We start from the raw sequence: 57,671 nt of genomic DNA on the forward strand, positions 1-57,671 counted from the left end.
TCATCGCCATGATGTACGGGCTGGTCAAACCGGGTGGGCCGACGTATTGGGATCAGGCCGCCAGCCTGTTCGACTGGGGCTTTGCGCTCAACCCACAGGCCAGCATCGGCTCGCTGTAAGCGAGCAAGCTTTGACTCTGCGCTGAGGGCGCGGCTTACTCGCTCTTTTTAGCCGTAGCCGCAGAGTCAAGCCCCGCGGAGCTTCCGAGAGCCGCATTGAGCAGTTCCAGGAGCACCGGAATTCGCTGCTCGTCCAGCTCCGGCACCGGCACGACTCCTTGCACCAGCGCGGCGCCGTCGAAGACGTTCGCCACCAATCCGACGATCACCGGGAACTTGTCCTCGGGGAACTGGTCTGCGCCCGGCAGCATCCGGCAGGCGTCGACGATCTTCGCGGCATACTGCCCGAGCTCCTCCTGCAGCGTGGCCTTGAGCTTCTCGTCGGTGCGGGCAGCGACCAGCAATTCGTAGAGCACGGCATTGCCCGGACCCCGGGTGATGTCCCGCAGGATCGTCAGGGCCGCCTCCAAGGGCGGCCGGTCCGGCGGTAGCGTGGCGACCTGCTGGATGCCCCACTCCAACTGGCGGCGCAGCACCTCGGATGCCGTCGCCGCCATGAAATCGCCCATCGTCGCGAAATGCCGGAACAGGGCGCCCACCGATACACCCGCACGCTTGGTGATCAGGGCAGCGGATGCCCGCGCATATCCGACCTCGACGATCGTGTCGATGCAGGCGTCGAGTAGCCGTCCGACGGTTTCCTCGCGGCGTTGCTGCTGGGTCCGGGCCATCTCAGGCGCTGACGCTCAAAACATGCCGTTCCAGACCTGCATCCCACTCGCCCGCGCGTAGGTATCGGCCCGACTTCACAGTCTGACCATAGCCCTCGCGGAACTCACCGGTGCGAAAGACCACGACGCCGGCGACGCCCGTGGCAACCACCGTCGCGTCGTTGCGGTTCACCATCCGCCGCAGGCCGCCGTAGAAGGGCACCGCTTCCTCGTGGTAGCCGTCCAGCGACTCGTCCAAATGGGCCGGGTCGATCACCACGAAATCCGCCCGGTCGCCCTCGCGCAGGGTCCCGGCGTTGATGCCGAACCACTCGGCCACCTCGCCGGTGAGGCGGTACACCGCGCGCTCGATGGACAGGAACGGCTTGCCGGCCCGCTCCGCATCTCGGACCCGCCGCAGCAGGCGCAGCGCGTAGTTGTAGAAGGCCATGTTGCGCAGGTGCGCTCCGGCGTCGGAGAAGCCCATGTGGACGCTGGGTTCGGCGGCGAGCTGGTCGAGCTGCTTGGGCCGGTGGTTGGCAATGGTGGTTGTCCACCGGACGTTGCGTTCACCGTTGGCGACGAGCACGTCGAGGAACGCGTCGAGCGGATGCAGTCCGCGTTCGTCGGCGATGGCACCGAAGCTCTTGCCGACCAACGTCTGGTCCGGGCACTCGACGATCACCGCGTCGTGGAAGTCGCGGTGCCACAACGAGACTCCGAGCTTGACGCGGTCGAACTCACGCCGGAACCGCCGGCGATAGGACTCGTCGGCCAGCAGCTCGTTGCGCTCGAACTGTTCGCGCAGATGCAGGGCCGCGGTGCCGGCGCCGAACTCTTCGAAGACCGGCAGGTCGATCCCGTCGGAATACAGCGTGAACGGAACCGGCAGGTGCTGGAATCGCACGCTCGAGCCCAGCAGTTTGTTGACGATCCGGGTGCCGATGCCCAGGACGTATGCCATCAGCGGCATCGACTTGGCGTCGGAGGACACCAGCATGCTCATCCGCACCGGCGCGCCGCCGTTGAGCAGCCGGCTGCTGGTCAGGAAGAACATCAGCGGGGACACCGGGTTGTCGACATCGGGGGCGCTCTGCAGTAACCGGCCGCGCTTGCGCAGCACGTTGATCAGCCGGCGCCGTTCCCGCCAGGTCGCGAAGGTCGACGGCAGCGCGCGCGACCGGAACCGGTCGCCGTCGAGCTTGTCGATCGCCGCGTCCATGCCGGACATGCCCACCATTCCGGCGTCCAGTGCTTCCTCGAGCAGCTGCGTCATTTTCTTCAGCTCGGCCGGGGTGGGCCGAACCTTGCGGTCGGTGGCGCGGTCCAGTCCCATCACCGCGGCGCGCAGATCCGAATGACCAAGCAGCGAGCCGACATTCGGCCCGAGCGGCAGGGCGTCGATGGCGTCGATGTATTCGGCCGGAGTCGACCAGGTCTTTTTGGCGTCCAGTGCGTTGTAGACGAACTGGCGCGGCACCGCTTCGACGCGGCTGAACAGGTCGGCGGCGTCCTCGGAGTTGGCGTAGACCGTCGACAGTGAGCAGTTGCCCAGCAGCACGGTGGTGACGCCGTGCCGCACCGACTCGCGCAGGCCGGGGTCGAGCAGTATCTCGGCGTCGTAGTGGGTGTGGACGTCGATGAAGCCGGGCAGGATCCATTTGCCCGCGGCGTCGATCACCTCGGGGCATCCGGTCTCGTCAAGCGGCACGGCCGATACCGTGGCCACCGCGCCGTCGCGAATGCCCAGTGTGCGGACCTGCGGCGCGCTGCCCGTGCCGTCGAACCACAAGCCGTCGCGGATGATCACGTCGTACGTCACTGTCTTCCTCCCAACGGGTTGCCACCAGTCTACCGAAAGAAAGTAAGTACTCGCTTTCTTTAACTAACCGTTGGCGAGTCGAGACGGCAACGCGACCAAGCGACGGATCAGCGGCCGGGACGCGACGGGGCTGTCGGAGGTGCAGTCGTCGGCGCCGTCGGCGCCTCACTGGCGGAGGGCGCTCCGGGGTCGGGGACGTTCACCGCCGGAGGAACCACCCCACTGCGGCTGGCCACCGCGGGGATCCGGATCACCGCCGATCGTTGGCCGCATTCGTTGGTTTGGACGGTGACCGTCATTTCGCCGAGAAAGTCCCCATTGGGTTGTGGTCGCAGGGTCAGCACCTGCGTCGTGGTCTGGGTGTTCGCCAATCCGTTTCCGCCGACGCAGGGAAACTGCACCGTTTCCGCCTCGGACTGCCATTGACCATCGCCGAAGTGCATGACCAGATGTCCCCCGCCGGGCGACTTGGCCTGCGTGTGGTCGTCGTCGTCGAGCAGTGTGCCGCTGGCCGTGCAGGCCTGCGGCGCGCACGACGAACGGAAGGCCCACCAGGTCGTCACATTCGGCGGTTGCGGGTCGGGGAGGTAGTTGAAGGTCTGCTTGGCGCGCTGGACCTCGATGCGGTAACTGCCGTCGAGTGGCACCGGCGCCGACGGCGCCGAGGCCCCAGCGGTCGTCGGCGCCGGGACCGGCATGCTCACCGACGTCCTGCCCGCCTGACCGGACTTCTTTTCCGCGCTGCGGCCGATCGCGATGCCGGCGGCCAGCACCCCGATGACCAGCAGCACCGCGGCGCCGGCCAGCAAGACGACGCGCGATCGGCGCCGGCGCGGTGCCGCGGAGTCCGGCTGCTCGGCATCACTTCCGGTGGAGAAGTCGTCCAGCCGCCGCGCCAGTGCCCCGGCCGCCGAATGCAGCACCGTGCCACGCCGCCTCGGATTCGCCGAGACGGTCCGGGAATCGGCGACCGATTCGGCCTCGGTGAGGTTCTCCGCATCGGGCCAGGCGTACGCGGGATAGTCGACGACCTCCACGGCGAACGTCGCCTCGGGGCTGTGATCACCAACGGAGACGCCGGCCTCGTCGTTGGCGGCGCTGGCGAACTCTGTGCAGCTGGCGAACCGATCGGCGGGATTCCGGGCCAGGGCCCGGGAGAAGACGCTATCCAGACGGGCCAGCTCCGGGCGCTGGTCGCTGAGCTTGGGTGGCGCGCCGTTCATCAGCTGGTCGACGGCGGCGGCAGGGTCACCGGCCTGGACCGGCGGCGCACCGGTCAAGAGGTGAAATGCGGTAGCCGCCAGCGCGTACTGATCGGCGCTGCCGTCAATACCGTTGCCCGCCAACTGTTCGGGCGCTGCGTAACCCACGGTGCCGAGTTGCGGAGCGATTCCCAGATCGGACAACAGCGTTCGTTGCTCGCCCTGACCCCGGCTGGTCAGGAGGATGTTGGCGGGTTTGACGTCGCGGTGCAGCAGGCCGCGGTGATGGGCATAGTCGAGCGCTTCGGCGATGGCCGTGACCAGGGCAAGCACTTCCCCGGCCGGTGATACCGCCGGGAAACGCTCGGCGATGAGCTGGGCCGCACTGATGCCCTCCACATAATCCATCGCGACCCACAACTGCCCGTCGGATTCGCCGCGGTCATGCACCTCCACAATGTGCCGGTGATACAGACTTGCCACCACGGGCGTCTCCGCATGAAAGCGGCGGCGAAACTCGCTGTCCGACGACATCGCCAGGGAAAGAACTTTCAGCGCTACCCAGCGCGCGGATCGCGGGTCCTGGGCAAGGTAAACCGCACCGGTCACTCCCGAACCCAGCCTGCGCGCGATCGTGTAACCGGCAAAGGTTGCGCCGCTGGCCAACGCCATTTTGGGATCCTATCTGCGTTCGGCAGGCCTTGCCCGCCCAGCGTATCCACGCCCGGCTAACGGATCGTTAACTCCCGGGGCGCAACACCTGCGGCCGAAACGTGTTGCCGCGCAGGATCACCAGCTCGGGATGGTTCAGCACGCCGGGACCAGTGCGCGGATCTGCGGAGTAGCACACCAGGTCTGCCGGCGCGCCGTCTTCGATAGCAGGCCGACCAAGCCAGCGACGGGCATCCCAGCAGGCGGCGCCCAACGCCTCCGAAGGGGTCATCCCGATGCGCTTGAGGGCCTCGATCTCGTCGCCGATCCGCCCGTGCTGGATCATGCTGCCGGCGTCGGTGCCGGCATAGATCGGCACACCGGCATCCCGCGCCGCGGCGATCCGGCCGTAGCCGCGGGCATACAGGTCGCGCATGTGGGCGGCATAGCTGGGATACCGGGTCGCAGAGTCGGCGATGCCGGGGAAGTTTTCGATGTTGATCAGCGTGGGGACCAATGCCGTGCGGTGCTCGAGCATCAGCGCGATGTTCTCGTCGGTGAGCCCGGTGCCGTGCTCGATGCAGTCGATGCCGGCCTTGATCAACCCCGGTAGCGCGTCCTCGCCGAACACGTGCGCGGTGACCCGGGCGCCGTGGGCGTGCGCGGCCTCGATCGCCGCCTTCAGCACGTCGTCCGACCACAGCGGGGCAAGATCGCCGATCTGACGGTCGATCCAGTCGCCGACCAGCTTGACCCAGCCGTCACCGCGTCGCGCCTCGACGGCGATCGCCTCGGGCAGCTGCGATTCGTCTTCCAACTCGACCGCGTAGCCGGCGATGTAGCGCTTTGGCCTGGCCAAGTGTTGGCCGGCTCTGATGATGCGGGGCAGGTCTTCGCGGTCGTCGAGGCTACGGGTGTCGGTGGGCACGCCGCAGTCGCGCAGGAGTAGCGCGCCGATGTCGCGTTCGGTTTCGGCCTGGGCGACCGCCTCGTCGATTTCGACGCGGCCATGCTGACCGAGCCCGACGTGGCAGTGCGCGTCCACCAGGCCGGGCAGGATCCAGCCGCCGTCAAAGACGGTGTCGGCGTTGGCAACCGGCTCGATGCTGATGCGGCCGTCGACAACCCACAGTTCGATCCGGCTCTCGTCGGGCAGCGACCGGCCTCGCACGTGCAGGCGCACGGCCTGGCTAATTCTTACCGGGGTTCCGGCCTGGGTTGCCTGGGAACTTGAGTTTGGACAGGTCGAAGTCGGCCAGGCCCGGCGGCAGCTCGTTGAGGCCTTCGGGCATTTGGGACAGGTCGGGGAACCCGGCGGGCATATTCGGTGCACCGGGCCCGAACGGACTGCGCACCTTCGGCTGCGTCGGTCCGCGCTTCTTGCCCTTCTTGCCTTTGCTGCCCTTGGACTTTCGCGTCGCGGACTTGCGACCCAGGCCCGGGATGCCCATGCCGCCGAGCATCGAGGACATCATCTTGCGGGCTTCGAAGAAGCGGTCGACCAGCTGGTTGACCTCGGAGACGGTCACCCCGGAGCCGTTGGCGATGCGCAACCGGCGCGAGGCGTTGATGATCTTGGGGTCGGCCCGTTCTTCCGGCGTCATACCGCGGATGATGGCCTGGATCCGGTCGAGCTGCTTGTCGTCGACCTCGGCCAGCGCGTCCTTCATCTGGCCTGCGCCGGGCAGCATGCCCAGCAGGTTGCCGATCGGGCCCATCTTGCGGACGGCCAGCATCTGCTCCAGGAAGTCTTCCAGGGTCAGTTCGCCGGCGCCGATCTTGACGGCGGCCTCCTCGGCCTTCTTGGCGTCGAACACCTGCTCGGCCTGCTCGATGAGGCTCAGCACGTCGCCCATGCCCAGGATCCGGCTGGCCATCCGGTCGGGGTGGAAGACGTCGAAGTCCTCGAGCTTCTCGCCGGTGGACGCGAAAAGGATGGGAACACCGGTGACTTCGCGGACCGACAGCGCCGCGCCACCACGCGCGTCGCCGTCGAGCTTGGTCAGCACCACGCCGGTGAAGCCGACGCCCTCGCCGAATGCCCGGGCGGTGGCGACGGCGTCCTGGCCGATCATCGCGTCCAGGACGAACAGCACCTCGTCGGGATCGATGGCCGCGCGGATGTCGGCGGCCTGGGCCATCAGTTCCTCGTCGATGCCCAGCCGCCCGGCGGTGTCGACAATGACGAAGTCGAAGTGCTTGGCCTTGGCTTCGGCGAGCCCGGCGGCCGCGACGGCTACCGGGTCGCCGGGACCGGACTCGGGCGAGGCTCCGGGGTGCGGCGCGAATACCGGCACCCCGGCGCGTTCACCGACGACCTGGAGCTGGTTGACCGCCGCCGGTCGCTGCAGGTCGCAGGCCACCAGCAGCGGCGTGTGTCCCTGCCCGCGCAGCCAGGCGGCCAATTTGCCGGCCAGCGTCGTCTTTCCGGAGCCCTGCAGACCGGCAAGCATCACCACGGTCGGCGGCGTCTTCGCGAAGGCCAGCTGCCGGGTTTGGCCACCCAGGATGCCGATCAGCTCTTCGTTGACGATCTTGACGACCTGTTGCGCCGGGTTGAGGGCGCCGGACACCTCGGCTCCACGGGCGCGTTCTTTGATCCGGTGGACGAACGCGCGCACCACCGGCAGCGAGACGTCGGCCTCCAGCAGCGCGAGCCTTATTTCGCGGGTGGTGGCATCGATATCGGCGTCGGTCAGACGACCCTTGCCGCGCAGCCCTTGCAGGGCAGCGGTCAACCGGTCGGACAGCGATTCAAACACGCCCGCCAGCGTAGTGGTGAGTGCCAGCGCCGCGCAGCGGGGCGCAGCAGCTCACCACCATCGGGCCCAGTGGTCGGTGTCGAGTGTGCGCTGAGGGCTTTGATACTGCGGTGAGGGCGTGCTCCACTCGCACTTCTACGCCATAGGCGCAGAGTGAATTGCGACGAAGTCGCCCGCTACCGTTGCGTGCGTTGACCATGCGGCTATGGCGCGCTCCACTCGCACTTTCCCGCCATAGGCGCAGAGTGAATGCCGTCAATAACGCTTGACGACACGGCCGCGCTCGGCAAGGGTCAGCTCGTGCTGGAGATGCTCGACAAGGGATCGTGCACGGACACACATCCGGTCCCGTTGCTCTTCGTCCACGGCGGCTGGCACGGCGCATGGTGCTGGGAGCACTTTCTGGACTACTTCGCCGCCGAGGGTTACCGCGCCGCCGCGCTGAGCCTGCGCGGACACGGCGCCAGCCCCACTCCCAAGCCGCTGCAGACGGTTTCCGTCGCCGACTACATCGACGACGTCCGCGTCACGGCCGACGAGCTGGGCGGGCCGGTGCTGATCGGTCATTCGCTGGGCGGCTACGTGATCCAGCGCTACCTCGAAGACCGAAAAGCACCGGCCGCGGTGTTGGTGGGCTCCCTGCCGCCGCGGGGCGTGCTCGGAGCGGCACTGCGCGTCTGGCGCCGCCGCCCGTGGCTGTCCGTGCAGTCGTTCCGCGACCCCACGCTGGTCAAGTTCCTCAGCACCCAGGCCCGCGCCCGCGAATACCTCTTCTGCGCGGACACGCCCGAAGCCGTCGTCGAAGCCTGCTGGAACCGCACCGGGGGCGAGAGTATCCGTGCCGCGATGCGGGATCCGATGTTCCGCCGGGTCAAACCGGAGCGGGTGACCACTCCGATTCTGGTCCTCGGCGCGCTGCACGACGGCTTCGTCAGCGTCGGCGCGGTGCGCGCCACCGCGCGCGCCTACCGGACCGAACCCGAGTTCTTCGAGATGGGCCACAACATGATGCTGGAACCCGGCTGGGCCGACGTCGCCGAACGTATGGACAGCTGGCTGCAGACACGCGTCCTGACGAGCTGACTCGCCCGGCAACTGCACCGAAAAGCGTTGCCGTGCTACATTTCACAGCCGCGGCCCAACCGGTGCGGCCGCGTCGAAAGCAACTACCGGGGGGATTCGTTGTCGCTGCAGGCAGTCAGCCACACGGATGCCAACCCCCAGACGTTACGCGGTTGGCAGCGCCGCGCGCTGGTGAAGTACCTGGCGGCCCAGCCGCGTGATTTCCTCGCCGTCGCCACTCCCGGTTCCGGAAAGACGACGTTCGCGTTACGGGTCGCCGCTGACCTGCTCGCACATCGCATGATCGACCAGATCACCGTCGTGGTGCCCACCGAGCACCTCAAAGTGCAATGGGCACAAGCGGCTTCGCGGCACGGCCTGGCGCTGGACCCTAAGTTCTCCAACTCCAACGCCCGGCACTCGCCGGAGTATCACGGCGTGCTGGTCACCTACGCCCAGGTCGCGGCGCATCCGACGCTGCACCGGGTACGAACCGAGCAGCGCAAGACCTTGGTGGTCTTCGACGAGATCCACCACGGCGGCGACGCCAAGACCTGGGGCGACGCCATCCGGGAAGCCTTCAGCGATGCCGCTCGCCGACTTGCCTTGACGGGCACGCCCTTTCGCAGCGACGACAGCCCCATCCCGTTCGTGCGTTACGAGCCGGGACCCGACGGGATACTGCGTTCCCAGGCCGACCACAGTTACGGCTACGCCGAGGCGCTGGCCGACGGCGTGGTCCGGCCAGTGGTATTCCTGGCCTACTCCGGCCAGGCGCGATGGCGAGACAGTGCCGGCGAAGAGCATACGGCCCGCCTGGGCGAACCGCTGTCCGCCGAGCACACGGCACGAGCGTGGCGTACCGCGCTCGACCCGGCCGGCGAGTGGATGCCCGCGGTGATCGCGGCGGCGGACCAGCGGCTGAGCCAACTGCGCGCGCAGGTTCCCGACGCGGGAGCCATGATCATCGCCTCGGATCGGACCGCCGCTCGCGCGTACGCCCACCTGCTGGCGAAGATCACCGCGGAAGAGCCGACGGTGGTGCTGTCCGACGATCCCGGATCCTCTTCGCGCATCAGCCAATTCGCGCAAGGCACCAGCCGATGGCTGGTCGCGGTGCGGATGGTCTCCGAAGGTGTCGACGTGCCGCGGCTCTCGGTCGGGATCTATGCCACCAGCGCGTCCACGCCGCTGTTCTTCGCGCAGGCCATCGGACGGTTCGTGCGGTCGCGCCGCCCCGGTGAAACGGCGAGCATCTTCGTGCCGTCGGTGCCTAACCTGCTGCTACTGGCCAGCGAGTTGGAGGCCCAACGCAACCATGTGCTGGGTGAACCGCACCGCGAAGCCGGCGATCCCCTTCGCGATGATCCGGCCACCCGCCCCGAAAAGGACGACACCCAGCGAAGTTTCACCGCACTGGGCGCCGACGCCGAACTGGATCAGGTCATTTTCGACGGATCCTCGTTCGGCACCGCCACCCCGGCCGGAAGCGACGAGGAAGCAGACTACCTCGGCATCCCGGGACTGCTCGACGCCGAGCAGATGCGTGCCCTGCTGCACCGTCGCCAAGACGAGCAGCTGCAGAAACGGCTGGAGTCAGGCTCGCCGAGCGCGCCAACGACACACGGCCAGCTGCGCGAGCTGCGACGCGAACTCAACGCGCTGGTGTCGATCGCGCATCACCGCACCGGCAAGCCGCACGGCTGGATTCACAGCGAATTGCGTCGTCGCTGCGGTGGGCCACCGATCGCCGCCGCGACCAGCGAACAACTCAAAGCTCGTATCGACCTTGTGCGGCAACTCAATTCGGAGCGGTCGTGACTGCTAGGCTCCCAGCACGGCAAGCAGGTGTTCGTTGACCATCGCTTGCACGTCCGCACCGGGCTCGTCGGGCAGCACCACGCAGAACACGTCGGCGGCCGTCGAGCCGAAGGTGTTGACCTTCGCCCACACGATGTCGACTCCCGCGCGCTCCAGCGCCCGCGTCAGCAGCGCGAGCAATCCCGGGCGATCCGTGGCGCGGACTTCGACGATGGGCTGGCCGGGTGTGGCGGTATCGAACCACAGGATGCGCGGCGGGGCAGTCAACCGCGTCACGGGTACCCCCGCCTGCACCTCTCCGGCGCGCCCGACCGCGGCGGCGGCCTCCTGACCACGCTTCTCCAACATGCCCAACACGTCGATGTCGCCGCCCAGCGCTCCGACGAACTGTTGACGCAGCAACTCGGCCGCGGCCGGCGCACCGAAGTGCGGCGACACCACGAACTCGGTGATCGCGACCCCCTCGGAGACGTTGACCGACGCCGAATGCACGCCCAGCGAGTTCAGCGCAAGCACCGCCGCGGCCTTGGAGACCAATCCTCGCTGGTCCGGTGCGACCATCACCGCGTGATACATCCGCTCGCTGTCGCCGGGCTTGATCTCCACGTGCACACCGTGGTTGAGCGCAAGCGAAAGATAATGTGGCGCAGTCGGTTCCGCCTGCGGTAAGGTCTCGCCCGCCATCACCAGCTGGCAGCGACGCACCAGGTTCTCGATCAGCGACGCCTTCCAGTCGCTCCACACCCCCGGGCCGGTGGCCTTCGAGTCCGCCTCGGTCATCGCATGCAGCACCTCGAGCAGCAGGGGGTCCCCGTCCAGGGCCTGCGACACGTACTCGATGGTCTGGGGATCGTTCAGGTCGCTTCGGGTGGCCACCACGGGCAGCAGCAGGTGATAGCGGACCAGCTTGGACAGCATGTCGACGTCCGGCGGCGACATGCCCAACCGCTGACCGACTTGGACGGCCAGCTCGGATCCCAGCACGCTGTGATCGGCACTGCGGCCCTTGCCGATGTCGTGCAGCAGCGCGCCCAGCGCAAGCAGGTCCGGGCGCGCCACCCGGGTCGCCAGCGGAGCGGCATGCACGGCGGTCTCCACCAGATGACGGTCCACCGTCCACTTGTGCGCGATGTCGCGGGGTGGAAGGTCGCGGATCGCGTTCCATTCCGGCATCAGCTGACCCCACAGCCCAGTGCGGTCGAGCGCCTCGATTGTCCCGACCGCGGTGTGCCCGGCGCTGAGCACAACGAGCAGGTCGTCGAGTGCCTGGCGCGGCCAGGGCGCCTCCAGCGGTGTGGCGCTGCTGGCGAGGTGAGCGAGAGTGGCTGCGGCGATGGGCAATCCGGTCGATGCAGACGCGGCAGCCACCCGCAGCACCAGACCGGGGTCGCTTTCGGGTCGGGCGTCGCGGGCCAGCACGACTTCGCCGGCGTATTCGACGACGCCTTCGGCCAGCGGTCGACGCCGGGGTCGACGCATCAGCGCCGACACGCCTCGCCGCGGCAACGCGTTGGCCGCTGTCCGCAGCCCGGTCTCGGTCTCGTAACTGATGGTGCGGGCGGCGTGGGACAGCATGCGGGACAGGTCAAACCTGTCACCGATATCCAGTGCCGCGCTGATCTCGTCGGCGAATTGCGCCAGCAGTATGTCGCCGCCGCGGCCGGACACCCGATGCAACTCGGTGCGCACGTTGAGCAGCGTCAGGTAGGCGTCGTCCAGCGAACCGGCCGCCGTGTGCACGCCGCGACGGTCGACCAGCTGGGCCACCGCCAGCGCGTCGAGCAACTGAGCGTCGCGAAGGCCGCCGCGACCCAACTTCAGGTCCGGCTCGGCGCGGTGCGCGATCCGGTAACAGCGCCGCCAGCGAGCCCGCGTCATCTCGACGAGTTCGTCCATCCGGGTGCGGATTCCGCTGCGCCACTGGCGGCGCACTCCGGCGATCACCTCCGCCGACAACTGCTCGTCGCCGGCGATGTGACGAGCGTCCAGCATGCCCAGGGCGGCCGGCATGTCCGAATTGGCGGTACTCAGCGCCTCGCTGACGGTCCGCACACTGTGGTCAAGCCGAATGTTGGCGTCCCACAACGGATACCACAGCTTGTCGGCAACCTCGCCCAACACCTCGGCGGGCTTGCCGTCGTGCACCAGCATCAGGTCCAGGTCCGAGTACGGCAGCAGCTCGCGACGGCCCAGCCCGCCGATGCCCACGATCGCGAAGCCGCTGGCGTCGGTGATCCCGATCTCGGTCGCCTTGGCCGTCAGCCAGGACTCGTGCAGGTCGAGTAACGCTTGCCGGAGCCCGGCCGAATCCAGTTCGCGGTGTTGGTGCGTCAGCAGCTTCCGTCGCGCGGCAGCCAAATCACTTGCTGCGCAAGCATTTCCTGCTACCGTCGGCCTCGCCTCCAATCGAGCGACGCCGGGCCGGATCCCGACGCGCGGCCCACCGTCAAATGGCGTCTGTTCCGCGTTCGCCGGTGCGTACCCGCACAATCGTCTCGACCGGGCTGACCCACACTTTGCCGTCACCGATCTTGCCGGTTCGCGCCGACCGGACGATGCTGTCCACGACCTTGTCGACGATCGAGTCGTCGACGACGACTTCGATGCGGACCTTCGGGACGAAATCCACTGAGTATTCCGCGCCTCGATAGACCTCCGTGTGGCCCTTCTGCCGCCCATAGCCCTGGATTTCGCTGACCGTCATCCCCAATACGCCCGCGTCTTCAAGGCTGGTCTTGACGTCATCAAGCGTGAACGGCTTCACGATCGCAGTGATCAGCTTCATTAGCGGTCTGCCTCCACTCTGTCGTCCACTCGCTCCTCCAGGCCGTTACGAGTATCTAGCACAGTAGTCCGGGGAGGAAGAACCGCGCCGCTGGTGATGGCGAAGTCGTAGGCCGACTCAGCGTGCTCCGACTCGTCGATGCCAGTGGCCTCCTGCTCGGCATCCAGACGCAATCCCATCGTGTATTTGAGGATCAACGCAAGGATAAGGGTTACCACGCCAGAGTAAATAAGAACGCTGAACGCGCCGACCGCCTGCCGTTCCAGCTGGGCAAAGCCGCCGCCGTAGAACAATCCCTTGGAAACCCCAGACACGCCGGCGATCGCCGTGCTCTCCGGAGCGGCGACCAGACCCACCATCAGGGTGCCCGCCAGACCACCGATCATGTGCACCGCGACCACGTCGAGCGAGTCGTCGAACCCCAACTTGAATTTCAGCCCGACCGCCAGCGCGCAGACCACACCGGCCACAAAGCCGACCGCCAGAGCACCCAGCACGTTGACCGAAGAGCAGGACGGCGTGATGGCGACCAGGCCGGCCACGATGCCCGACGCCGCTCCCAGCGTCGTCGCCTTGCCGTCGCGAATGCGCTCGGTGAGCAGCCACGCGAGCATGGCAGTGGCCGTCGCGATCGTCGTGGTCATGAATGTCGACCCGGCCGAACCGTTGGAGGTGGTCGCCGACCCGGCGTTGAAACCGAACCAGCCGAACCACAGCAATCCGGCACCGAGCATCACAAACGGCAGGTTGTGCGGACGAAACAGCGTCGTCGGCCAGCCCTTGCGCTTGCCCAGGACGATTACCAACGCCAGACCGGCCACACCGGAGTTGATATGGACCGCGGTTCCCCCCGCGAAGTCGATCGCGTGCAGCTTGTTGCTGATCCAGCCGCCGTGCTCGGAGGCGAACCCGTCAGCCGCGAACACCCAGTGCGCCACCGGGAAGTAGACCAACGTCGCCCACAGCCCGGCGAACACCAGCCACGCTGAGAATTTCAACCGGTCAGCCACGGCGCCGGAGATCAGCGCGACGGTGATGATGGCGAACATCAGCTGGAATGCCACGAATACGGTGGCCGGCATGGTGCCGGCCAGCGGTATGTCGACCTCTGCGATGCCCTTGGACGGATCCGCCTTGGCGGCGTTGCCGCCGATGAGCTTTGCCAGACCCCAGTAGTCGGACGGTTTGCCGACCAGGCCCCACTTCGCGTCGTTACCGAACGACATCGAATAGCCATAGAGCACCCACAGGACGGTCACCACACCCATGGCGCTGATGCTCATCATGAGCATGTTGAGCACGCTGCGGGCGCGCACCATGCCTCCGTAGAAGAACGCCAGGCCCGGCGTCATCAGCAGCACCAGCGCGGAACTCGCCAACATCCAGGCGGTATCGCCGGTGTCGGGCAGGCCCATATTGGGGAAACTCACTCGCTCTCACCTCCGGTCAGCGCTGAAACGGCCATCAGACATGTGCCTGACGACTTGATCCAGAACCTTGCGCAATGGTTGTTTCGGCAATACAGCCACCATGTTTCGGCGGTATTAACCTCGCCCGTGATGGGTGTTGCCTCAGCCCAGTAGCGCGTCCACGAACGCCGCCGGTTCGAACGGCGCCAAGTCGTCGGGGCCTTCGCCGAGTCCGACCAGCTTCACCGGGACCCCGAGCTCTTGTTGCACGCGGAAAACGATGCCGCCCTTGGCCGTTCCGTCCAGCTTGGTCAGTACCGCGCCGGTGATGTCGACGACCTCGGCGAAAACGCGGGCCTGCGCCAAGCCGTTCTGGCCGATGGTGGCGTCGAGCACCAACAGCACCTCGTCCACAGCCGCGCGGCGGGTCACGACACGCTTGACCTTCCCGAGCTCGTCCATCAGCCCCACCTTGGTGTGCAACCGCCCGGCGGTGTCGATGACGACGACGTCAGCGCCGGCGGCGATGCCCTTGTCGACGGCGTCGAACGCCACCGACGCCGGGTCGGCCCCCTCGGCGCCACGCACCACCTCGGCGCCCACCCGCGCGGCCCAGGTCTGCAGTTGATCGGCCGCGGCGGCCCGGAAAGTGTCGGCGGCGCCGAGCACGACGCGGCGGCCGTCGGCCACCAGCACCCTTGCCAGTTTGCCGACGGTCGTGGTTTTTCCGGTGCCGTTGACCCCGACGACGAGCAGCACCGCGGGATGGTCGGCGTGCGGCAGGGCCCGAATCGACCGGTCCATACTCGGCTGCAGCTCGTTGATCAGCACGTCGCGAAACACGGCCCGCGCCTCGGCCTCGCTGCGGACGTTGCTGCTGGCCAGCCGGCTGCGCAACTGCGACACCACCGATTCGGTGACCACCGGGCCCAGGTCGGCGACCAGCAGGGTGTCCTCGACGTCCTGCCACGAATCCTCGTCCAGGTCGCCGCCGCCGAGCAGGCCCAATACGCTGCGCCCGAGGGCGTTCTGCGATTTGGCCAGCCGTCCCCGCAGGCGTTCCAACCGACCTTCGGGCGGGGCGATCGCCTCGATTTCGGGGACTTCGATTTCGGGGGCTTCGGGGGCCGGTTCGGCCGTCGGGGTCGTAGTGGCCGTGTCGGGTTCGAACTCGGGAAGCAATACGTCGGAGATCGTCCGCTTGGGCGCATCGCGCGGGACGGTCGCGTCGTCGCCGACGGCGGGCAGGCCGCTGGTGTCGATCCGGTCCTCGACACCGGTGGCGCCCTGGCTGAAGGTGATGCCCGACGACGCCTTATAGCCCCCCGAACGGTCGATCGCCTCGGTTTCCGGCCGCGCCGACAGGCTGATCCGTCGCCGTCGGTAGCGCACCAGGCCGAGGACCAGCGCGGCGATAATGACCAGGGCGGCGACGACCGCGATGGCGATCCACAGACCTTCCGACACGCTGACATCCTTCCAGCCGCGGGTTATCCGGCGCTGCGGGGGTTGACGGCCCGTCGAGTGTGAATCCTGGGCTTTGGCCGTGAATCCTGGGCCTTGCGGGTGAATCCTGGGCGGGGAATGCCGACCAGATCCCGCCCTCAGTTCACCCTGAAAGCCATAGCTTCACACAGAAGGGCCTCACGTCACCCTGAACGCCGTCGCTCGGCCCTTACGAAGGCGTCGAGGCCAGCTGGTCAACCTGCTGGCCCCGCAGTCGCTGCGAGATCACCGCGGTGATGCCGTCGCCCTGCATGGTCACGCCGTACAGCGCGTCGGCGAACTCCATCGTGGGTTTCTGGTGCGTGATGATGATCAGCTGCGAATGGGTCCGCAGCTGATCGAACAGGCCCAGCAAGCGGCGCAGGTTCATGTCGTCGAGCGCGGCCTCTACCTCGTCCATGATGTAGAACGGCGACGGCCGCGCCCGGAAGATGGCCACCAGCATCGCCACCGCCGTCAGCGCCTTCTCACCGCCGGACAGCAACGACAGCCGGGTGATCTTCTTGCCGGGCGGGCGCGCCTCCACCTCGATGCCGGTGGTCAGCATGTGGTCGGGGTCGGTCAGCCGCAGCCGGCCTTCACCGCCGGGGAACAACGATGCGAACACGCCTCGGAATTCGCGTTCCACGTCGGCGAAGGCTTTGCTGAACACCTGCAGGATGCGCTCATCCACGTCGGCTACCACGTCGAGCAGATCCTTGCGGGCGGCCTTGACATCCTCGAGCTGGGTGGACAGGAAGTTGTAGCGCTCCTCCAGCGCAGCAAACTCTTCCAACGCCAGCGGATTCACCCGGCCCAACTCTGCAAGCTCACGCTCGGCGCGTTTCGCGCGGCGCTCCTGGCTCGGCCGGTCGAACGGCATCGGAGCGGGGGCAACCACCTGCTCGCCACGTTCCCGGGCCTGCTCGAATTCGGCCATTTCGAGCTCGGTCGGCGGCAGCGCGACATGCGGGCCGTACTCCGCGACCAGGTCGTCCGGCGCCATCCCGAACTGCTCGAGCACCATCTGCTCCAGCTGTTCGATTCGCAATGCCGCCTGGGCGTTGGCCACCTCGTCGCGATGCAGTGAATCGGTCAGCGTGGCCACCCTGGCGGTCAGGGCGTTCACCTCGTCGCGGACGCTGACCAGCGCTTCGGACCGCTGCCGACGTTCGGCGGCCAGTGCGTCGCGCATCTGCGACGCCACATCGACCACCTGGTTCAATCGCTCCGCCAGCAGCCGTCCGGCGTCGGCCACCGCGGCGGCGACGGCGGCGGCGTGCAGCCGCGCGGCATGAGCTTGCTGGGCCCGCAGCCGCGCCTCGCGCTCGGCAGCAGCCGCGCGGCGCAGCGAATCCGCCCGTCCGCGCACGGCGTTGGCCCTTTCCTCGGCCGTGCGCACCGCCAGTCGGGCTTCGACTTCGGCGGCACGCGCCGTCTCGGCGGCAGCGGCGATCGCTTGCCGGTCTACCGGATCGGCTTCCTGCACCTGTTGGGTCGCCTCGGCATTACGCAGCCGGGTCTCGAGTTCGACGACCTCCTGCAGCGTCGCCGCGCGGGCAGCCTCCAGTTCCTCGCGCTGCCGCAGCAGACGGCTGCATTCCTCGTCGGCGGCGCGCGCGTCCTGACCGAGCCGTCCGAGCTGCTCGTACATCGCCGAGATGGTGGTGTCGGATTCATTGAGCGCGGCCAACGCCTGCTCGGCGGAGTTCTGCCGGGCCGCCTGCTCGGCCAGCGCGCCGGACAGCGCCGCGGTCAGCTGCGCCACCTGTGCTTCCGCGGCGGCCAACTCGCTGCCGGCCTTATCGATCTCCGAGGTGACTTCCAACGTGGACAGCTTCCGGTCCGAACCACCGCTCACCCAGCCTGCGCCCACCACATCGCCGTCGAGGGTCACCGCGCGCAGCCGCGGGTGGGCCGCCACCAAATCCAGTGCCACAGCCAGGTCGGCAACCACCGCGACACCGGACAGCATCGCGGACATCGCCCCGCGCAGCCGCGGTGGTGCCTCGATCAGGTCCAGCGCCCAGTGCGCCCCGGCGGGCAGGTCGGCGGCCGGACGCTCCTCGGCGGCCGGCCAGTCGCCCAGCACCAGCGCCGCGCGGCCCGCGTCGGCTTCCTTGAGCGCGCTCACCGCGCGACGCGCCGCAGCCAAGTTATCCGCGGCCACCGCGTCGGCTGCCGGCCCGAGCACCGCGGCCACCGCCGCCTCATAGCCGGGCCGCACTTTCACCAGCTTGGCAAGCGGTCCCAAAAGTCCTGCGCCGCTGTGGTTTTCGGTGAGCCAGGCCGCGCCGTCCTTACGCTCGAGCCCCACCGACAGCGCGTCGATGCGGGCTCGCAGCGACGCTACCTCGCGCTCGGCGGCCCGCTCGGCGCCCTGTAGTTCGGCGACGCGTTCGTCGGCCAGCCGCAGCGCGGCCACGGTCCGCTCGTGATGCTCGTCGAGACCGGCCTCGCCCTGATCGAGTTCGCCGACCCTGCCCTGCACGGTTTCAAACTCCGCTCGGGTCTGCTGGGCTCGAGCCGCGGCCTCCTCGATGCGCCCGGACAACTGTCCGACGCTGTCGTCGATCGACTCGACGCGCGCCCGCATCGTCTCGGCCTGCCCGGCCAGCCGCGCCAGCCCCTCACGGCGATCCGCCTCGGCCCGCACGGCCGCCAGATGCGCCCGGTCCGCCTCGGCGGCGCGCGCCTCGCGGTCGGCCAATTCGGCGCGGGCGGCGTCAAGCCTGGCTCGAGCCGCGGCCAGCTCCGCCAGCAGCTCCTGCTCGGCGATCTCTACCTGCTGCGCTTCGGCCTCCAGCGCATCCGGGTCCGTGTCGCTGGTGGTCACCGGTTCGACATCCAGGTGCTGCGCGCGTTCTGTTGCGATGCGCACCGTGGCGGCCACCCTCTCGGCCAGAGCCGAGAGCCCGAACCAGGTGTGTTGGACAGCGTCGGCCCGCTGTGACAGCAACACCGCCGCTTCGTCGTGGGCGGCCAGCTCCTCGGACGCCAGCGCCAGCCGCGCGGCGACCTCGTCGTGCTCGCGGCGCATCGCCTCCTCGGCCTCGAAGATCGCGTCGCGTTCCGCCTGCCGGCTGACCAGGTCGTCGGCGGCCAGCCGCAGCCGGGCGTCGCGCAGATCGGCCTGGATGGTCTGGGCGCGGCGAGCCACCTCGGCTTGACGCCCGAGCGGTTTGAGCTGACGACGCAGCTCGGTGGTCAGATCGGTGAGCCGGGCCAGGTTCGCCGACATCGCGTCGAGTTTGCGCAGCGCCTTTTCCTTGCGCTTGCGATGCTTGAGCACCCCGGCGGCTTCTTCGATGAACGCCCGACGGTCCTCGGGCCGCGACTGCAGGATTTCGTCGAGCTTGCCCTGCCCGACGATCACATGCATCTCGCGCCCGATTCCGGAGTCGCTGAGCAGCTCCTGGACATCCATCAAACGGCAACTGCTGCCGTTGATTTCGTATTCGCTGGCGCCGTCGCGGAACATCCTGCGGGTGATCGACACCTCGGAGTAGTCGATCGGCAGCGCGTTGTCGGAGTTGTCGATGGTGACGGTGACCTCGGCGCGGCCCAGCGGGGCCCGCGACGAGGTGCCGGCGAAGATGACGTCCTCCATCTTCCCGCCGCGCAGCGTCTTTGCTCCCTGCTCGCCCATCACCCAGGCCAGGGCGTCGACGACGTTGGATTTACCCGAGCCGTTGGGGCCGACGACGGCGGTGATGCCGGGCTCGAACCGCAGAGTCGTCGGCGAGGCGAAGGACTTGAAGCCCTTCAGCGTCAGACTCTTGAGGTACACGAAGGGCCAGATTACCGCTGGACCAGATGGCGGTGACCCGGCGCGCCCGGCTTCGCCGCGCTTCCGATCACCGCTGGACCAGATCGCGGTGACCCGGCGCGCCCGGCGTCGCCGCGCTTCCGATCACCGCTGGACCACATGGCGGTGACCCGGCGCGCCCGGCGTCGCCGCGCTTCCGATCACCGCTGGACCACATGGCGGTGACCCGGCGCGCCCGGCGTCGCCGCGCTTCCGATCACCGCTCCACGAAGCCGTTGAACTGGTCCCGTGGCTGTGACCAGTCGGCGACGACCTTGTCGACGTGACCGGGTGTGTTGCCGCCTTGGAGTAGCTGCAGCAATTTCTCGCAGGCCCCGCGCGGCCCCTGGGCGATCACCAGCACCCGACCGTCATCCTGATTGGCGGCATAACCGGTCAGACCCAGCGCCAATGCCCGACACCGCGTCCACCAGCGAAAGCCGACTCCCTGGACCCGGCCGTGGACCCAGGCGGTCAGCCGAACGTCAGCTTCCGACATCGGCGACCTCGAAGGTGACGGTGGTGCCGGATTTCAACGTGCGCCCGACGGTGCAGACCGCGTCGACGGCCCGATTCACCACGAGCAGCAGCCGCTCCTTGGCATCCGCGGACAACCCCGACAAATCGACCTCCAGGGTCTCCTGCAGCAGCGGGTAGCGCTCCTGGTCGCGGTCGGCGGCGCCGGAGACGCGCACCACCGCCTGATAGTCCTCGCCGAGGCGGTGGGCCAGCGGCTGGTCGCTGGCCATGCCGCTGCACGCGGCGAGTGCGATCTTGAGCAGTTCCCCCGGAGTGAAGACCCCGTCGACATCCTCCGAGCCGACGAGCACCTGCGCACCCCTCGAGCTGTGTCCGGTATACCGGCGCGTTCCCGTGCGCTCGACCCACAGTTGCGTCATGGCTCTTTTCTACCGGGTGGCGCCGACAGCGGGCAGGCATACTGCGTTGCATGGCCACCGTCGTCGCATTCCACGCCCATCCGGACGACGAGGTGATCCTCACCGGCGGCACGCTCGCACTCACGGCGGCCGCAGGACATCGCGTGGTCATCGTCACGGCGACCGACGGGCGCGTGCACGACGAGGACGTCGATGACCGACTAGCTGAATTACATTGCAGCGCAAGCATCCTCGGAGCGCAACGGGTCGAATGCCTCGGCTACGCCGATAGCGGGTACGGCCCGGAATTCTATCCGGATCCGCCTGGGCGGGTCAGATTCGGTAGAGCGGATGTCGACGAGGCGGCGCAGCGGCTCGCGGCCATCCTTCGCGACGAAGGCGCCGACCTGCTGCTCAGCTACCAGCCCAACGGAGGCTACGGCCACCGCGATCACATCCAGGTGCACCATGTCGGCAAACGAGCCGCCGAACTCGCCGCCACCCCGCGAATCCTGGAGGCGACAATGCCGCGCGAATTGCTGTTGCGGACTGCCTATCTCGCTCGTCTGCTGCGACTGCCGGCACCCTACGAGCTGGACATCGCTCGCAGCGCATACGCGCCCCGAGCCACCATCACACACCGCATCAACGTCTTCCGCTTTGCCCGGCAGAAGCGGGATGCGTTGGCGGCCCACCGCTCTCAGATCGGCAACGCGGGCCGGGCCGCTCGCATGTTCGATCTGCTGCTTCGCCTGCCGCCTCAGGTGTTCGGTCTACTGTTCGCCCGCGAATGGTTCGTCGACCCGGCCCTTCCGTCGGGATCACCAATTACTTTGCGTCACAGCATTTTCGACTGAACCCGCTTAGCGGCGGGGCCGCGGCTGGCATTTCGGGCAGTAGAACGACGAGCGGTTCATGAACTTCTCCCGGCGCATCACCGCGCCGCATCGCCGGCAGCTTTCCCCTTCGCGGCCATAGGCGTCCAAGGATCGGTCGAAGTACCCGGATTCGCCGTTGACGTTGACGTACAAGGAATCGAACGATGTCCCGCCCTTTTCCAGTGCCTCGCGCATCACTTCGGCAGCGGCATCAAGGACCGTGGTCAATTGCCGGCGGGTCAGCGCGGCCGCCACCCGCGCGCCGTGCACCCTGGCCCGCCACAACGCCTCGTCGGCGTAGATATTGCCGATGCCGGAGACGACGGTTTGATCGAGCAGCTGACGCTTGAGCTCAGAATGCTTGCGGCGCAATACTTTTACCACTGCTTCGGTATCGAACTGTGGGTCCAGCGGATCACGCGCGAGGTGGGCGACGGGCACCGGCACCACGCTGCCGTCGACGGTGACCAGGTCGGCAAGCAACCAGCCGCCGAATGTCCGCTGGTCGGCGAAACTCAGCACGGTCCCGTCGTCGAGCAGGGCCGAGATCCGCACGTGGTCGGCGCGCGGAACGGTACCCAGCAGCATCTGCCCGCTCATGCCGAGGTGAACCACCAGGGCAGTGTCGGGCTCCGCGCGCCCGTCGGTGCCCAACACCAGCCACAGGTACTTGCCGCGCCGATCGGTGCCCTCGATCCGCGCACCGAGCAATCGGGCCGTCAGATCCGCGGGCCCGGCCTCATGGCGGCGCACCGCCCGGGGGTGGTGCACCCGAACCGCCGTGATCGTCTTGCCCACCACATGGGCCTGCAAGCCGCGCCGCACCACCTCGACTTCAGGCAGCTCGGGCATTCACACCGAGGATTTCCCGGCGGGGTCGCGCAATTCCAGCGCGGCCAGCGCGTCGAGTGACTTCCAGGCCGCGGACGCGGCTTTCTGCTCCGCTTCCTTCTTGGATCGACCCACGCCAGAGCCATACTCGGTGTCCATCACGACGACCACCGCCGTGAATTCCTTGTCGTGGTCGGGGCCGGTAGAGGTCACCACATAGGACGGCGCGCCGAGCCCGCGGGCCGCGGTCAGCTCCTGCAGGCTGGTCTTCCAGTCCAGCCCGGCTCCCAGCGTGGGTGCGGCGTCCAGCAGCGCCCCAAACAGCCGCAGGATCACCTGCCGAGCCACGTCGATGCCGTGCTGCAGGTAAATCGCACCCAGCAGCGATTCCATCCCGTCGGCCAGGATGCTGGATTTGTCGGCTCCGCCGGTGTTCGCCTCGCCGCGTCCGAGCAGCATGTGGACGCCGAGCCCGCCGTCGGCAAGGTTACGTGCGACGTCGGCCAGCGCCTGGGTGTTGACGACGCTGGCACGCAATTTGGCCAGGTCCCCTTCCGAACGGTCGGGGTGACGGTGGAACAGCTCGTCGGTGACGGTCAGGCCCAGCACGGCGTCGCCGAGGAACTCCAACCGCTCGTTGGTCGGGAGGCCGCCGTGCTCGTAGGCGTAACTTCGATGGGTCAAAGCCAGCGAGAGCAGCTCGTCGGGCAAGTCGACCCCAAGGGCGTCGAGCAAGACCTGCCGCGACGGCGTCACCGCTCACCCTGCCCGGACTCGGGATTTGCCGAGCCAAACATTCCCGCCAACTTGGCCCACCGCGGGTCGATTTGGTCATGGTGGTGACCAGGCTCGGAGGCGAGCGCCACACCGCATTCTGGGCACAACCCGGGGCAGTCCGGCCGGCATACCGGCGAGAACGGCAGCTCCAGCCCGACGGCGTCGATGATCGGCTGCTCGAGGTCTACCGTTTCGTCGACGACGCGGCCGACCTCGTCTTCGTCGGTGGTCGCCTCGGTAGTGCTTGCCGGGTAGGCGAAAAGTTCGGTCAGGCTCACTTCCACATGCCCTTCGACCGCGGCCAGGCAGCGGGCGCATTCACCGATCGTGGGTGCGCCGACCGTCCCGGTCACCAGTACGCCCTCGGACACCGACTCGACGCGCAGGTTCAGCTGTAGCGGAGCACCGCGCTCGATCGCTATCAGCTCCAGCCCGATGCGCGCGGGGCTGGGCAGGGTCTCGCGCACGGCGAACATCGCTCCCGGGCGCCGGCCCAGGCGGGCGATATCCACCACCATCGGCGACGTCGGGCGCCGGTGCGCTGCGGTGTTGTGCTGACGCGCCATAGCAGAAATCCTACGGCGCTCGCCGTTCAGCGCTAGTGGCGATCGCGAGAGCGGCGGAGCCGGTCGAAGCGGGTCGCCACCATCAGGACCAGTGGCTCGTAATGCGGCTAGCGTGTCGCGTAATCGTGGGTACCGGCCGCGGTGCGGAGCTGGTGTCGTCCGCGGCTGACGGAACGGATGGTGCCATTGAGGAATTCTTCGAACTCGGCCAGCTTGTTGTCGACGTAGATATCGCATTCGCCCCGCAGCCGGTCGGCCTCGGCGTGCGCCATGTCGATGAGGCGGGTGGATTCCGCGTTGGCCGCCTGCACGACCTCGTTCTGCGACACCAGCCGCTGCTGCTCCTTGATGCCCTCCTGCACGGCTTTCTCGTAGGAGATGTTGCCGTTCTCGATCAGCCGGTCGGCTTCGGCCTTGGCGCGGCTGACGCTGGCTTCGTAATCGCGCTTGGCCGCAGCCGCCAGTCGAATCGCCTCCTCCCGAGCCTCACCGACCATCCGCTCGCTGTGTTGCCGCGCCTCGGCAACCATCCGGTCGGCCTGCGATTTCGCGTCGGCAAGGATGCGGTCAGCCTCGGCGCGGGCATGGTTGAGCATCGACTCCGATTCGGTGGTCGCCGTGGCCACCATGGAATCGGCGTGCGTCTTGGCGTCATGCAACAACGAGTCGCGCGCGTCGAGCACGTCCTGGGCGTCGTCCAGCTCGGCGGGAATCGCGTCCTTGATGTCGTCGATCAGCTCGAGGACATCGCCGCGAGGTACCACACAGCCGGCCGTCATCGGCACGCCACGTGCTTCTTCCACAATGGCGCCCAATTCGTCCAGCGCTTCAAAGACTCGGTACACGGCCATACCCTCCTGGCATCTGCAATCCCGGCTGTTACCAGTGTGCCTGGTGTTACCGTTGTGACTGCGGTGGCGGGGCCGGTGTGTCGGCCTTTCGTTTTTCGCAGCCACTTTCTCGATTTACCAGGCGAGTGGTTTACCCAGCGGCGTTGCTACAGCGTATCGCCGGCGATCCGAGTAGTGCCGCCGCAGGCAGTAACCGGGAACCCGATAGCGTCCGATTGTGAGTTTGTGGAGGACGCAGTGACGGATCGAGCCCTCAGAGCCATGGGCCACGCGTTGGCGCTGGCCGGCTCGATGACCTGGGAAATCCTGTGGGCGCTGATCCTGGGCTTTGCGTTGTCGGCGGTGGTACAGGCCGTGGTGCGACGTTCGACGATCGTCAGCCTGATGGGCGACGACCGGCCGCGCACCCTCGCCGTCGCCGCCGGATTGGGGGCGGCGTCGTCGTCGTGCTCGTACGCCGCCGTTGCTCTGGCCCGATCGCTGTTCCGCAAGGGCGCGAACTTCACCGCCGCCATGGCATTCGAGATCGGCTCCACCAATCTTGTGATCGAATTGGGCATCATCCTGGCTCTGCTGATGGGTTGGCAGTTCACGGCGGCGGAGTTTCTTGCGGGCCCGGTGATGATCGTGGTGTTGGCGCTGTTGTTCCGGCTGTTCGTTCGCAGCCGGCTCATCGACGCCGCGCGTGAACAGGCCGAGCGCGGAATCGCCGGTTCGATGGAGGGCCACGCCGCCATGGACATGTCGATTCAGGCTGAAGGGTCGTTCTGGCAGCGCCTCTTTTCAGCGGAGGGTTTCACCTCGGTGTCTCACGTTTTCGTCATGGAGTGGCTGGCGATTCTGCGTGACCTGGTCCTGGGGCTGGTTATCGCCGGCGGCATCGCGGCCTGGGTTCCCGAAACCGCTTGGCAGAGTTTCTTTTTGACGAATCACCCCGGCTGGTCGGCGATATGGGGACCGATCGTGGGACCCGTGGTGGCGGTCGTGTCGTTCGTCTGCTCGATCGGCAACGTGCCGCTGGCCGCGGTGCTGTGGAACGGGGGCATCAGCTTCGGCGGCGTCATCGCGTTCATCTTTGCCGACCTGCTGATCCTGCCGATCCTGAACATCTACCGCAAGTACTACGGCACCAGGATGATGCTGACGCTGCTCGGCACCTTCTACGCGGCGATGGTCGCCGCCGGTTATCTTATCGAAATCGTCTTCGGCACAGCACATCTCATTCCGAGTCAGCGCAATGCGGTGGTCATGACGGGTGGCATTTCCTGGAACTACACCACCTGGCTCAACATCGCGTTTCTCGCTGTCGCGGCGGTGCTGGTGGTCCGGTTCGTCACATCAGGCGGAATCCCGATGCTGCGCATGATGGGCGGCTCTCCCGAAACCGATCACGACGCGAGCAGTCGTTAGTACGAAATCGCCTGTGCAGCAAGCTCATGGCGCCAACAGCTTCGTTACCGCTGACGGATCCTTGTAGTAGACGTCGAGTTCGGTGATCAATCCATCACGGACTGTGTAGATTTCGACCAGCCTCATCGCCACGCTCTCGTTGGAGGCCCGTGAGGTTAATGTCAGATGGGAGCGCAAGCCAACGGTGTTATCGGCCAACAGATACTGGACGGACTGCCCCAGCGTCAGCTCCATCAGCTCGGTCATCTTGCCGAGCAGCTCGAAAAAGGCTTGGGGACCACGATATTCACCGCTGTAGGGAAGTCCGCCGGCTTCGTAAACCACAAAGTCGTCGTGCAGCAGAGCCCGGGCGTCGTCCAAGCGTTCCTCGGCGATCGCTGTGACGAAGCTGTTGACTATCGCTTGAGCTTCATCCGCCATGCGAAAGCTTTTCGCGAAGCCGTCGGTTCACTGGTTCCGGCAGTAACTCCGACACATCGCCGCCCAGCGTCGCGACCTCTTTGGCAAGCGAGGACGACACGAATGAATACCGCGGTGCGGTGGCGACGAAGAAAGTGTCGACGCCAGCGATATGCCGGTTCATCTGCGCCATCTGTAGCTCGTATTCGAAATCGGTGCCGGTGCGCAGACCCTTGACGATCGCGGTCATCCCGCGGGATCTGACGAAGTCCACCACCAGACCCTGGCCGGCCTCGACCCGCAGGTTGGGCAGGTGCTCGGTGGACTCCTCGATCATCGCGATCCGCTCGTCGAGATCGAACATGCCCTTTTTCGCGGGGTTGACGAGGATCGCCACCACCACCTCGTCGAACTGGCTGCAGGCGCGTTCGAAGACATCGATGTGGCCCAACGTCACTGGGTCGAATGAGCCTGGACATACCGCGCCGCTCATGGTCGTTGACGGTACACGCCCGCCTGGTACCCGTTCGGCCAGCTGCAGGCCGGTGTCGCTATGTGTAGCCGGGGTCCCGAAGACTCAGACGAGTTTGTCCACAGTTGGCTGTTTATTCACAGGGGGCGGCTTTCGGGCGGGTGGATGTCTCCGGTCACGCGTAGTGTTTCGAACATGCGTTCGGGTAGTGGTGAGGAGATCGCCGAGGCGTTCGCCGCCCTGCACGCCGCCCGCGAACGGGTCAACGGCTTGTCCTTCGATGCGCTGAGCACCCCCGAACGGCTGGTCTACCTCGAGCACCTCGAACGCGACGCCCGCCGGGCGCCGGTGGCCGGCCACGCGCTGATCAACCAGCTCGCCGCGCAGGCCGACGAGAAAACCCTCGGCGGACGCCTGCCCGCCGTGCTGGCCGCCCGGCTGCGCATCAGCCGCGCCGACGCCCGTCGGCGGGTGGCCGAAGCCGCCGACCTGGGTCCCCGCCAGGCCCTGACCGGGGAGGCGTTGCCCCCGCTGTTGACCGCCACCGCCACCGCGCAGCGCCACGGGCGCATCGGCGCCGAGCACATCAAGGTCATCCGCGGGTTTCTGCACCGCCTACCCGGCTTCGTCGATCTCGCCACCCGCGAGCACGTACACGCCGATTTGGCTGACAAGGCCGCCCAATTCGGGCCCGAAGACCTCGCCCAACTGGCCACCCACGTCATGGACTGCATCCACCCCGACGGCGACTACACCGACACCGACCGCGCCCGGCGCCGCGGACTGTGGCTAGGCCGCCAAAGCCCCGACGGCATGTCCCGGCTCACCGGCTATTTGACCCCCGAAGCGCGCGCCACCCTCGAGGCGGTGTGGGCCAAACTGGCCGCCCCCGGCCTGTGCAACCCCGACGACCACACCCCCGTGGTGGACGGCCCCGCCCCCGACGACACCGCGCGCGGTGACCTGCGCTCGGCGGCCCAACGCCAACACGACGCCCTCAACGCCGCCCTGCGCGCCCTGCTAGCCAGCGGCAGCCTGGGCCACCACAACGGCTTGCCCGCCAGCATCATCGTCACCACCACGCTTAAAGACCTCGAAGCCGCCGCCGGCACCGGACTCACCGGCGGCGGCACCTTGCTGCCCATGTCCGATGTCATCCGCCTGGCCCGCCACGCCCACCACTACCTGGCCATCTTCGACCACGGCCAAGCGCTGGCGCTGTATCACACCAAACGGCTGGCCTCCCCCGCACAACGCATCGTGCTCTACGCCAAGGATCGTGGCTGCACCCGGCCCGGCTGCCCGATGCCCGGCTATTACTGCGAAGTCCACCACACCGAAGACTGGGCCACCACGCATTACACCGACGTCAACAAACTCGCCTTCGCCTGCGGCGCCGACCACCCCCTCATCGAAGACGGCGGCTACACCACCCACACCCGCACCGACGGCCACACCGAATGGATCCCACCCCCACACCTCGACCACGGCCAACCCCGCACCAACCCCTACCACCACCCCGAACGCATGCTCCGCAAAGACGACGAAGACGACCCAGATGACGACCCCTAGGGCGTCACCCCAGTTCGGCAAACTCCAGGCGGGTGTCGCCGTAAACCCGCTGCGGCCACACCGACCAGCCAGCGGGCCAAATCAACTCAGCACTGGCCGCCGCACGCTCGACGACTGCGATGCTGCCCTCCCGGACCCAGCCGTGCGTGCACAGGTCGGCCAACACGGCATCGACTTCGGCGGTTGGGACGTCGTACGGCGGGTCGGCCAGCACCAGATCGACCGGAGACGGAGCACCCTGGGCCACGACCGCAGCCACCGCCCCGCGGCGCAGCGTTGCGCCTTTCAGACCCAGCGCCTCGATGTTGCGCGCGAGGACGGCCGCGCTGCGCGGATCGGACTCCACGAACAGCGCCGACGCGGCCCCGCGCGACAACGCCTCCAGCCCCAACGCCCCCGAGCCGGCGTAGAGATCCAGTACCGTCAATCCGGTCAGATCGCGCCGCGCGGTGATGATGTTGAACAGCGCCTCGCGCACCCGGTCAGTGGTCGGTCTGGTGCCCCGCGAAGGGACCGCGATCCGCCGGCCCCCGGCGACGCCGCCGATGATGCGCGTCAGCTCAGCACCACCAGGAGGTCCCCGCCCTCGACCTGCTCGGTGCTCGATACGGCCACCCGCTCCACGACGCCGTCTTGGGACGCAGTAATCGGGGCTTCCATCTTCATCGCCTCGATGGTGGCGATGGTCTGACCCGCCGTCACCTGATCGCCCTCGGACACCGAAACGGAGACCACACCGGCAAACGGCGCGGCGATGTGTCCTGGATTGCCGCGGTCCGCCTTCTCGGCGGCCGGGACCGCACTGGCAATGCTGCGATCGCGCACCAGCACCGGACGCAGCTGGCCGTTGATGATGCACATCACCGTGCGCATGCCGCGCTCGTCGGGTTCGGAGATGGCCTCCAGTCCGATCAGCAGCTCGACCCCGCGCTCCAACTTCACCCGGTGCTCTTCGCCCTGCCGCAGGCCGTAGAAGAACTGGTTGGCCGACAATTGCGAAGTGTCGCCGTAGTTTTCCCGATGCTCCTCGAATTCCTTTGTGGGCCCGGGGAATAGCAGCCGGTTCAGGGTGGCCTGGCGCTTGGGTCCAGCCGACGCCAGGGCGGCTTCGTCCTCCGGCGCTAGCTGCTCGGTAGCCTTGGCCGGCGCACGCCCGGCCAGCGCCGCCGTACGCAACGGCTCGGGCCACCCGCCAGCCGGATCGCCCAGCTCCCCGCGCAGGAATCCGATCACCGACTCCGGGATGTCGAATCGCCCTGGGTCAGCAGCGAATTCGTCCGCGCTCGCCCCGGCACCGACCAGGGCCAGCGCCAGGTCACCGACGACCTTCGACGACGGGGTGACCTTGATCAGCCTGCCCAGCACCCGGTCCGCACCGGCATAGGCGTCTTCGATCTCCTCGAACCGGTCTCCCAACCCCAACGCAATGGCCTGCTGACGCAGGTTGGACAACTGGCCGCCCGGGATCTCGTGGTGATACACCCGCCCCGTCGGGCCGGGCAGCCCAGATTCGAACGGCGCGTACACTTTTCGCAACGCCTCCCAGTAGGGTTCCAGCGCGCAGACCGCGTCCAGCGACAGCCCGGTGTCGTAGTCGGTGTGCGCGGCCGCAGCGACGATCGAGCTGAGCGCGGGCTGGCTCGTCGTCCCGGCCATCGGGGCGGCGGCGCCGTCGACGGCGCTGGCCCCGGCGTGCCACGCGGCCACGTAGCTGGCCAGCTGGCCACCCGGCGTGTCGTGGGTGTGCACATGCACCGGCAGGTCGAATCGGCTGTGCAGCGCACCCACCAGCCGTTTGGCCGCGGGGGGCCGCAACAGCCCGGCCATGTCCTTGATGGCCAGCACATGTGCGCCGGCGTCGACGATCTGCTCGGCCAGCTTCAGGTAATAGTCCAGCGTGTAGAGCCGCTCCTCCGGGTCACCCAGGTCGGCGGTGTAGCACATCGCGACTTCGGCTATGGCAGAACCGGTTTCGCGAACCGCGTCGATCGCGGGACGCATGGCCTCCACGTTGTTGAGCGCATCGAAGATGCGGAAGATGTCGATGCCGCTGGCCGTCGCCTCTTCCACGAAGGCCGAGGTGACGACCTCCGGATACGGCGTGTAGCCGACCGTGTTGCGCCCCCGCAGCAGCATCTGCAGGCAGATGTTCGGCATTGCTTCGCGCAGCGCCGCCAACCGCTCCCACGGATCCTCCTTGAGGAACCGCAGCGCGACATCGTAAGTCGCACCGCCCCAACACTCCACCGACAACAGCTGCGGCACCGTGCGGGCGAGATACGGCGCCACCATGATCAATCCGCTGGTACGCACGCGGGTAGCCAGCAGCGACTGATGCGCGTCGCGGAACGTGGTATCGGTGACGCCCACCGCCGGCGACTCCCGGAGCCAGCGCGCGAACCCCTCCGGGCCCAACTCGACCAGCCGCTGCTTTGACCCCGCCGGTGGCGGTACTTCGAGATCGATGTCGGGCAGCTTGTCGTGCGGGTACACCTTCGACGGCCGGGCCCCGTGCGGCTGGTTGACGGTGACGTCGGCCAGATAGTTGAGGATCTTGGTGCCCCGGTCCGCCGAACCGCGGGCGGTGAGCAGCTGCGGCCGCTCGTCGATAAACGACGTGGTGATGCGGCCGGCCTGGAAGTCGGGGTCGTCCAGAACCGCTTGCAGGAAGGGGATATTCGTCGACACCCCACGGATGCGGAACTCGGCTATGGCCCGGCGAGCCCTGGCTACCGCGGTCGGGAAGTCACGACCCCGGCAGGTCAGTTTGACCAGCATGGAGTCGAAGTGCGCGCTGATCTCCGCGCCCAGGTTGGTGCTGCCGTCCAGGCGGATGCCGGCACCGCCGGGGGTGCGCAAGGCGCTGATCCGGCCGGTGTCGGGCCGAAAGCCGTTGGCCGGGTCCTCGGTAGTGATCCGGCACTGCAATGCGGCGCCGTGCGGGGCGATGTCCTGCTGCCGCAGACCCAGGTCATCCAGCGTCTCCCCGGAGGCGATCCGCAATTGGCTGGACACCAGGTCGACGTCGGTGATCTCCTCGGTCACGGTGTGCTCGACTTGGATGCGGGGATTCATCTCGATGAACACGTAGTGACCGTCTTCGTCGAGCAGGAATTCCACCGTGCCGGCACACGTGTAACCGATATGCCGGGCGAAAGCTACTGCGTCGGAACACATTCTGTCCCGCAGCTGGTCGTCCAGATTCGGAGCGGGCGCCAGCTCGATGACCTTCTGGTGGCGGCGCTGCACGCTGCAGTCGCGTTCGTAGAGGTGGATGACGTTGCCGTGAGTATCAGCCAGAATCTGCACCTCGATGTGGCGTGGCTTGAGCACCGCCTGCTCGAGATACACCGTCGGGTCCCCGAATGCGGACGCGGCTTCGCGGCTGGCGGCCTCGATCGCGTCGGGTAACGCCTCGATATCGTTGACGCGGCGCATGCCTCGCCCGCCGCCACCGGCAACGGCCTTGACGAACAACGGGAATCGCATTTCCGACGCGCCAGGCACCAGCTCGTCGACGGAACCCGACGGGGCCGACGACATCAACACCGGCAGACCGGCTTCGCGCGCGGCGGCGATGGCTCGGGACTTGTGTCCGGTCAGCCTGAGCACGTCGGCGCTGGGGCCGACGAAGGTGATACCCGCGGCCGCGCAGGCCGCCGCCAATTCGGGGTTCTCCGACAAGAAGCCGTAGCCGGGGTACACGGCGTCGGCGCCTGCCCGCAGCGCGGTTTCGACGATTTCGTCGACCGACAGGTATGCCCGCACCGGGTGACCGGTCTCGCCGATCTGGTAGGACTCGTCGGCCTTGAGCCGGTGCTGCGAATTGCGATCCTCGTAGGCATAAACGGCCACCGTGCCGATGCCCAACTCGTACGCCGCGCGGAACGCGCGAATCGCGATTTCCCCTCGATTGGCCACCAGCACTTTCGAGATCACGATTAGCACCCTAGCCCGGGTTGCTCACAAGAGCGTCGACCAATAGTTCCAGAACTGCACCATGATCAGCAGGAACACCGCGGTGAACCACAATGTGGCGATCGACCACCGCCATTGGTAGAGCACCCGCGCCACGGTCCGGCCGGGCCGCGCTTCGAGCAGTGGACCGGCCACGATGGAGGTGACCACAACCAGCAACGAGATGGTGACCACCCAGACCACCATGCAGTACGGGCACAGCGCCCCGATGCGGTACAGGCTCTGGAAGATCAGCCAGTGCACGAAGCCGGTGCCGACCAGTGTCCCGGCCAGCAACCCAAGCCAATACCATTGCGGCAGAGCAACTTTCGCCACAGCAAGCACTCCGCTTACCAACACCACGGTGAACGCGACGATGCCCAGCAGCGAGTTGGGAAAGCCCAGCACCGACGCCTGCGGTGTGATCATCACCGACCCACACGACAGGATCGGGTTCAAGTTGCACGACGGCTTGTAGGCCGGGTTGACCAGAATGTCGATCTTTTCCACCGTCAGCGTCATCGACGCCACCAGCCCGACCACTCCAGCGACCAGCACCGCCCACGCGCTGGCGGCCGACACTTCGCGGACCGGTGCCGGCGCCTCGGCGGAGGGCTCGCCAGGCTCAGCTACCGCCGCGGCGGTCATGACGCGGCAGGAGCGACGGCCGTATCAATGCCTGGCACATCGCCCACGATCCCCTTGATCTTGGCTACTAGGTCCTGCGGGCTGCGCGGCGTGTAGTCCTCGCCGTTAATTCTGATCGCCGGAGTTCCGTCGATTCCGGCGGCGGCCGCCGCGCCAGCGACCTGGTCGACGTATTTCCCGCTGTTGATGCAGTCCGGCACCTTGCCCACGGCGCCGGCCTCGCGTGCGAGTTCGATCAGCCGCTTGTTGTCGGGGAAGCCTCTGCTGCCGTCCTCGGGCGGTTGGATGCCCTTGTCGTACAAGTGATTGTGGAAACGGCGGAAAGCCTCGATGGATTCGTCGGCGACGCACAGCGCGGCCGCGCCGGCTCGCGACGAATAGTGCTGAGACCCCGGCCGGTTGTCGAGAATCGCCACCGGAGCGTAATCGCCGGCAATCGCGCCGATGTCGATGAGCTTTTGCATTGTCGGCCCGATGGTTCGCTCGAAATCACCACAGATGGGGCACAGAAAATCCTCGTACACCAACACCACGGCTTTGGGCTCGGAAGTACCGGGTTTGGTGACCAGCTTGTCCGACGTCACCCGCACCGTGCCGCCCTGGTGGCTCCCGGTCGGAGCCGGAGGCTTTTTGGCGTGGCTGGACGTCACGATGTAGAAGACAAGAACGACCGCGAAAATCACCACTATCGCGGTGCCCCCGATCTGAACCAACCGGCCGAATTTGCCGTCGGGGTTCTTCACGTCAATTCGCGGGGGACGTTTTGATTTGTCGGCCACAGGTTTGCTGATCCTCCGGTGTCTGCTTGTCGCGACCGCACACGGGCGGCGGCGCCTCTAGAGTACCGGCGGCCCGCTCACACCCGGGTCAGGTGTGCGCGCAGCGCCGAGATCAGCTCGTTCGTCGCATCCGCGCTGGCGCCGCCAAGCTGAAACAGGTTGGCGAAGCCGTGCGTCAGCGACCCCAGGTAACGCAGGTCCACCGCAGTCCCGGCGGCCCGCAGCGCCGCCGCGTAGCTCTCGCCCTCGTCGCGCAGGGGATCGAAACCGGCGACCGCGATCAGCGCCGGCGGCAGTTCGGCCAAGGAGTCGGCCAGCAACGGCGACAACCGCGGATCTGCCGGATCGAGATCGGTCCCCCGCAGATATTGGGCATGGAACCAGTCCATGTCCCGCTTGGTCAGCAAGAACCCGGTGGCGAACAGGCTCATCGACCGGGTGTGCGCGGTGAAGTCGGTGCGCGGGTAGAGCAGCCACTGCAGCACCGGAACGGGCCCGCCGTTGGCCTTGGCCGCGTCCCGGGCCAGCAGGCACACGACGGCCGCCAGGTTGCCGCCCGCACTGTCCCCGCCGACCGCGACCTGCCCGGGAATCGCGCCGAGTTCAGCGGCGTGCTCGTGGGCCCACCGGAACGCCGCGTACGCGTCGTCGATCGCGGCCGGGGCCGGATGCTCGGGCGCCAGCCGGTAGTCGATCGACAACACGTGGACGCCCGCGTCGCGGCAGGTGAGCCGGCACAGCGCGTCGTGGGTGTCCAAGTCGCCGATCGTCCAGCCACCGCCGTGGTAGTAGACCAGCAGCGGCGCCGCCGCGTCACCGGGCGGACGGTAATGCCGGGCGGGGATTTCGCCCGCCGGTCCCGGTATCGACAACTCGGCCACGTCGACGTGAATCTGCGGGCCGGGAAGCTCCAGGATCGTCTCGCGCATCTGGGCGCGGGAGGCGGCGGGATCGTCGTCGACGGCCAGCCCGTCGATGCCGGCCAGCCGCAGACCCGACAGCATCAGCTGAAGCGTGGGATCGAGCGTGTTGCCGTCGATGATGACCGAACGACCGCCCGTGAGCACCCGCTTCGCCGGGGCCGGGATCCACGGGATCACCTTGACGCCAACCGTGGTCACCTTGCCCTGCACGCGGCTTGCCCACCGCAACGGCCCCCCTTTTGCTCCCAGGGTGAGGTCAGCTGCGCCCGGCAGACTCTTTGTCATGGCTGATCCCTTGTTCGGTCCTGTAGTCAACGACGGGAATCGGGTACCCACCGTCGGGCTCGAAGTTTTCCAGGTCGCACCGGCAGACACCGAGCAGGTGGTGAGTGCGGCGCTGCACGCCGGTTACCGGCATATCGACACCGCAGATTGCCGATTCCGACGTGCACTGCGACCAACTCTACGTGGTGACGAGGTTGGCCAATTCCGACCACTGATGCGACAGCACGCTGCGGGCATGGACCTGTACCTCATCGACTAGTTCGTCCATCTGCGCGACCACCGAGGCGTGGTCGCCGCTCGGGCGAGGTTCGCTGCTGTGCCATCCCGCAATCACGGCCGTCGCCGAAGAATGCGGCCGAACATCTGCCCGGGTGTTGCTTAGGTGACATATCCAACTCGGTAATATCGTGATTCCCAAGTCGGTGCACCCCTCACGGATTGCGAGCAACTTCGACGTGTTCGATTTCGAGCTGAGCGCCCAACTGGCGTCGATCTGCTCCCTCGAAGACGGCACCCGCCTTGGCCCTGACCCTCGAACCTTCAATCCCAACAAGGCAGGTGAATCGAGATGACTGGCGAGTCGGGCGCCGCTGGCACCTCTATCCCATCCATATCCCTCAACGACGACAACACCATCCCGGTGCTTGGCCTGGGGGTTGCGGAGTTGTCCGACGACGAGACCGAACGCGCCGTGTCGGCGGCCCTGGAAAACGGTTGCCGGCTGATCGACACGGCCGCGACCTACGGCAACGAAGCCGCAGTCGGCCGTGCCATCGCCTCCTCCGGGATTCCGCGCGCGGAACTGTTCGTCACCACCAAACTGGCCACCGCGGACCAGGGGTTCACCAGTGCGCAACAGGCTTGTCAGGCCAGCTTGGAGCGCCTCGGGCTGGATTACGTCGACCTGTACCTGGTTCACTGGCCCGCGCCGTCACTGGGCAACTATGTGGATTCCTTCGGCGGCATGATCCAGAGCAAGGCCCATGGCCATGCCAAATCGATCGGCGTGTCCAACTTCACCGAAGAGCATTTGGCGACGGTCATCGAACTCACCTTCTTCACGCCCGCGGTGAACCAGGTCGAGTTGCATCCCCTGCTCAACCAAAACGACCTGCGCAAGGCCAATGCGCAGCACAACGTGGTGACCCAGTCCTACACGCCGCTGGTGCTGGGCAGGCTGATGGACAACCCGACGATCACGTCGGTCGCCGGCGAATACGGCAAGTCACCCGCGCAGGTCCTGCTGCGGTGGAACCTGCAGCTGGGTAATGCGGTCATCTTCCGGTCGGCCAAGCCCGAGCACATTGCCACCAACCTTGACGTCTTCGACTTCGAATTGAGCGCCGATCACATGGAGGCGATCAACGGCCTCAACGACGGCACCCGGCTGCGCCCGGATCCGGAGACCTACGAGGGCGCGTAAGCCGTTCGGGCTTATCCCGCTGGGCAGGTGGCGGCGGCTTGGCGGAGGACGTCGGCCGAAGCCTGTTCTACCGGCAACTGATAGCCGCGCAGCACCGCGATGAACTGGATGGCGTACTGACAGGCGAACGCGGTGTTCGGCGGCATCCAAAACGCCGGCGGCGAATCGCCTTTATCCTGGTTGGCCTGGCCCTGCACGGCCAACAGGTTGGCCGGGTCGTTGGCGAACCGCAGCCGCTGCCGCGCTGGCCAGGCAAACGCGCCCATGTCCCAGGCGTATGCGAGCGGCACGATGTGGTCGATCTGCACTGCTTCGCCGACCTTGGCCCCGCGCTGGAAGGTCACCGTCGTGTTGGTGTACGGGTCGTGCAGGATGCCGGTCGCCACCGCGTCCGGGCACCGCTTGGTGACCACGTAGGTCTTGTCGACGAGATCGCGGTTGAGGATGTCGTCGCGGGTATCGCAGCCGTTGTGTCCACCCGGGGCGTCGTTGTCGTCGTCCCAGGCGTCGCCGTAGGCGGCCCTGCGGTAGTCGTAGCGATGCAGCCGCAGCGGGATCACGACGATTCCCGCGAGCACGTCGGTACCGGGTTGCACCGTCGGGACGTCCGCGCGCGCCGCGAACTCCTTGTGGTGCCTGGTCGCCGACCCGACGGTCTGGTAGGCAACCAGCAACGCGAGCAGCGCGGCCACCGACAACCACAGCAGCACTTTGCGATTCATCGCGTGCCTCATAGCTTGTCCAGAAACTCGACGCGGTCCGGCCTTTCGAACCGGGCTCCCAGCACCGCCAATCCGGCATGCGCGGCCGGGTCTGCGTATGCCTCCCTGCAGAAGTCGCGGGCGGCCTCGATAACGGCCTGGTGCTCGGCCAGCGAAAGCAGCCGCAACGTGATCGCCCTGCCGGACTGATTGCGGCCCAGCACATCTCCTTCCCGGCGCTGCTTGAGGTCCAGGTCGGCAAGCGCGAATCCGTCCATGGTGTCCGCTACGGCAGACAATCGCCGGCCCGTAGGGGAACCTTTCGCAACCCAACTGGCCAGCAGGCACAGGCTCGGGTGCTGACCCCGGCCGATGCGGCCGCGCAGCTGATGTAGCTGGCTGATGCCGAACCGGTCGGCATCCATCACCAACATGACCGTCGCATTGGGGACGTCGACGCCCACCTCAATCACGGTGGTGCACACCAGCACATCGATATCGCCGGCACGGAAGGCCGCCATCGCGGCGTCCTTCTCGTCGCTGGACAACCGACCGTGCATGAGGCCCACCCGCAGGTTCGCCAGCTCGCCGGATCGCAATCGGGCGAACAGGCCGACGGCGGTCTCCGACGGCTTCGAGTCGGGCTGCTCGGCCCCGTCGGTGTCGTCGATCCGGGGCGTCACCACATAGGCCTGACGGCCGGCGGCGACCTCTTCTTTGATGCGCTGCCAGGCCCGGTCCAGCCACCCCGGATTCTCCTTGACGAAGATCGTCTTGGTGGTGATCGGCTGGCGACCGCGCGGAAGTTCACGCAGTGTCGAGGTTTCCAGGTCACCGTAGTAGGTGAGCGCCACCGTGCGCGGTATCGGCGTTGCCGTCATCACCAGCAGGTGCGGCGTGATGCCCGCAGCAGCCTTGGCGCGCAACCGGTCTCGCTGCTCGACACCGAAGCGGTGCTGCTCATCGACGACGACCATGCCCAGATTGTGGAAGTCGACCGCGTCCTGCAACAGCGCGTGGGTGCCGACGACGATGTCGATCTGACCGGCGGCGATTTCGGCACGCAGGTATTTCTTCTGCCCTGTTGTCATCGAGCCGCTGAGCAGCGCCACCCGGGCGGCGTTTTCGGCCCCACCCAACTGGCCGCCCATCGCCAGCGGCCCCAGCACATCGGAGATCGACCGGAGATGTTGTGCGGCAAGAACTTCCGTCGGCGCCAGCAGCGCACACTGGTAACCCGCATCAACCATCTGCAGCATCGCCAGCACGGCAACGATCGTCTTGCCGGAGCCGACCTCCCCCTGCAGCAGGCGATTCATCGGACGAGTATCCGCGAGCTCGTCGGACAGTACGTCAAGCACTTCGCGTTGTCCCGCTGTCAGCTCGAATGGCAACCGCCGCAACAGTTCTGCCATCAGACCATCGGCGCGCGGCGGAGCCGGCGGCCCTGACTCGGACAATTCACTGTGCCGACGGGCCAGCAGCGCCCACTGCAGCCCGACGGCCTCGTCGAAGGTGAGCCGCTCGCGGGCGCGCCGGCGCACCGCGTCGCTCTCCGACAGATGAATGGCGCGCAACGCTTCGTCTTCGGGCATCAGGTGATACCGGGCGCGCAGGTCGGCGGGCAGGGGATCGTCGACCGGGTCGAGGACGTCGAGCACCTGGCGCACGCAGTTGAAGATGTCCCAGCTCTGCACCTTGGTGCTGGCCGGGTAGATCGGGAAGAAGCGGCTGGCGAAGTCCGCTATGTCGAACTCGCCCCTGGTTCTTTCCGAGGCGACGGCAATGGTTTTCAGCGACCTGGTGCCGCGGTGCTTTCCGTCGGGCGAGTCGAGGATGAGGAATGCCGGGTGGGTCAGCTGCATGACGCCGTGGTAAAACCCGACTTCTCCGGACAGCATCACCTTGGTGCCTTTGGTGAGGTCCCTGCTGATGATCTTGGCGTTGAAGAACGTCGCGGTCACCCGGTTGCGGCCGGAGCCGAGGGTGATGCGGTGACAGGTCCGCTTCGGGAGCTTCTTCGTCAGAAACGTGTTCGCTTGGGTGATCGTGTCGACGATGGTGATGTGCTCGCCGGCTTCCGGCTGCTCGTCCTCGGCGGCGCGCACCGCCGCGCCGACCACGTAGCTGCGCGGGTAGTGGCGCAAGAGGTCGTCGACCGTGCGAATGCCGAATTCCTCGTCGAGCTTGTCGGCGTTTTTGCCGCCGATTATGTAGACCAGTCGATCGCTCAGGGAGGCCACGGCTACTCGACCCCGATCAGCAGCGCGTCACCGCGGTGGCCGGTGTAATAGGTCAGCAGCTCAGTCCCGGGATGACGGTCGTGGACGTGCTTTTGCAGGGTGTCGGCGAGGGCGGCGGTCGCATCCTTCTGGAGGGCCGCGCCGATCAGCACCGTGGCGAGCTCGCCGCCAGAGGCGAGCAGCAAGTCGAGCAGGCCGGTGGCAGCCGCCGCGACGTCGGCGGCAACGATCAGCACCTCGTCGCCCGCGATGCCCAGCCCGTCACCGGGCTGGCAGCTGCCGGCCCAGGTCAGCGCGGTCTCGGTGGCGATGCGCACCGAGCCGTGCCGGGCGGCGCCGGCCGCGCGGGCCATGGTGTAGCCGTCGTCCACCGCCTGCCGGTCGGGTTCGTGCACGGCCAGCGCGGCCAGCCCCTGCACCATCGACCCGGTCGGGATGGGAACCACGTCGACACCCCAGCCGATGGCCGCGGTGCAACCGGCCACCAGCTCGCCCGCCGCCACATAGCCGTTGGGCAGCACCATCACCTGCGCGGCGCCGGTATCCACCACCGCCCGGACCAGCCGGTGGGCGCTGATGTCGGTGGCGGGGTCAACGGCATCCGAACTCGGTTGCAACACGCAGGCGCCCTCGTCGGCGAACAGCTGCGCGGCGCCGTCGCCGTCGACGACGGCTAGCACCGCCCGTTCCCGGGTCCAGCCGCCCGCAGGCAGGCCGGTGGCGCCGGAAAGGACCGAGATCACGATGCGGCTCAGCTGCCCGGCGGCCAATCCGGCTTCGACGGCGGCGCCGGCGTCGTCGGTATGCACGTGCACCGAGTAGCTGCCGCCGGCAGCCAGTGGAACAGCGGCGGCGGCAATGGCCACGGATTCACCCAGGTCGGTCAGCCGATCGCGGAGCGCGTCGGCGGCGTCGGCGTCACAGCCACTCAGCCGGTACATCACCTCGAACTGGGGTGCCGGTGCCTTGGCGGCCGGTGGGGGCTGCGCGCGTGGGGACGGCTGGTAGACGTCGCGGGCGGGCGCCTGGCCGGAGATGGTGGTGCGCAGCGCGTCCAGCAGCACCAGCAGGCCGCGGCCGCCGGCGTCCACCGCGCCGGCGTCGGCGAGCGCCTCGAGCTGCTCGGGGGTCTTTTCCAGCGCCGCGACCGCTGCGTTGCCGGCGGCCGTCACCGCCGGGGCCAGGCCTTGGCCGGCGGCGGCGCTCTCCTCGACGGCGTCGGCGGCGGCCCGTAATACCGAGACGATGGTCCCCGGCACCTCCTGGCCGCCCATCGAGGCGATGACCAGGTGGACCGCGCGTCGCAGCGCCGCCCCCAACAAGGTGGCGTCGATTTCGGGTAATTCACCGCCCCGGTCGGCGGCCGCCGTCGCGGTGACGTCGGAAATGCCGCGCAGGATCTGGGACAGAATGACCCCGGAATTGCCCCGGGCGCCGTTGAGCGCCCCGGTCGACAGGGCGGCGGCGACCCGGGCGACGTCGCCGTGCAGCCCGTCGGAGCCGCCCGCGTTCGCCTCGGCGAGCGCCGAGCGCATGGTGAACAGCATGTTGGCGCCGGTGTCGGCGTCGGCGACCGGGAAGACGTTGAGCCGGTTGATCTCGTCGATATGAGTGATCAGGTCGCTGACAGCGGTGTGCGCCCAGTCCCGCAGGGCGGACGCGTCCAGCAGACGATCGTGTCCGGCGCACGTGCCCACCTGCTGACTCACCTCCTGCGCGCCTGGCCCCGTGCATCGAGCCTAGCCAGCGGGGGCGACAACGAACGTCATGACGCAGCTGCTGGGAGTGGATCGTTTTGGCGGTTGCCGCCGACCCCGGTTATCCTGGGACGGCCCGACCGGTCCGGGGATACTCCGGGTTTTCCAAGAGACCGGATTCCAAACGCTTGAGGAGCTCAGAATGGCCGCTGTGTGCGATATCTGCGGGAAAGGCCCCGGCTTCGGCAAGTCGGTGTCGCACTCCCACCGCCGCACCAGCCGCCGGTGGGACCCCAACGTGCAGACAGTGCACGTCGTGACGCGTCCCGGCGGCAACAAGAAGCGGCTCAACGTCTGCACCTCCTGCATCAAGGCCGGCAAGGTCGTCCGGGGCTAACGACGATCGGCTGATGCCGCGAGCGTGCGGCTGGCGACCGATTTCCCGAGTGGCGACGGTTGCACCTTCGCGTTATTACGGGTCACGCGGCGTGGCCACCAGAACCACCGGCCCAGCAGCGCCACGATCGACGGCACCACCAGCGCCCGCACCACCAGGGTGTCCAGCAACAGCCCGACCGCGATGGTGGTGCCCACCTGGGCGATGCTGAGCACGCTACTGGCCAGCAGCGCCAGCATGGTGATCCCGAAGACGATCCCGGCGGTGGTGACCACGCCACCGGTGCCGCCGAACGCCCGGATGATGCCGGTCTTGAGACCCGCCGCCGCTTCGTGTTTGATCCGCAACGCCAACAGCAGGTTGTAATCGGCGCCGACCGCGATCAGCGCGATGAACGCGATCGGCGCAACGGCCCAGTGCAGCGGCTGATGCAGTAGGTACTGCCAGATCAGCACACTGGCCCCCAGCGCCGATGCGTAGGACGCGACGACGGTGCCGACGACCACCAGTCCCGCCACCGGGCTGCGCAGCATCGCCATCACGATCAAGAAAATCAGCGCCAGCGCGGCTCCCACCAGGAGCGCAGTATCGCGTGCCACGGAATGCTGCAAGTCGGCTGTCGCGGGCCCGACGCCGGCCAGGTCGACTCCCGTCGGGGTCAGCGTGCCCTCCTTGGTGGCTTCCCTGATTGCGGCGCGCACCTGGGCTGCCCGTTTGGCGCCGTCGCTGCCCCACTCGTCAGCGTCGCCGTAGACCAGTAGATAGGTGGAACGGCCATCCGCCGAGACGATGTCGTGCAACACCGCGAGGTAGCGCGGGTCGGAGAGCGCTCGCTGCGGCAGGTAGAAGCCCGACGCCGCGCTGCCGCGGAATTGAGTGTCGATCTCGTTGAGGTAATCGGTCAGCTGACGCAGTTGCGGGCCGATCGTGTCGCCGAGTCCCAGCAACTCCTGAGTGGCCGAACGGGCTTGCGCCAGCGCGGTATTCATCGATGCCACAGCTTGCGGCATGGCCGCCAGGGCCTGGGCGGCGGTCGTCGACCCGCCGGTGAGCTTGGCGGCGCCGTCGCCGAGGCGCGCCGAGGTCTGCAGCAGGCCGTCAACGGGCTCGAGTACCCGATTCACCGTTGCGCACAACGGGTTAGCGGCGCAGTCCGGGGTCCGCGCGACGAAGTCGCGCAGCGGGTCCAGGTAGCTCGAGACCATGGTGGCGGTGCGCTGGACTCCTTCGAGTCCGGCACGCATATCCGTTGCGGCCCCGGATATCTCGGTCAAGCCGGCGCTGCCGCCGCGCAGCCCGCTGCCCAGTCGGCTGACCGCCGCCTGGGTTTGCGCCAGAGCATCGTCCAGATCGGAGACCCGGCGCAGCCGCTGGGTCAACGAATCGACCGCCTCGTCGAACTGACGGCCGACCGTGCCGGCCTGATAGCTCAGCGTCGCCTCGTCGGGCACCTTGCCGTCGGGACGGCTGGCGGACTGCACCATCCGCACACCCGGTACCGCCATGATCTGGCGGGTGATTCGCTCGACGGCGATCAGGCCAGCGGGGGTGCGCAGATCATGGTCGGCCTGGACGGTGACGACGTCGGGCAGCAACGAGTTGGCCGCGAAATGCCGATCGGCGGCTACATAGCCCCGACTCGAGTCGGCGTCGGCCGGGGTGGCCGCCAGCTCGTTCCATCCCACCCGAAAGCCGATCAGCGGCAGCGCCACCAGTACGATCACCATTCCCGCCGTGGTCAGGATAGGCCCGGGCCAGCGGGCCACCGCGGTTCCGACGCGCCGCCAGCGCCGGGCCGTCTTCGACGGTCGCGGTTCCAGCCATCCACGACGCATCGCCAGGTTCATCAGCGCGGGCGTCAGCGTCAACGCCGCCGCCATCGTCGCGAGAATGCCGACCGCACAGGGTATTCCGGCACTGCGGAACATACCCACCTCGGCGAAGTCCAGGCACGCCAATGCCACCGACACCGTCAACGCCGACCCGATGACCACCGGGGCTACCGCGCGGTAGGCATCGGTCAGCGCCCGGGGCGGCGACACCCCGCCGCGCCGGCCTTCCTGGTAGCGGCCGACGAGAAAGATCGCGTAGTCGGTGCCCGCGCCAAGCGTCATGGCCGCCATCAGCGCCACCGAAAACAGCGAGACCTCGACGGCGCCCGACAACCCAAGCGCCGCAACAATCCAACGTGCCACCGCCAACGCCAGACCGACCGATATCAACGGGATCGCTGCGGCGATCGGCGATCGGTACACCACCAACAGCAGCACCAGGATCAGCGCGACCGTTGCGGCGGTGATCGATAGCATCTGCCGGTCGATGGCGGCGAATTCGTCGACGATCGTGGCGCCAGGGCCCGTGACATGAGCCTGCAGTCCCGTCGGCCTCGACAGCGCAGTAACGGTGGTGCGCACGGAATTCACCGAATCGCGCGCTTGAGCGGTGCCGAGCATTCCGGCGAGCCGGACCATGACGGTGACCGCATGCCCGTCGCGACTCTGTGCGCCCGCGGCGGTCGCGGGTTGAGACCACAAGTCCATCACCGAATACACGTGCCGCCGATCGGACCGCAGCGCCGCCGTCAACGCGTCGTAAAACTGGTGATCCTGTGCTGTCAGCGGCGCATTGCGGTCCAGCACCACGAAAATGAAGTTGTTGCTTGGAGTTTGGCCGAACAGCTCGGCGGCGCGGGTGGCGGCGACCGAACTGGGCGCGTGGGCGGGCATGAAGGAGCGCGAATGCGTCTGCACGACCCGCTCCAGTTGCGGCACAGCCAGATTGCCGGCGGCAGCCGTCAGCACCCAGAGCCCGACGACCAGCATCGCGTACCGTCTTGTCCTGCGGTCACGCAACGGTCTGCCGTTCGCTTATCGGTCCATCGCAGAGGTTGACAGCCCGATGCTCATTTCGGGCCAGCACGCGAAGCCGTAGTGATCGTCGGGAAGCTATGTCCAACAACGCACACAGCCCCGGGTTCGCGGCGACCAGCTCGGCCCTGGCCTCTTCGGCCGTGAGGCCGTCGTAGTCCGCCTGATCCAGCTTCGCGTACAGCATCATCAGCCAACGCTGCCGCAGCGAGAGCAGGAGCCCTTCCTCGTCGCCGAACAATCGGGACACTTCGGATGCCTTGTCGGCCAAGTCAAGTGCCGCCTCTGGATCGGTTTCGGCGGCGTCGATCAATTCGGCCATGAAGGCCATGCGCTCGTGCAGCAGTTTCCATGTCATAACCGAAGAGGTTAGGAATGCGCGGCGGTGCTGCGCGTCGTGCCGAGGTTCGGTCTTTGTCTCCTACTACGGTATGAGCCGGGTGCCGACCCAAGGATGATGTGGCCGGACGGCGGCCTCTTTTACCATTGGACGATGTTGCGTGCGGCCATGGGCTTTGTCCGGGAGAGGTTGCGCCAGCGCGGCGAGCTGATACCCGTGGGCATCACCTGGCCGTTCGTGATCATCACCGACGGCTTGTTGGTGGTCGGCGGGGCGGTTGCGGTGTGGCAGCGCCCCGCTGCCGATCTGCCCGGCGTTCTGGCCGCCTCGGCGATCGCCCTGTCGCCGCTGCTGGCGTTCTTCTTCTTCAACATGAAATTTCGGCCGGTGCTGATGTGGGTCACCTGGTCGGCAGCCACCGCGGTGATGCTGTTCGCGACATCGACGCCGATTCGCGCCGATTTCGCACCGGCGCTGCTGGTATTGATGGTCGGCGTGGTGGGCACGCTCACCTCCGGGTTCGTCGGATTCCTGGCCGCCATGTCGTCGGCCGCGTTGCTGCTCACCGCGTCCGCGCTGCACCGCCTGGATGTGGTGGCGCTGTATCTGTTGTTCGTCGCGGGCGGCTGGTTGATCGGTTATCTCATGCACACTCAACGGGAGCTGTTGGCGCAGCAGATCCAGGCCCAGGAGGCGTTGGCCGAGCACGCCGCAGCCGACGAGCGCCGCCGCATCGCGCGCGAAGTGCACGACGTGATCGCCCATTCGTTGTCGATCACACTGCTGCATGTGACCGGCGCCCGCCGAGCCCTGCAGCAGGATCGCGACGTCGACGACGCGGTCGAGGCACTCGAGCAGGCCGAGCGGCTCGGCCGGCAGGCCATGGCCGACATTCGCCGTACGGTCGGTCTGCTCGACACCGGAACGCGTGGAGCCAAGAAGATCGCGACCATGCCCGAACCCGGGATCGACGACATCACTGTGCTCGTCGAGGATTTCGCGCGGGCGGGCCTGGCCGTCACGCTGCGCATCGACGGTCCGACCAGCCGCGTCTCGGCCGCGGTTGGCCTTGCGCTGTATCGCATCACTCAGGAATCGCTGGCCAACATCGCCAAACACGCCCCTGAGTCCAAGTCAGCTGTGCTGCTTGATGTTTCATCGGGTTCAGCCAAGCTGGCCGTGCACAATCGGCTGCCCGCCGCGGTAGCCGCCGCCGAATCGCCGGAGGGCCGCGGTCTGCGCGGCATGCGCCAGCGTGTCGAGCTGCTGGGCGGGGCCATCGAGGCCGGACCGAGCCGGGACGGATGGTCGGTGCATGCCGAAATACCGCTCGAGGACACCAACACCGGATGGCGCCCGTGGTGGTGCCGAGGGTGAATCTCAACAGCTCTGAGACACCGGAAGTTGCGGTCCTGCTCGTCGACGACCAGGAGCTCGTGCGCTCCGGGCTGCGCCGAATCCTGCGTCGCAAAGACGGTTTCACTATCGTCGCCGAATGCGCCGACGGCGACGAAGTTCCTGCGGCGGTGGCCCGGCATCACCCCGACGTCGTGGTGATGGACCTGCGGATGCGACGGGTCGACGGCATCGAGGCAACGCGGCGGCTGGGCGGGATGCCGCCGGTGCTGGCGCTGACGACATTCAACGAGGACGAACTGCTCTCCGGGGCGCTGCGCGCCGGGGCTGCGGGCTTTGTGCTCAAGGACTCGTCCGCCGAGGAGTTGATCCGCGCCGTGCGGACCGTCGCCAGGGGAGACAGTTACCTGGACCCCGCGGTGACCGCGCGCGTACTCAGCACGTACCGGAAGACGCCTGACAGAGCGCCTGCGAAGCACGGCAACCGCCTCGCCGAGCTGACCGCCCGCGAGCTCGACGTCCTCACGCTGGTCGGGAAAGGCTTGTCCAACAACGAGATTGCCGACCAACTGTGCATCTCCGGCGTCACCGTGAAAAGCCACATCGGCCGAATCTTCGGAAAGCTGGACCTGCGCGACCGCGCCGCGGCGATCGTCTATGCCTACGACAACGGCATCGTCACACCGCGCTAACTACTCGCGAGCAGACGCAAACTCCCCCGAAAATGGTTGAAATCAGGCGATTTTGCGTCTGCTCGGCAGGTACGGCGCCAATTCAGGGCAGCCGCCAGTCGATCGGCTCAGCCCCCATCTCGGTGAGCAGCTCGTTGGCGCGGCTAAACGGACGCGAGCCGAAAAATCCACGCGACGCCGACAACGGCGAGGGATGCGGCGACTCGATCGCGACGCACTTGCCCGCGGCCAGCATCGGCTTGAGCGTCGACGCGTCGCGCCCCCACAGGATTGCCACCATCGGCTGGGCGCGCGCCGCCAGTGCCCGGATTGCGCACTCGGTGACCGCTTCCCAGCCCTTGCCGCGATGCGACGCCGGATTGCTGGGCCGTACCGTGAGCACCCTGTTCAGCAGCAGCACACCGCGCTGCGCCCAGGGCGTCAGGTCACCGCACGACGGCTGGGGGTGACCGAGGTCGGCGGTGTACTCGTCGAAGATGTTGGCCAGGCTGCGCGGCAGCGGCCGCACGTCGGGGGCCACCGAAAAGCTGAGGCCCACGGCGTGCCCGGGAGTCGGGTAGGGATCCTGCCCGACGATCAGCACCCGCACTTGGTCAAACGGGAAAGTGAAGGCGCGCAATACATTCGGGCCAGCCGGTAGGTACCTGCGCCCGGCCGCGAGCTCGGCGCGCAGGAACCGCCCCATCTGCGCGACCTGCTCGGCCACCGGCTCGAGCGCGGCCGCCCAGCCGGCCTCCACGAGTTCGCTCAGCGGGCGCGCGGTCATTGCAAGCCTTTGACCAATACCACCACGGTGTCCGCGCCCGCATGCCGATCCTTCGAGATCTCCTGGTATTCCGGCGATCGCGCCCAGCCGTAGAACGCGGCCTCGTCCGGAAACGACATCAGCACCACCTTCTCGCGGTCCCACTGCCCCTCGATGACCTGCGGCGACTCGTCGGCGGCCAGCAATGTTCCCGGGTGGCGACGGAACACCTCCATAAATCTGGCCTGGTACCGGTCGTAGGCTGCCCGGTCGGTGAATCTCAACTGTGCGATCGCATAGACGGTCACCGGGCCACCCTAACCGCTTAGAAGGATCGCCAACCCGCGTACCCTTGCCATTCCTCGCCGTCGACCAGGACCCGAGCCGGGCCGCCGAGCACTCGCCCGATAACGCGCCAGCCGTCGGGCACCGCAGCGCCGAAACAGGCGACCAGGGCATGATCTTCGCCGCCGCCCAGCACCCACGACAACGGGTCGGCGCCCACCGCCGCGGCGGCCGTTGCCAGCGCATCGCGGTCGGCCGCCAGCGCCGCCGCCGACAGGTCGATGCCCACCGCCGACGCCTCGGCGACATGTCGCAGATCGGCGACCAGACCGTCGGACACGTCGATCATCGCCTCGGCGCCGGCGGCCGCGGCAACGGCTCCCTGGCCATACGGCGGCTGCGGCACCAGGTGGCGCCGCCGCAGTTCGTCGAACCGATCAATTCCCTTGTGCCACAACGCATGACCGGCAGCCGAGCGCCCCAGCTCTCCCGCGACGGCAACCACTGAACCAGGTTTCGCCCCCGACCGCAGCACGGGCGAGCGCCCGTCGAGTTCGCCCAGCACGGTCACCGACAGCACCCACTGCGGGCAGCTGACCAGATCCCCGCCCGCGATGCCGGCCCCGATCCGCTGCGCCTCGTCCCACATGCCGTCGGCCAGCTCATCCACCTGCGCCGCCGGCGTGTCCCCCGGCGCTCCGAAACCCGCCACGAAGGCGGTTGCCCGTCCACCCATCGCTTCGATGTCGGCGGCATTCTGCGCGATCGTCTTGCGGCCGACCTCGTGCGGTGTCGACCAGTCCAGCCGAAAGTGGCGGTCCTGCACCAACACATCGGTCGATACCAGGACGCGACCGTCGCCGCACGAGATCACCGCCGCGTCGTCGCCGGGTCCCAGCAGCACAGCGCCGGGTTGCCGACGGCCCTGCGCCAGTCGCCGGATCACCGCAAACTCCCCGAGCTGCTGCAGCGTCGAATGCTCATCTGCTGTGTCGCGCACGCCACCTCCACGATCCCGGCCTCGGGTAAGTTTGGTCCCTGCCCGCCCGGGCGGACCGCGCCAGTGTATGAGAATCCGAGGTAGCTACGCAGGTGACAGGCCCTCCCCCATGACACCGCACGCCCAATCCGACGGCCCGCCACGTTTTTTGATCATTGCCGCGGCCCTGCTGGGAGTGGCGGTAATCGGCGTCATCCTGGTCATCGCGGCGAGTCGCGGGTCACCACCTCATCCTGTTGCCCTGCCCGCGGTCGCCGCCCCCCGCGCCGGCGATCCGGCATGCAAAGCCTTGATGGCGGCGCTACCGCAGCGACTCGGGCGCTTTCAACGCGCGCCCTTGGCGCGACCGGCACCCGAGGGTGCGGCGGCCTGGCGGGCCACCGCACACGGCGAACCGGTGGTACTGCGCTGCGGACTGGACCGTCCGGCCGACTTTGTGGTGGGCTCCCCGATCCAGCTGGTCGACCGAGTCCAGTGGTTTCGGGTGGGCGCGCAGTCAGACGGAAGCACCACCTGGTACGCGGTGGACCGCCCGGTTTATCTGGCGTTGACGCTGCCATCGGGATCCGGGCCCACGCCCATCCAGGAGCTCTCCGAGGTGATCGATCGCACCGTCGGCGCCGTTCCCATCGACCCGGCGCCCGCGCGGTAGCCGTCTACCGCAACCCGACGCCGCGGGCCAGCGCCGTTTCCACCATGGTGGCCAACAGCGTTGGGTAATCGACACCGCTGGCCGCCCACATCCGCGGGAACATCGAGATCGTAGTGAAGCCCGGCATCGTGTTGACCTCGTTGATCACCGGGCCGTCGTCGGTGAGGAAGAAATCCACCCGGGCCAGGCCCTGGCAGTCGATCGCCCGAAACGCCCGAATGGCCAACTGCCGCACCGCATCGGCCACCTCGTCGTCGACCTTGGCCGGCACGTCCAGTTCGGCCGCATCGTCGAGGTATTTGGTCGCAAAGTCGTAGAAGGCGTCCTCGCGTCCGCGTACCCCGGCCACCCGGATCTCGCCCAGAGTGCTGGCTTCCACTGTGCCGTCAGGCATTTCGAGGACGCCGCACTCCAGCTCGCGGCCGCTGATCGCCGCCTCGACGATAACCTTCGGGTCATGCCGACGAGCGCCGGCAACCGCGGCCGGCAACTGATCCCAGCTCGATACCCGGCTCACACCGATCGACGAGCCGCCGCGCGCGGGTTTGACGAACACCGGCAAGCCCAGCCGCTCGCATTCCTCGGGATGCAGTGTTGGGCGCGAGGGCCGCAGCACCGCGTGCCGCCCTACCGGCAGCCCCTCGGCGGCCAGCAGCTTCTTGGTGAACTCCTTGTCCATGCCCGCCGCGCTGGCCAGCACACCGGCGCCGACGTACGGCACACCGGCCAGCTCGAGCAGTCCTTGGATGGTGCCGTCCTCGCCGTATGGCCCGTGCAGCACGGGGAACACCACGTCGACCGACGTCAGGATGCCACCAGCGGCCGGCGTCAACGACACCAGCTGACCGCCGCGGCGTGGATCGGCCGGCAATGCCAGTTCGGTGCCCGATTCGGAGCTCACCTCGGGCAGCCGCCGGTCGGTGATGGTCAGCGCATCCGGATCGCCGTCGGTCAGCACCCAGGACCCTTCGGGGGTGATGCCGACCGCGACGACGTCGAACCGCTCCGGGTCGAGATTGCGCAAAATGCTGCCCGCGGACACGCAGGAAATGGCGTGCTCGTTGCTGCGCCCGCCGAAGACAACCGCCACCCGCACGCGCCGGTCGCGCGGCGTGGCAGGCGGGTCGGATTGCGTCACAACCTTCAGAGGCTACCGGGTGGGGCGCTTTGCGGCCGGGCGCACGGCTCCGAACTGCGGTTTTCGGGCGTTGACTTTGCGCTGACGGCGCGGCCTACTCGAACTTTCGCGCCCTACCCGCAGACTCAATGCGACTGGGATACTCGCTCACTCGGGCTTGGTGCTGCGCCCCAGCAGCAGGGCCATCGCCTCGTCGACCGAAAGCCCTTTGTGGCAGACCCGGTGCACGGCGTCGGTCAGCGGCATCTCGACGTCGTAGCTGGACGCCAGGGCCAGCACCGATTGACACGACGTCACCCCCTCGACCACATGGCCGTCTTTGACCTGCAACGCCTCGTTCTCGCCCCGGCCCAGGCGTTCGCCCAGCGAACGGTTGCGTGAATGCGGTGAGGTGCAGGTGGCGACCAGGTCGCCGACCCCGGCCAGGCCGGCCAATGTGGCGCCCTTGGCGCCGAGCGCTATGCCCAGCCGCATGATCTCCGCGAGGCCGCGCGTGATGATCGCCGCCGCGGTGTTCTCGCCGAGGCCGACGCCGGCCGCCATCCCACACGCGAGCGCGATGACGTTCTTGCAGGCCCCGCCGATTTCGGTGCCGACGACGTCGGCGTTGGTGTACGGCCGGAAGTATCCGCTGTTCAGCATGCGCTGCAGGGCGACCGCCCGGCCGGAGTCGCTGCACGCCACGACGGTGGCGGCGGGCTGGCGCTCGGCGATCTCGCTGGCCAGGTTCGGCCCCGAAATCACCGCAACCTGGCTGGGATCGGCACCGGTGACCGAAACGATCACCTGGCTCATCCGCATCAGGGTGTCCAGCTCGATGCCCTTGGCCAGGCTGGCCAGGGTCGCGCCCGACGCAAACAGCGGGGCCCACTGCTCCAGGTTGGCGCGCATCGTCTGCGCCGGTACCCCCAGCAACACCGTTTTCGCGCCGCGCAGCGCCTCCTCGGCGTCGGAGGTCGCCCGGATGCTCGGCGGCAGCGGAGCACCGGGCAGATAGTCGGCGTTGTAGCGCGTGGCGTTGATCTGCTCGGCGACCTCCGAACGGCGCGCCCAGAGGATCACCTCGGTGTCTGGTCCACCGGCGTCGGCCAGGACCCTGGCCAGCGCCGTGCCCCAGGCACCGGCGCCCATCACCGTCACGGCCATACCCGCTCCCCGGTCTCGTCGCTCGGATGTCCCGATCACGCTAGCGTGACGCTCGCGGTAGACGGAACCGCACCGCTGGCAGGATGACCACATGAGCGGCACACGGGCCGAAGGGGCAAGCGATGTCGCATTGATCATCGCCGTCAAGCGATTGGCCGCCGCCAAGACGAGGCTGGCGCCGGTGTTCTCGGCAGGCACCCGGGAGAAGGTGGTACTGGGCATGCTGCAGGACACGCTGACCGCGGCGGCCCGGGTCCGATCGCTGCGCTCGATCACCGTCGTCACCCCCGACGAAGCCGCAGCGGCCGCGGCGGCCGACCTCGGAGCCGAAGTGCTGATCGACCCGACGCCCGACGGACACCACGACCCGCTCAACCACGCCATCGCCGAAGCCGAACGGGCCGTCTCCACCTTCTGCCCCAATGTCGTTGTGCTGCAAGGTGATTTACCCGCTTTGCAGACGCAGGAGCTGGAGCAGGCGATCGCGGGGGCGCGCCATCACCGGCGCAGCTTCGTCGCCGACCGGCTGGGCACCGGGACCTCGGCGCTGTGCGCGTTCGGAGTCACGCTCGACCCCCAGTTCGGGCCGGATTCGGCGGCGCGGCATCGGCGTTCGGGCGCCATCGAGCTGACCGGCGCCTGGCCGGGCCTGCGCTGTGATGTCGACACGCCCGCCGACCTGGCGGTGGCCCGTCGTCTCGGGATTGGGCCGGCGACCGCGCGCGCTATCGCTCATCGCTGAACAGCCGACGTACACGAGATATAGATGTGTGTCTTGCGCTGGCCGCACCGACGGGTGATGAGCAATGATCGCAGGGTGACTGAAATCGAAGCTGAGGCGCGGCCCGACGAGAACCTGTGGTCTCCCGGCGACTCGAGCGTGGCAGCGCCACCGGCGGCCACCCCGGCAGCGATCACCGACGCGCTGCCCGAGGACCGTTACCTCAACCGGGAGCTGAGCTGGCTGGACTTCAACGCACGGGTGCTGGCGCTGGCCGACGACAACTCGCTGCCGCTGCTGGAGCGCTTGAAGTTCCTGGCGATCTTCGCCTCCAACCTCGACGAGTTCTACATGGTCCGGGTGGCCGGACTGAAGCGCCGCGACCAGATGGGTCTGTCGGTCCGATCCGCCGACGGGCTGACCCCGCGCGAGCAATTGCGCCGCATCGCCGAGCAGACCCAGCACATCGCCAGCCGGCATGCGCGAGTGTTCCTGGATTCGGTGTTACCGGCGCTCGGCGCAGAAGGCATCTCGATCGTCACGTGGGACGATTTGGATCAGGCTGAGCGCGACCAACTGTCGACCTACTTCAACGATCAGGTCTTCCCTGTCCTGACACCGCTCGCCGTCGACCCTGCGCATCCGTTCCCGTTTGTCAGTGGGCTGAGCCTGAACCTGGCGATCACCGTCAGGCAACCCGACGACGGCGGTCAGCATTTCGCCCGAGTCAAGGTGCCCGACAACGTCGATCGCTTCGTAAAACTCGGCGCCGGCGACGGCGCCGAAATACCGGCCGAGGCCGAAGGTCAGGGCAAGGTGCGATTCCTGCCGATGGAAGAGTTGATCGCGGCCTTCCTCCCAGTGTTGTTCCCGGGCATGGAGATTGTCGAGCATCACGCGTTTCGCATTACCCGCAACGCCGATTTCGAGGTGGAAGAGGACCGCGACGAAGACCTGCTGCAGGCGCTGGAGCGGGAATTGGCGCGACGACGGTTCGGTTCGCCGGTGCGGCTGGAGGTCGCCGACGACATGACCGAAAGCATGCTGGAATTGCTGCTGCGCGAACTCGATGTGGATCCCGGTGACGTCATCGAAGTGCCCGGGCTGCTGGACTTGTCGTCGCTGTGGCAGATCTACGGCCTGGACCGGCCGGCTCTCAAAGACCGGACGTTCGTCCCGGCCACCCATCCCGCGTTCGCCGAAGGGGAAACTCCCAAGAGCATTTTCGCCACCTTGCGCGAAGGCGACGTGCTGGTACACCATCCGTACGATTCGTTCTCCACCAGCGTGCAGCGATTCATCGAGCAGGCCGCCGCCGACCCAGGCGTGCTGGCGATCAAACAGACGCTGTACCGCACATCCGGTGACTCGCCAATTGTGCGAGCGCTCATCGATGCCGCCGAAGCAGGAAAGCAGGTAGTGGCACTGGTCGAGATCAAGGCACGCTTTGACGAACAGGCCAATATCCGGTGGGCGCGTGAGCTCGAGCAGGCGGGCGTACACGTGGTGTACGGATTCGTCGGTCTCAAAACGCATTGCAAGACATGCCTGGTGGTGCGCCGCGAAGGACCGACGATCCGGCGCTACTGCCACATCGGGACCGGCAATTACAACGGCAAGACCGCTCGGCTGTATGAGGACGTGGGTTTGTTGACCGCCGCCCCCGATATCGGTGCCGACCTGACGGACTTGTTCAATTCGCTCACCGGCTACTCGCGGAAGCTGGCGTACCGCAACCTGTTGGTGGCCCCGCAGGGCATTCGCACCGGCATCATCGAGCGTGTCGAACGCGAGGTTGCCGCGCACCGGAAAACCGGTCTGGGCCGAATTCGGCTGAAGATGAACGCGCTTGTCGACGAACAGGTTATCGACGCGCTCTACCGCGCGTCGCAGGAAGGGGTGCGGGTGGAGATCGTGGTCCGCGGCATCTGCGCGCTGCGCCCGGGCGCTGAAGGCATTTCGGAGAACATCGTCGTCCGCTCGATTCTTGGCCGCTTCCTGGAACACTCGCGGATCATCCACTTCAACGCCATCGACGAGTTCTGGATCGGCAGCGCCGACATGATGCACCGCAACCTCGACCGTCGAGTCGAGGTGATGGCTCAAGTCAAAGACCCCAGACTCACCGCCCAGTTGGACGACTTGTTCGAGTCCGCGTTGGACCCCGCCACTCGGTGCTGGGAGCTTGGGTCTGACGGGCAGTGGCGCGCCGCACCACGGGAAGGCGAGACCGTGCGCGATCACCAGGTATCGCTGATGGAGCGACACCGCAGCCCCTGATACCGCCGTTGGAAGGCCAGATCTTCCGAGCACGAATAACCGTGCCCGAATTGACCTGCAGGAGTTGAGGTGTCGCCCCAGAACTCGTCCAACCGCCGCTCGGGGAACCGGGTGGTGTGCGCCGGCGGAGCGGTGTTGTGGCGGCCCGCCTACATCAAATCGGCCAAGCACCCGGTGGAAGTCGCGCTGATCCACCGCCCGCGATACGACGACTGGTCACTGCCCAAAGGCAAGGTGGACCCCGGCGAGACCACGCCGGTGGCCGCCGCGCGAGAGGTATTCGAGGAGACCGGTCACCATGCCGTCCTCGGCAGGCGGCTGGCCACGGTGACTTACCCGATCGAACAAGGCATCAAGAAGGTGTGCTACTGGGCGGCGCGCAGCACCGGCGGCCAGTTCGTTCCGGGTGACGAGGTCGACGAGTTGCTCTGGCTGCCGCTCGCCGAAGCGATGAAGAAACTCGACTACCCACAGGATCGAAAGGTCTTGCGCCGGTTCGGCAAACAACCGGCGGACACCCATACCGTATTGGTGGTTCGGCATGGGACGGCCGGCAGCAAGGCCCGCTACAAAGGAGACGACACCAAACGGCCGTTGGACAAGAAGGGGCGCGCGCAGGCCGAGGCGCTGGTTCCACAGCTGCTCGCGTTCGGTGCCACCGACGCCTATGCCGCCGACCGCGTGCGCTGCCATCAGACACTGGAGCCGCTCGCTGCCGAACTGGGTGTGCCTATTCACAACGAGCCGGCGCTCACCGAGGAGGCCTACGCCAAGAACCCGAAACGCGGGCGAAACCGCCTGTTGCAGATCGCCGAACAGCCGGGCACACCGGTGATTTGCTCTCAGGGCAAGGTGATTCCGGACCTCATCGGGTGGTGGTGCGAACGCGACGGGGTGCGCGCCGACAAATCCCGCAACCACAAGGGCAGTACCTGGGTGCTCTCGTTGGTCGCGGGACGGGTGGTGGCGGCCGACCACATCGGCGGCGCGCTCGGCGCCAACGCGAAGGCCTGACACGCAGATACCCTTCGGGGACGGCCGCCACCCGAAGGGTATCTGTGCCTGAGACTTACCGCGTTACTTGCGGCCCCGCCGTGCGGTTGCTTTCTTGGCGGGCGCCTTGCGTGCCAGCGTCTTGGCGGCAGCCTTCTTGGCCGGAGCCTTGCTCGTCTTGCGCGCCAGCGTCTTGGCGGCAGCCTTTTTGGCCGGCGACTTGCTCGCGGTCCGCTTGGCAGCAGACTTGGTTGCCGCCTTCTTGGCCGGAGCCTTGCTCGCGGTCTTCTTGGCGGCAGACTTCGTTGCCGCCTTCTTGGCCGGAGCCTTGCTCGCGGTCTTCTTGGCAGCAGACTTCGTTGCCGCCTTCTTGGCCGGAGCCTTCTTGGCGGTTCTCTTCGCTGCACTCGTTGCGACACCACGCTTCACAGCAGGTCCTTCCGACGGGAGTTTTTGTGCCCCAGAGACAACCGCTTTGAATTGAGCGCCCGGCCGGAACGCCGGAACGGACGTCGGCTTCACTTTCACCGTCTCGCCGGTACGCGGATTGCGGGCCACCCGTGCCGCGCGACGCCGCTGTTCGAACACACCGAAACCGGTAATGGTGACGCTGTCACCCTTGTGCACCGCACGCACAATAGTGTCGACGACATTCTCGACGGCCGCGGTTGCCTGCCGTCGATCCGAGCCCAATTTCTGTGTGAGCACATCTATGAGCTCTGCTTTGTTCATCCAAACCCTCCAAGCCAGTGGTCCTCGTTTCGGAACCGACTAGCAGACACGGTAAACCCTTACCCACTTGATTTCCAAGAGCCACGCGCAATTTCAGGCCCTGGCAATCGGAATTTTCGCAATCCGCTTGCCGCCCTTGACCGGTGGTGTGGCCCCGAAATCAGCCTGGCGTGACCGCGCCGGCGGTGGCGAAATTCGCCCGCCGCACGGTGTCAGGAGATGGGCAAAGTGCGCGGCTTCCAGTCCGGGTAAGCCCCTTCGAAAGCCTCGATCTTGTCGAGTTTCCGCAGCGTAAGGGCTATATCGTCGAGTCCCTCGAGAAGTCGCCAAGCGGTGTGATCGTCAATCTTGAACGGCAGCACCACTGTTCCCGCGGTGATATTTCGATCTTGAAGATTGGCAGTGATTTCCAAGCCCGGACTCTGCTCGATCAGCTTCCAAAGTAGTTCCACGTCGTCTTGGGCAACTTCTGCTGCCAACAGACCGGCTTTGCCCGCGTTGCCCCGAAAAATGTCACCGAACCGAGATGAGATAACCACCCGGAACCCGTAGTCCATGAGCGCCCAGACCGCATGCTCGCGCGATGACCCGGTGCCGAAATCGGGTCCGGCGACCAACACCGAACCCCGGTCAAAGGGGCTGAGGTTTAGCACAAATGAGGGATCCGATCGCCAGGTCGCGAACAAGCCGTCCTCGAAACCGGTTCGGGTGACGCGCTTCAGAAAGACCGCGGGGATGATCTGATCGGTATCGACATTGGACCGCCGCAACGGCACGCCGATACCGGTGTGAGTGTGAAAGGCTTCCATATTCGTTCCCTGTTCTGGCGAATCAATTCAAATCTGAGGGCGCGGAAAGGGTGCCGCGAACCGCGGTGGCGGCAGCGACGGCCGGGGACACCAAGTGTGTGCGGCCGCCCTTGCCCTGCCGCCCTTCGAAATTGCGGTTGGAGGTAGCCGCGCACCGCTCCCCGGGCGCGAGTTGATCGGGGTTCATTCCCAAACACATCGAGCATCCCGCCTGCCGCCATTCGGCGCCTGCGGCGGTGAAAACCTCACCCAGCCCTTCGGCTTCGGCCTGCGCGCGGACCCGCATGGAGCCCGGGACAATCAGCATCCGCACTGTCGGTGCCACCTTGCGGCCGCGCAACACATCGGCCACCACCCGCAGATCTTCAATGCGCCCGTTGGTGCAGGAGCCGACGAACACGGCGTCGACCGCGATATCGCGCATCGCTGTTCCCGGCCGAAGGTCCATGTATGCCAATGCTTTCTCGGCGGCCTGGCGTTGCGCGTCGTCGGTCATCAGCTCCGGATCCGGCACGGCCGCGGCCAGCGGCACGCCCTGGCCCGGGTTGGTACCCCAGGTGACGAAGGGACTCAGCGAGGCCGCGTCGAGATAGACCTCGGTGTCGAAGACGGCTCCGTCGTCGGTGCGCAATTGCTCCCAATATGCGAAGGC

The 57,671-nt window shown here is 67.4% G+C and carries 50 protein-coding genes and 1 pseudogene (2 of these 51 running past the window's edge); 15 read left to right on the forward strand and 36 right to left on the reverse strand.

Translation table 11 applies throughout. The annotated features are described in order from the left end of the window. Positions 1 to 119, forward strand: the end of a protein-coding gene (locus AC5Y2L_RS13085) for a D-alanyl-D-alanine carboxypeptidase family protein (protein WP_499934943.1). 754 nt of this gene lie to the left of the window's left edge; 119 of the gene's 873 nt are visible here — the last part of the coding sequence; its start codon lies off the left edge, out of view; the stop codon is at positions 117 to 119. 35 nt (positions 120 to 154) lie between these two features. Here AC5Y2L_RS13085 and AC5Y2L_RS13090 read toward each other — a convergent pair whose 3' ends face one another. From AC5Y2L_RS13090 to ffh, 5 genes are all read right to left on the reverse strand, one after another. Then, on the reverse strand, positions 155 to 790 hold the full coding sequence (locus AC5Y2L_RS13090) for a TetR/AcrR family transcriptional regulator (protein WP_499934945.1): 636 nt from the start codon (positions 788 to 790) through the stop codon (positions 155 to 157). Between the two features lies 1 nt (position 791). Next, a complete protein-coding gene (locus AC5Y2L_RS13095; RefSeq protein ID WP_499934946.1) occupies positions 792 to 2,591 on the reverse strand; it encodes an N-acyl-D-amino-acid deacylase family protein in 1,800 nt (599 codons plus the stop codon). Between the two features lie 107 nt (positions 2,592 to 2,698). Further along, positions 2,699 to 4,465 (reverse strand): serine/threonine-protein kinase, encoded by a 1,767-nt coding sequence (locus AC5Y2L_RS13100; protein WP_499934948.1) that lies wholly within the window; start codon positions 4,463 to 4,465, stop codon positions 2,699 to 2,701. 67 nt (positions 4,466 to 4,532) lie between these two features. Next, a complete protein-coding gene (locus tag AC5Y2L_RS13105) occupies positions 4,533 to 5,639 on the reverse strand; it encodes a metal-dependent hydrolase family protein (protein ID WP_499935044.1) in 1,107 nt (368 codons plus the stop codon). Further along, a complete protein-coding gene (gene ffh, locus AC5Y2L_RS13110) occupies positions 5,635 to 7,206 on the reverse strand; it encodes a signal recognition particle protein (RefSeq protein WP_499934950.1) in 1,572 nt (523 codons plus the stop codon). Before ffh ends, AC5Y2L_RS13105 begins: the two co-directional genes overlap by 5 nt. A 300-nt stretch (positions 7,207 to 7,506) precedes the next feature. On the opposite strand from ffh, the gene AC5Y2L_RS13115 reads away from it, so the two are divergent. Continuing rightward, positions 7,507 to 8,289, forward strand: coding sequence for an alpha/beta hydrolase (locus AC5Y2L_RS13115; RefSeq protein WP_499935045.1), 783 nt, complete (start codon positions 7,507 to 7,509; stop codon positions 8,287 to 8,289). Between the two features lie 105 nt (positions 8,290 to 8,394). Next, the gene (locus AC5Y2L_RS13120) at positions 8,395 to 10,089 is read left to right on the forward strand and encodes a DEAD/DEAH box helicase (RefSeq protein WP_499935047.1); all 1,695 of its coding nucleotides are present in this window, start codon (positions 8,395 to 8,397) and stop codon (positions 10,087 to 10,089) included. A gap of 3 nt (positions 10,090 to 10,092) precedes the next feature. Here AC5Y2L_RS13120 and AC5Y2L_RS13125 read toward each other — a convergent pair whose 3' ends face one another. From AC5Y2L_RS13125 to AC5Y2L_RS13155, 7 genes are all read right to left on the reverse strand, one after another. Next, the gene (locus tag AC5Y2L_RS13125; protein WP_499934952.1) at positions 10,093 to 12,495 is read right to left on the reverse strand and encodes a [protein-PII] uridylyltransferase; all 2,403 of its coding nucleotides are present in this window, start codon (positions 12,493 to 12,495) and stop codon (positions 10,093 to 10,095) included. A 40-nt stretch (positions 12,496 to 12,535) separates the two neighbouring features. Beyond that, positions 12,536 to 12,874, reverse strand: coding sequence for a nitrogen regulatory protein P-II (gene glnB / locus AC5Y2L_RS13130; protein WP_499934953.1), 339 nt, complete (start codon positions 12,872 to 12,874; stop codon positions 12,536 to 12,538). Then, the gene (locus tag AC5Y2L_RS13135; RefSeq protein WP_499935048.1) at positions 12,874 to 14,289 is read right to left on the reverse strand and encodes an ammonium transporter; all 1,416 of its coding nucleotides are present in this window, start codon (positions 14,287 to 14,289) and stop codon (positions 12,874 to 12,876) included. The genes glnB and AC5Y2L_RS13135 overlap by 1 nt, the downstream gene beginning before the upstream one ends. Before the next feature lie 156 nt (positions 14,290 to 14,445). Continuing rightward, positions 14,446 to 15,750 carry a signal recognition particle-docking protein FtsY gene (ftsY, locus tag AC5Y2L_RS13140; RefSeq protein ID WP_499934955.1) on the reverse strand — a complete coding sequence of 435 codons (1,305 nt, stop codon included), beginning with the start codon at positions 15,748 to 15,750 and terminating at the stop codon, positions 14,446 to 14,448. A gap of 208 nt (positions 15,751 to 15,958) precedes the next feature. Continuing rightward, the gene (gene smc / locus AC5Y2L_RS13145) at positions 15,959 to 19,558 is read right to left on the reverse strand and encodes a chromosome segregation protein SMC (RefSeq protein WP_499934957.1); all 3,600 of its coding nucleotides are present in this window, start codon (positions 19,556 to 19,558) and stop codon (positions 15,959 to 15,961) included. A gap of 235 nt (positions 19,559 to 19,793) precedes the next feature. Beyond that, positions 19,794 to 20,075, reverse strand: a complete 282-nt coding sequence (locus AC5Y2L_RS13150) for an acylphosphatase (protein WP_499934959.1) — start codon at positions 20,073 to 20,075, stop codon at positions 19,794 to 19,796. Beyond that, positions 20,062 to 20,475 (reverse strand): OsmC family protein, encoded by a 414-nt coding sequence (locus AC5Y2L_RS13155; protein WP_499934960.1) that lies wholly within the window; start codon positions 20,473 to 20,475, stop codon positions 20,062 to 20,064. Before AC5Y2L_RS13155 ends, AC5Y2L_RS13150 begins: the two co-directional genes overlap by 14 nt. A 50-nt stretch (positions 20,476 to 20,525) precedes the next feature. Between AC5Y2L_RS13155 and AC5Y2L_RS13160 the strand changes: the two genes are divergently transcribed. Next, positions 20,526 to 21,311, forward strand: a complete 786-nt coding sequence (locus AC5Y2L_RS13160) for a PIG-L deacetylase family protein (RefSeq protein ID WP_499934962.1) — start codon at positions 20,526 to 20,528, stop codon at positions 21,309 to 21,311. A 6-nt stretch (positions 21,312 to 21,317) separates the two neighbouring features. Here the strand turns inward: AC5Y2L_RS13160 and mutM are convergent, their stop codons facing one another. From mutM to sepIVA, 4 genes are all read right to left on the reverse strand, one after another. Beyond that, on the reverse strand, positions 21,318 to 22,184 hold the full coding sequence (gene mutM / locus AC5Y2L_RS13165) for a DNA-formamidopyrimidine glycosylase (protein ID WP_499934964.1): 867 nt from the start codon (positions 22,182 to 22,184) through the stop codon (positions 21,318 to 21,320). Continuing rightward, positions 22,185 to 22,919 (reverse strand): ribonuclease III, encoded by a 735-nt coding sequence (gene rnc, locus AC5Y2L_RS13170; RefSeq protein ID WP_499934966.1) that lies wholly within the window; start codon positions 22,917 to 22,919, stop codon positions 22,185 to 22,187. Continuing rightward, complete coding sequence (locus AC5Y2L_RS13175) at positions 22,916 to 23,506, reverse strand: YceD family protein (RefSeq protein WP_499934968.1); 591 nt, start codon at positions 23,504 to 23,506, stop codon at positions 22,916 to 22,918. Before AC5Y2L_RS13175 ends, rnc begins: the two co-directional genes overlap by 4 nt. Positions 23,507 to 23,613: 107 nt before the next feature. Beyond that, positions 23,614 to 24,351, reverse strand: a complete 738-nt coding sequence (gene sepIVA / locus AC5Y2L_RS13180; protein WP_499935050.1) for a cell division protein SepIVA — start codon at positions 24,349 to 24,351, stop codon at positions 23,614 to 23,616. 267 nt (positions 24,352 to 24,618) lie between these two features. Between sepIVA and AC5Y2L_RS13185 the strand changes: the two genes are divergently transcribed. Next, a complete protein-coding gene (locus AC5Y2L_RS13185; protein ID WP_499935052.1) occupies positions 24,619 to 25,767 on the forward strand; it encodes a permease in 1,149 nt (382 codons plus the stop codon). 24 nt (positions 25,768 to 25,791) lie between these two features. Here the strand turns inward: AC5Y2L_RS13185 and AC5Y2L_RS13190 are convergent, their stop codons facing one another. Together AC5Y2L_RS13190 and coaD are read right to left on the reverse strand one after the other, a co-directional pair. Beyond that, positions 25,792 to 26,187, reverse strand: a complete 396-nt coding sequence (locus tag AC5Y2L_RS13190) for a nuclear transport factor 2 family protein (protein WP_499934969.1) — start codon at positions 26,185 to 26,187, stop codon at positions 25,792 to 25,794. Continuing rightward, positions 26,177 to 26,659, reverse strand: a complete 483-nt coding sequence (coaD, locus tag AC5Y2L_RS13195; protein ID WP_499934970.1) for a pantetheine-phosphate adenylyltransferase — start codon at positions 26,657 to 26,659, stop codon at positions 26,177 to 26,179. Before coaD ends, AC5Y2L_RS13190 begins: the two co-directional genes overlap by 11 nt. Before the next feature lie 174 nt (positions 26,660 to 26,833). Here coaD and AC5Y2L_RS13200 point away from each other — a divergent pair, with 174 nt between their 5' ends. Next, positions 26,834 to 28,210, forward strand: coding sequence for an HNH endonuclease signature motif containing protein (locus AC5Y2L_RS13200; protein WP_499934972.1), 1,377 nt, complete (start codon positions 26,834 to 26,836; stop codon positions 28,208 to 28,210). Positions 28,211 to 28,214: 4 nt separating this feature from the next. Here the strand turns inward: AC5Y2L_RS13200 and rsmD are convergent, their stop codons facing one another. The 5 genes from rsmD to AC5Y2L_RS13225 form a co-directional block, all read right to left on the reverse strand. Then, a complete protein-coding gene (rsmD, locus tag AC5Y2L_RS13205; protein WP_499935054.1) occupies positions 28,215 to 28,769 on the reverse strand; it encodes a 16S rRNA (guanine(966)-N(2))-methyltransferase RsmD in 555 nt (184 codons plus the stop codon). Beyond that, positions 28,766 to 32,149 carry a pyruvate carboxylase gene (locus tag AC5Y2L_RS13210; RefSeq protein ID WP_499934974.1) on the reverse strand — a complete coding sequence of 1,128 codons (3,384 nt, stop codon included), beginning with the start codon at positions 32,147 to 32,149 and terminating at the stop codon, positions 28,766 to 28,768. The genes rsmD and AC5Y2L_RS13210 overlap by 4 nt, the downstream gene beginning before the upstream one ends. 24 nt (positions 32,150 to 32,173) lie before the next feature. Next, on the reverse strand, positions 32,174 to 32,815 hold the full coding sequence (locus AC5Y2L_RS13215) for a vitamin K epoxide reductase family protein (RefSeq protein ID WP_499934976.1): 642 nt from the start codon (positions 32,813 to 32,815) through the stop codon (positions 32,174 to 32,176). Beyond that, the gene (locus tag AC5Y2L_RS13220; RefSeq protein ID WP_499934978.1) at positions 32,812 to 33,594 is read right to left on the reverse strand and encodes a DsbA family protein; all 783 of its coding nucleotides are present in this window, start codon (positions 33,592 to 33,594) and stop codon (positions 32,812 to 32,814) included. The genes AC5Y2L_RS13215 and AC5Y2L_RS13220 overlap by 4 nt, the downstream gene beginning before the upstream one ends. A 77-nt stretch (positions 33,595 to 33,671) precedes the next feature. Continuing rightward, a complete protein-coding gene (locus AC5Y2L_RS13225) occupies positions 33,672 to 34,802 on the reverse strand; it encodes an alpha/beta hydrolase (RefSeq protein WP_499934980.1) in 1,131 nt (376 codons plus the stop codon). On the opposite strand from AC5Y2L_RS13225, the pseudogene AC5Y2L_RS13230 reads away from it, so the two are divergent. Next, positions 34,801 to 35,374 (forward strand): annotated as a pseudogene (locus tag AC5Y2L_RS13230) (aldo/keto reductase). The gene AC5Y2L_RS13225 and the pseudogene AC5Y2L_RS13230 sit on opposite strands and share 2 nt — an antisense overlap. Then, positions 35,371 to 36,225 carry an aldo/keto reductase gene (locus tag AC5Y2L_RS13235; protein WP_499934982.1) on the forward strand — a complete coding sequence of 285 codons (855 nt, stop codon included), beginning with the start codon at positions 35,371 to 35,373 and terminating at the stop codon, positions 36,223 to 36,225. The pseudogene AC5Y2L_RS13230 and the gene AC5Y2L_RS13235 overlap by 4 nt, the downstream one beginning before the upstream one ends. A gap of 11 nt (positions 36,226 to 36,236) precedes the next feature. Here AC5Y2L_RS13235 and AC5Y2L_RS13240 read toward each other — a convergent pair whose 3' ends face one another. From AC5Y2L_RS13240 to AC5Y2L_RS13250, 3 genes are read right to left on the reverse strand one after another with little or no spacing between them, the layout of a single operon-like run. Further along, complete coding sequence (locus AC5Y2L_RS13240) at positions 36,237 to 36,947, reverse strand: HNH endonuclease family protein (RefSeq protein WP_499934984.1); 711 nt, start codon at positions 36,945 to 36,947, stop codon at positions 36,237 to 36,239. An 8-nt stretch (positions 36,948 to 36,955) separates the two neighbouring features. After that, positions 36,956 to 39,169, reverse strand: a complete 2,214-nt coding sequence (gene recG / locus AC5Y2L_RS13245; protein ID WP_499934986.1) for an ATP-dependent DNA helicase RecG — start codon at positions 39,167 to 39,169, stop codon at positions 36,956 to 36,958. Positions 39,170 to 39,171: 2 nt separating this feature from the next. Then, a complete protein-coding gene (locus tag AC5Y2L_RS13250; RefSeq protein WP_499935055.1) occupies positions 39,172 to 40,836 on the reverse strand; it encodes a DAK2 domain-containing protein in 1,665 nt (554 codons plus the stop codon). A gap of 232 nt (positions 40,837 to 41,068) precedes the next feature. Here AC5Y2L_RS13250 and rpmB point away from each other — a divergent pair, with 232 nt between their 5' ends. Beyond that, on the forward strand, positions 41,069 to 41,263 hold the full coding sequence (rpmB, locus tag AC5Y2L_RS13255) for a 50S ribosomal protein L28 (RefSeq protein WP_066930307.1): 195 nt from the start codon (positions 41,069 to 41,071) through the stop codon (positions 41,261 to 41,263). Here rpmB and AC5Y2L_RS13260 read toward each other — a convergent pair. Continuing rightward, on the reverse strand, positions 41,260 to 44,085 hold the full coding sequence (locus AC5Y2L_RS13260; protein ID WP_499934988.1) for an MMPL/RND family transporter: 2,826 nt from the start codon (positions 44,083 to 44,085) through the stop codon (positions 41,260 to 41,262). The genes rpmB and AC5Y2L_RS13260 overlap by 4 nt on opposite strands. 22 nt (positions 44,086 to 44,107) lie before the next feature. Further along, on the reverse strand, positions 44,108 to 44,488 hold the full coding sequence (locus AC5Y2L_RS13265; protein ID WP_499934990.1) for a hypothetical protein: 381 nt from the start codon (positions 44,486 to 44,488) through the stop codon (positions 44,108 to 44,110). Between the two features lie 135 nt (positions 44,489 to 44,623). On the opposite strand from AC5Y2L_RS13265, the gene AC5Y2L_RS13270 reads away from it, so the two are divergent. Continuing rightward, entirely contained in the window at positions 44,624 to 45,847 is a 1,224-nt protein-coding gene (locus AC5Y2L_RS13270; protein ID WP_499934992.1) for a sensor histidine kinase, read from the forward strand. After that, positions 45,844 to 46,518, forward strand: a complete 675-nt coding sequence (locus AC5Y2L_RS13275) for a response regulator transcription factor (RefSeq protein ID WP_499934993.1) — start codon at positions 45,844 to 45,846, stop codon at positions 46,516 to 46,518. Before AC5Y2L_RS13270 ends, AC5Y2L_RS13275 begins: the two co-directional genes overlap by 4 nt. 82 nt (positions 46,519 to 46,600) lie before the next feature. Here the strand turns inward: AC5Y2L_RS13275 and AC5Y2L_RS13280 are convergent, their stop codons facing one another. The 3 genes from AC5Y2L_RS13280 to AC5Y2L_RS13290 are packed head-to-tail and all read right to left on the reverse strand — an operon-like array spanning position 46,601 to position 48,548. Further along, positions 46,601 to 47,284, reverse strand: a complete 684-nt coding sequence (locus AC5Y2L_RS13280) for a uracil-DNA glycosylase (protein WP_499934994.1) — start codon at positions 47,282 to 47,284, stop codon at positions 46,601 to 46,603. After that, positions 47,281 to 47,571 (reverse strand): DUF1330 domain-containing protein, encoded by a 291-nt coding sequence (locus tag AC5Y2L_RS13285; protein WP_499934995.1) that lies wholly within the window; start codon positions 47,569 to 47,571, stop codon positions 47,281 to 47,283. Before AC5Y2L_RS13285 ends, AC5Y2L_RS13280 begins: the two co-directional genes overlap by 4 nt. Positions 47,572 to 47,588: 17 nt before the next feature. Beyond that, positions 47,589 to 48,548, reverse strand: a complete 960-nt coding sequence (locus tag AC5Y2L_RS13290) for a thiamine-phosphate kinase (RefSeq protein ID WP_499934997.1) — start codon at positions 48,546 to 48,548, stop codon at positions 47,589 to 47,591. 109 nt (positions 48,549 to 48,657) lie between these two features. Here AC5Y2L_RS13290 and AC5Y2L_RS13295 point away from each other — a divergent pair, with 109 nt between their 5' ends. After that, positions 48,658 to 49,200 (forward strand): DUF3515 domain-containing protein, encoded by a 543-nt coding sequence (locus AC5Y2L_RS13295; protein ID WP_499934998.1) that lies wholly within the window; start codon positions 48,658 to 48,660, stop codon positions 49,198 to 49,200. Between the two features lie 4 nt (positions 49,201 to 49,204). Here the strand turns inward: AC5Y2L_RS13295 and AC5Y2L_RS13300 are convergent, their stop codons facing one another. Beyond that, a complete protein-coding gene (locus AC5Y2L_RS13300) occupies positions 49,205 to 50,338 on the reverse strand; it encodes a D-alanine--D-alanine ligase family protein (RefSeq protein WP_499934999.1) in 1,134 nt (377 codons plus the stop codon). Between the two features lie 147 nt (positions 50,339 to 50,485). Then, complete coding sequence (locus AC5Y2L_RS13305; protein ID WP_499935001.1) at positions 50,486 to 51,484, reverse strand: NAD(P)H-dependent glycerol-3-phosphate dehydrogenase; 999 nt, start codon at positions 51,482 to 51,484, stop codon at positions 50,486 to 50,488. 91 nt (positions 51,485 to 51,575) lie between these two features. Here AC5Y2L_RS13305 and cofC point away from each other — a divergent pair, with 91 nt between their 5' ends. The 3 genes from cofC to mutT1 all read left to right on the forward strand — a co-directional run bounded on the left by cofC (position 51,576) and on the right by mutT1 (position 55,499). After that, positions 51,576 to 52,226: a 2-phospho-L-lactate guanylyltransferase gene (gene cofC / locus AC5Y2L_RS13310; protein WP_499935003.1), complete on the forward strand. Its 651-nt coding sequence runs from the start codon at positions 51,576 to 51,578 to the stop codon at positions 52,224 to 52,226. Between the two features lie 54 nt (positions 52,227 to 52,280). Further along, positions 52,281 to 54,485, forward strand: coding sequence for an RNA degradosome polyphosphate kinase (locus AC5Y2L_RS13315; protein ID WP_499935057.1), 2,205 nt, complete (start codon positions 52,281 to 52,283; stop codon positions 54,483 to 54,485). Positions 54,486 to 54,554: 69 nt separating this feature from the next. Further along, a complete protein-coding gene (gene mutT1, locus AC5Y2L_RS13320) occupies positions 54,555 to 55,499 on the forward strand; it encodes an 8-oxo-(d)GTP phosphatase MutT1 (protein ID WP_499935004.1) in 945 nt (314 codons plus the stop codon). A 63-nt stretch (positions 55,500 to 55,562) separates the two neighbouring features. Here mutT1 and AC5Y2L_RS13325 read toward each other — a convergent pair whose 3' ends face one another. From AC5Y2L_RS13325 to leuC, 3 genes are all read right to left on the reverse strand, one after another. Continuing rightward, the gene (locus tag AC5Y2L_RS13325) at positions 55,563 to 56,210 is read right to left on the reverse strand and encodes an HU family DNA-binding protein (RefSeq protein WP_499935005.1); all 648 of its coding nucleotides are present in this window, start codon (positions 56,208 to 56,210) and stop codon (positions 55,563 to 55,565) included. Between the two features lie 212 nt (positions 56,211 to 56,422). Next, the gene (gene leuD, locus AC5Y2L_RS13330) at positions 56,423 to 57,019 is read right to left on the reverse strand and encodes a 3-isopropylmalate dehydratase small subunit (RefSeq protein WP_499935007.1); all 597 of its coding nucleotides are present in this window, start codon (positions 57,017 to 57,019) and stop codon (positions 56,423 to 56,425) included. A 22-nt stretch (positions 57,020 to 57,041) separates the two neighbouring features. Continuing rightward, a protein-coding gene (gene leuC, locus AC5Y2L_RS13335; RefSeq protein WP_499935009.1) for a 3-isopropylmalate dehydratase large subunit crosses the window boundary here: on the reverse strand, positions 57,042 to 57,671 show its final stretch. The gene runs 792 nt beyond the window's last position; only the last 630 of its 1,422 coding nucleotides appear in the window; its start codon lies beyond the right edge, outside the window; it ends in the stop codon at positions 57,042 to 57,044.

The organism is Mycobacterium sp. NGS66 (assembly GCF_059812225.1).

Coding starts and splice junctions, on each gene's coding strand:
- AC5Y2L_RS13090 (WP_499934945.1), bottom strand. CDS start 790: ATGGCCCGGACCCAGCAGCAACGCCGCGAGGAAACCGTCGGACGGCTA.
- AC5Y2L_RS13100 (WP_499934948.1), bottom strand. CDS start 4,465: ATGGCGTTGGCCAGCGGCGCAACCTTTGCCGGTTACACGATCGCGCGC.
- glnB (WP_499934953.1), bottom strand. CDS start 12,874: ATGAAGCTGATCACTGCGATCGTGAAGCCGTTCACGCTTGATGACGTC.
- AC5Y2L_RS13135 (WP_499935048.1), bottom strand. CDS start 14,289: ATGGGCCTGCCCGACACCGGCGATACCGCCTGGATGTTGGCGAGTTCC.
- AC5Y2L_RS13150 (WP_499934959.1), bottom strand. CDS start 20,075: ATGTCGGAAGCTGACGTTCGGCTGACCGCCTGGGTCCACGGCCGGGTC.
- AC5Y2L_RS13155 (WP_499934960.1), bottom strand. CDS start 20,475: ATGACGCAACTGTGGGTCGAGCGCACGGGAACGCGCCGGTATACCGGA.
- AC5Y2L_RS13160 (WP_499934962.1), top strand. CDS start 20,526: ATGGCCACCGTCGTCGCATTCCACGCCCATCCGGACGACGAGGTGATC.
- mutM (WP_499934964.1), bottom strand. CDS start 22,184: ATGCCCGAGCTGCCTGAAGTCGAGGTGGTGCGGCGCGGCTTGCAGGCC.
- AC5Y2L_RS13175 (WP_499934968.1), bottom strand. CDS start 23,506: ATGGCGCGTCAGCACAACACCGCAGCGCACCGGCGCCCGACGTCGCCG.
- AC5Y2L_RS13185 (WP_499935052.1), top strand. CDS start 24,619: ATGGGCCACGCGTTGGCGCTGGCCGGCTCGATGACCTGGGAAATCCTG.
- AC5Y2L_RS13190 (WP_499934969.1), bottom strand. CDS start 26,187: ATGGCGGATGAAGCTCAAGCGATAGTCAACAGCTTCGTCACAGCGATC.
- coaD (WP_499934970.1), bottom strand. CDS start 26,659: ATGAGCGGCGCGGTATGTCCAGGCTCATTCGACCCAGTGACGTTGGGC.
- AC5Y2L_RS13200 (WP_499934972.1), top strand. CDS start 26,834: ATGCGTTCGGGTAGTGGTGAGGAGATCGCCGAGGCGTTCGCCGCCCTG.
- AC5Y2L_RS13215 (WP_499934976.1), bottom strand. CDS start 32,815: ATGACCGCCGCGGCGGTAGCTGAGCCTGGCGAGCCCTCCGCCGAGGCG.
- AC5Y2L_RS13225 (WP_499934980.1), bottom strand. CDS start 34,802: ATGACAAAGAGTCTGCCGGGCGCAGCTGACCTCACCCTGGGAGCAAAA.
- AC5Y2L_RS13235 (WP_499934982.1), top strand. CDS start 35,371: ATGACTGGCGAGTCGGGCGCCGCTGGCACCTCTATCCCATCCATATCC.
- AC5Y2L_RS13240 (WP_499934984.1), bottom strand. CDS start 36,947: ATGAATCGCAAAGTGCTGCTGTGGTTGTCGGTGGCCGCGCTGCTCGCG.
- rpmB (WP_066930307.1), top strand. CDS start 41,069: ATGGCCGCTGTGTGCGATATCTGCGGGAAAGGCCCCGGCTTCGGCAAG.
- AC5Y2L_RS13260 (WP_499934988.1), bottom strand. CDS start 44,085: ATGCTGGTCGTCGGGCTCTGGGTGCTGACGGCTGCCGCCGGCAATCTG.
- AC5Y2L_RS13265 (WP_499934990.1), bottom strand. CDS start 44,488: ATGACATGGAAACTGCTGCACGAGCGCATGGCCTTCATGGCCGAATTG.
- AC5Y2L_RS13270 (WP_499934992.1), top strand. CDS start 44,624: ATGTTGCGTGCGGCCATGGGCTTTGTCCGGGAGAGGTTGCGCCAGCGC.
- AC5Y2L_RS13280 (WP_499934994.1), bottom strand. CDS start 47,284: ATGACCGCGCGCCCGCTGAGCGAACTCGTGGAGGCCGGCTGGGCGGCC.
- AC5Y2L_RS13295 (WP_499934998.1), top strand. CDS start 48,658: ATGACACCGCACGCCCAATCCGACGGCCCGCCACGTTTTTTGATCATT.
- AC5Y2L_RS13305 (WP_499935001.1), bottom strand. CDS start 51,484: ATGGCCGTGACGGTGATGGGCGCCGGTGCCTGGGGCACGGCGCTGGCC.
- cofC (WP_499935003.1), top strand. CDS start 51,576: ATGAGCGGCACACGGGCCGAAGGGGCAAGCGATGTCGCATTGATCATC.
- AC5Y2L_RS13325 (WP_499935005.1), bottom strand. CDS start 56,210: ATGAACAAAGCAGAGCTCATAGATGTGCTCACACAGAAATTGGGCTCG.
- leuD (WP_499935007.1), bottom strand. CDS start 57,019: ATGGAAGCCTTTCACACTCACACCGGTATCGGCGTGCCGTTGCGGCGG.